This window comes from Haloferax mediterranei ATCC 33500 (genome assembly GCF_000306765.2).
Lineage (GTDB): Archaea > Halobacteriota > Halobacteria > Halobacteriales > Haloferacaceae > Haloferax > Haloferax mediterranei.
On the sequence record NC_017941.2, the window covers coordinates 1116924 to 1172122 of the forward strand.

Genomic DNA, 55199 nt, shown 5'->3' on the forward strand with positions numbered 1-55199 from the left:
TCGCGTGGTTCGACCCCGTTGGCCGGGAGAGAAAAATCGAGGAAGAAGCTGCGATTACGCCTCCGTCTCGGTCGACGTCTCGGTTGACGTTGACGTTGACGTCGACGTTTCGGAGGTGGTTTCCTCGTCGTCGCCTTCCATCTCTTTCAGTTCTTCTTCGATTTCGTTGCGTCCGCGCTGGAACTCGCCCATGGCCTGCCCGGTAGAGCGAGCAAGTTTCGGAATCTTGTTCGCGCCGAACAGCAGGACGAGCACGAGGAGGACGATGAGCAGCTCCGGCCCGCCCGGGAGTCCCGGAAACAGGGGGGTAATGGTCTCGAACATCGCTATTTCTGCGTTGTCCAGTGGCAATTATAGGCTTTTTGCCTTCTACGGCCTCAGGAATTGCAGAATAACGTTGGTCGGATGCATCGAAATCGGAGTCCACAGCCCTCGAACGAGGGCAACTCCTACGAATATCTTGTGGCCGGACGCTCGAATCACCTGTTTGGATGCGTAACTGTCGGCCGGGAGTACGGGACCGTGTATCTCCGCCGACGCAGAGATAATGTGCCCCCCGCGAATATGCACCGCATATGGTATCTGTCGACGACACTGCGCCTGATTTTACCGCACCGCTGACCGACATCGACGGCGATATCGAGTTGTTCACGCTCTCTGAACACCTCGACGAAGCTCCCATCGTCCTCGCATTCTTCCCCGCGGCCTTTACCGGCGTCTGCACAACGGAGATGTGCACCTTCCGCGACCAGATGGCAAATTTCGAAGATATCGGGGCGACAGTCTACGGTGTCAGCATCGACACACCGTTTACGCTCTCGGAGTTCGCCGAGAAGAACAATCTCAACTTCGGTCTCATTAGCGACACGAATCGCGAACTCGTCGACGCGTACGACGTGGAGATGGACTTCGCCGACCTCGGTGTCAACCGCGTCGCCAAGCGGTCGGTCTTCGTCGTGAACGGCGACGGCGAAATTACCTATGAGTGGGTCAGCGACGACCCCGGCGTCGAACCCGACTACGAGGCGGTCGAAGCGGCGGCCGCAGCACTCGAAGGTCCCGCTGCATCGGTATAGGTCGCGGGGGACGCTCCTGTCCCGGATTTTCCCCAGTTCTTTTTTCTCGGTACGACGACCATCTGTATCATGAGCGATTCTGAAGAGTCCCTCGATGGTGGTCGAGCCTACGACCCCGATGCAGACCACGCGTTCCCCGACGAGAAACTCAACGAGGTGCTTCCTGCACTGCTCGAAGACGAGGAGATAGTGACGCTCCTCGAAGCGCAGAACGTGAACGCGGTGACGCGCAAGGGTTACAACGACCACGGTCCGAAGCACATCGAAATCGTCCTCAATCGTGCACTCAGACTCTATGACCTCCTCAAGGACGGCGGCTGTGAGTTCAACGGCGCGGCCGAACAGGGACTCGATGAGGCCGACGAAGCGGTCATCATCGCGCTCGCGGCGCAGTTACACGACATCGGTCACATCGTCCACCGCGACAATCACGCCTACTACTCGATTCCGCTCGCATCGGACGTGCTCGACAGGTTCCTTCCGCAGTTTTACGACCTCGCCGATGCAGTTCGCATCAAAGGCGAAGCCCTCCACGCAATCCTCTGTCACCACCGCGAGGAAGACCCGCTGACCCTCGAAGCGGGTGTTATCCGCGTCGCCGACGCGCTCGACATGGAACGCGGTCGCTCGCGTATCCCCTACGAGAAGGGCGGGCGCGGCATCAACACGCTCTCCAGTCGTGCCATCAGAAACGTCACGCTGAAACGAGGTGACGAGGCGGCCGTCCTCGTGGAGATAGAGATGGTGAACGCCGCGGGCGTCTACCAGGTCGACAACCTCCTGAAAGCGAAGCTACAGGGGTCGGGACTCGAAGACCACGTCAGAATCGTCGCGGTCAACACGAAGTCCGAAGACAGACTGGTCGAGCGTATCGAACTCTAAGCGGACAAAAAAGCGAGAAACGACGGCAGAGGAGGACAGTCCCCTCACACGACGGGCTTTTTCAGTCGTTTGACCGTGCGAGTTGCTCAATCCCTTCGACGGAGAGTTCGCCGCTGAGCGTGCGGTTCGGGTAGGGGAAGTCGATTCCCTCGTCGTCGAACCGTGCTTTCACCGCGGTGACATACTCGCCCCGAGTCTTGACGAAGTCGGCGCGGCTGGGGTTCGAAATCCAGATGCGCGATTTGAGGACGACCGCCGAGTTGCCGAGTTCGGTTAGCCGAACCGACGGTTCGGGGTCGGTCATGATGCCCTCGTGCTTGTCGGCTTCTTCGAGGATGATATCGGTCGCGTTCTCGATATCGTCGTCGTAGCCGATGCCGAACGGGACCTGCAGTCGAAGCTTGTCCTTTGCGACGGGGTTCTTGATGACGCCGCTCGTGAGCTGTGAGTTCGGGACAGTGAGCAGTTCGTTGTCGAACGTCCGAACCCGGGTCACGCGAAAGGAGATGTCCTCCACGATACCCGAGTTACCATCCCATTCGACCCAGTCGCCGATGCGGAACGGTCGGTCGGTGAAGATGAAGATACCGGCGACGAAGTTGGCGATAACGTCCTGCATCGCAAAGCCGATTGCGAGTGTCGCCGCGGCACCGATGGTCGCAAGCGACTGCAAGAAGTTCCCGAGGCCGGCGAAGCCGAACCCGACGGCGAGAGCGATAAACGCCGTGACGAGAGTTACTATCTTCAGCAGGGGCTGTTTGGCGTGTTTGTCGGCCCCGCGTCGGTCGAGCATACGACTGACGACGGACGACAAAACAGCCTTGCCGACGACGTAGACGACGGCGAACCCGATAATGAAGCCTAAAATAGCACCGAACGTCGCCGCGTACGGGATGTTCTGCTGTGCGAGGAACTGACCGACTGCGCCACCGTCTCCCTGTAACTGGAGTGGAAGCGCGAGGAGATTCATCTGTGGAAGACTGCTGTCTTCCCGCGCGTCTCTATCAGTTCGGCGTTCACTCGCTCTGCGAGGTCGGCCGCAGCCTCGTCGACCGTCGTGCCGCCGAGCGATGCGCGAAGGAACTTCGCTTTCACGAGATTCTGGTTTGCCAGTTGGTCGTTGAGTTCGCCGACGACCGCTTCGAGACCACTTTTGCCCACCCAGACGGTCACGTCGAGGTTGTGTGCTTCTTTTCGCAGGTCCTGTTTGTCCATACGTGACTGCTACTATGTGCGAGAAGGCTTCAATAGTAAGGCTTCGGCGGCCGTTTGGGGGTCACCCGCACGCGAAACCGCGAAAGCAGCCGACAGAATCGAGTTATGGAGTCAGTACGGGTAGCGTTTGGTCGCCCCGCAGTCACACCTGACGACGACGTGACCGCCCGACTGCGTCCGGACGCGAGCGTTGACTCCCGGGCGGAGATACGCATCGCACTCATCACAGGTAAAGCGGCGGAACTCTCTGGGCAGGCCGCAGCGATTCCGCTCTGCGACCCGGCGCGCGAGGCGAACGTACTCGCGGGCACGTTCGTGGTCCCGGTCGCTCGCCGCCTCGCGGGCGAGTTCGTGGAGTCGGTCGATACGCTCCTCCGCGATGCTCATACTCGTTGGGGAGCGTGGCCCGAACAAAGACGTTCCGAACTGAGACGACAAAACTGGAAGCCGGTAGGGTCAAATCCCGTCCGAAAAAACGGCGACTGTGCGCGTCTTGAACTACCTCGAGCTCTCCTCGCAGCTCGACCGGAGCGGCATCGGAACCTCCACCGACCAACAGCGAGCGGCTCTCGCGACGACCGACGTTGAGGTCATTACCTCACCATGGCCGGAGCCGACCGTCTCAGGTGCCGCCGAACTCCTGCAAGGGGATGGAGTCTTCCGCGACTACGACGTGGCCCACTGCAATCTCATCGGGCCGGGGTCCGTCGCTGTTGCCCGACACGCCAAGCGAAACGACATCCCGCTCGTCCTCCACTCGCACGTCACGCGCGAGGACTTCGCCGAGAGCTTCCGCGGGTCGACCGCCGTCGCACCCGCCCTCGGGAAGTATCTCAAGTGGTTCTACTCGCAAGCCGACGTGGTGCTCTGCCCCTCGAAGTATACGAAGGGCATCCTCGAATCCTACCCGGTCGACGCCCCGATTCGACCCATGTCGAACGGCGTCGATGCCGAGGCGCTCGAAGGGTTCGAAGACCTCCGCGACGAGTACCGCGAGAAGTTCGACCTCGACGGCATGGTCGTGTTCGCGGTCGGCAGCGTCTTCGAGCGGAAAGGTCTCACCACGTTCTGTAACGTCGCCAAAGAAACGGACTACGACTTCGCGTGGTTCGGCAAGTACGACTCCGGCCCGCACGCCTCGAAGGCGGTCAAATACTGGGTCAACAACGCCCCGGAGAACGTTACCTTCACCGGCTGGGTCGACGACATCCGCGGCGCGTTCGGTGCCGGCGACGTGTATCTCTTCCCGACGAAAAACGAGAATCAGGGCATCGCCGTCCTCGAAGCGATGGCGTGCGGAAAGGCGGTCGTCATCCGCGACATCCCCGTGTTCGAGGAGTTCTACACCCACGGCTACGACTGCCTGAAGTGCTCGACCGACGAGGAGTTCCGTCGGGCGCTCGACCTTCTCAACCGCGACCCTGACCTCCGTCGTCGACTCGGTGAAAACGCTCTCGAAACGGCCGCCGAGCACAACCTCGACCGTGTCGGTGACAGACTCGTCGAAACCTACGAGGACGTTCTCGACGGGTCGTTCGCCGACTGAAATCCGATTTTCTCGCGTTGGCGAGCGTTGCTTGCTGACACACATCATGGCAGCGCGAAGTCACAACGGTTTATCCCATCCGGGTCACACGACCGGGCATGCAGTCGGTCGCCGCGTTCACCGACACGTACCTACCGACCGTCAATGGCGTCACTTACACGATTCAGACGTGGCGCGAGCGATGGCAACGCCGCGGTGGCCGTATGGACGTTATCTTCCCGGACGACGACGAGTACGAATCCGAACCGGGCGAGTACCCCGTCAGGAGCCTACCGTTTCCGTTCTACGAGGGGTTACGAATCGGTGCGCCGCGGATTCCGAAGGCCGTCGAGGACGCCGATATCGTCCACGCACACACACCGTTCGGTCTCGGCTTGGCGGGGCTTCGACTCGCTCGCCGCCATGACCTCCCGCTCGTTGCGACGTACCACACGCCCACCGCCGAGTACGCCGAATATCTCAGTTCTGTCGGGGCCATCGAGCGCGGCGTCGAGCGAACCGCCGAGCGCTACGAACGCTGGTTTTTCGACCGCGCCGACGCGGTTATCGTCCCGAGCGAGGACGCCAAACGACGCCTGTTGGAGGAAGTCGGTGTCGACGCCGACATCGCTGTCCTCTCGAACGGCATCGACATCGAGCAGTTCGCGCCGGCCGATGGCGACGAGTTCCGTCGGCGACACGACCTCGGCGACGGTCCGATTATCGGTTACACCGGGCGACACGGCTACGAGAAGCATCTCGACGAACTTATTCGCGCCGCAGCGGACCTCGACGTGACGCTCGTCTTCGGTGGCGACGGCCCCGCCCGCGACCAGTTAGAGCGACTCGCCCGCAATCTCGGCGTCGACGCTCGCTTCCTTGGTTTCTTAGACCGCGAGGACCTTCCCGCGTTCTACTCGGCGCTCGACGTGTTCTGTTTCCCGAGTCCGGTCGAAACGCAGGGACTCGTCGCGCTGGAGGCGAACGCCTGCGGGACGCCGGTCGTCGGCGTGAACGAAGGTGCGCTCGAAGACACGGTCGTCGACGGCGTGACGGGATACCACTACGAATCGAGGGATTTGGAGGGGTTCCGTCACGGAATCCGGCGCGCCCTCTCGGAGCGAGACGAACTCAGTGCGCGGTGTCTCGACCGACGCGACGAGGTGAGCGTCGACCACTCGGTCGACCGACTCGCGGCGCTCTACGACCGCGTCGAGTCCCAATAAAAGAAGACAATCGACTGGAAGTCGTCTTAGTCGCGGTCTTCGAGCGCGTCGGCGATGCGACGCAGTTCGCGGTTCACGTCGCGGACTTCGTCACGGAGTTGTCGGACTTCTCGGACGAGTTGTTCGTCGCTACCGCTTCCCTGTTCTGGGTCTCGGGGGCTGCTGCCTCCCATGCCGCCGGGGCCGCCGCCCATGCCGCCGGGGCCGCCACCGCCCATCATTCCGCTCATCATCTGCGCGAAGGGGTTGCCGCCGCCGCCCATGCCACCGGGGCCGCCACCGCCCATCATCTCGTCAGGGCTCGGGCGCTCGCCCTCTTCGCGCTCCTTTTCGCGTCGCTTGCGAATCTCTTCGACTCGCTCGCGGAACGACTTCTCTTCGTCTTCTCCGTTTTCGCCTTCGTCGGGTGCCTGCGTCTCGTCTGCGGGTTCGTCGTCAGCCATGGTCGCGGGTTAGCCGTCCACCCGGAAAGTGCTGACGGTCTTTCGGAGTCTGTCAACCAAATGTCTCGAGTGGGGCAGACCAAAATTAGCTGAATGCACCGAGACTCGACTGTAAGTCGCGGTCGGTGCCGCCCCGTTCGAGTTCGTGGCCGACGAGGTCGCGCATGTCGACTGCGTAGGCCGTCCCGCCGTGGTCGAGAACGAGGACGCGCCCTTTCACGCCGCGAATCGTCCCCGTGGCGATAGTTTCGGCGACCGGGCTGCCCGAGAGGTCGAGTCCGTAGTCGAACGAAAACGTCTCTATCGGGTCGAATTCGGCGAGAAGCGACTCCCACGCGTCGGCGTCGACCTCACGTCCGAATCCCGAAATCTTCGTCGGCACGCGAATGCGGTCCGAGATTTCGGTTGCGAGTTCGGCTTCGTACTCGCGGGCGACGCGGCCGTCGGAGAAGGTTCGAATGTGTGCCGCGCGGTCCGCACCCTGCTCTCGAAGTCGGGTTTCGACCCGCCAGTGGCGCGTCACGCCGACTTTGAACGTGTTCGGGGCGAAGGCGGCGAGGTAGACGGCGTGGTCCTCGTAGCAGTCCATCTCGTCTTTCAGACACGTCCCCGTACACTTGGCGCAGACCCACGTGCTCCGGTGGTCCGGGCAGTACGGCGCGCCGTCGTTGTCACACGGGATGTGGCGGTCGTCGTGGATGGTTCCCGCGCAGTGGCGGTCTTCGAGACGGTAATCGAGTTCGGTGCCGGGGTCGAGGTCAACCGAGTCGATGCCGTCGCTCGTGCTCACGAACAGCGCGGGGGTTCCGGTATCGTAGCCGACGACCTGCACGCACCGGGGTACGAAGTCGCGGTAGAAAGGTGCCTCGCTCCCGGGTAGCGGAACGGTTCCGGGGAGGTGTCGAGACCTGCTGATTACTCGTACTCGACTCGCAGTTCGTCGTACAGCTCCTCAGCGGCGCGGCGGACGGCGTCGTCGCTGGAGTTGTCCGGCTCCCAGCCGAGTGCAGAGAGTTTCTCGATGGAGAGGCGCATCTTGGGCACGTCACCGGTCCAGCCGCGGTCGCCGCCGGTGTACTCGTAATCGGGGTCGAGGCCCATCACGTCGGAAACGATGTTGGCGATGGTTGTCACCGAGGTGGTCGTCCGCGTCCCGAGGTTGTAGACGTTGAAGTCGCGCTCTGCGTTCTCGACCACGTGACACATCGCGTCGATGCAGTTCTCGACGTGGAGGTAGGACTTCTCCTGTCGGCCGTCGCCGAGGATTTCGAGGGTGCCTGGGTCTTCGAGCAGCTTCTCGATAAAGTCGGGGATGACGTTGCCGCGCTGTTTCGGGCCGACGATGTTGGCGAAGCGGTACATGTAGACGGTGAAGTCGTAGGAGTGTGCGAACGTCGAAAGCAGACCCTCATCTGCGAGTTTCGAAGAGCCGTAGATGCTGATGGGTTCGAGCGGTGCGTAGTCCTCGGGCGTCGGACGCGGTGCCTCGCCGTAGACCGTCGAAGAAGAGGTGAATGCGATGTTCGTCACGCCGACTTCCTGCATGCGTTCGAGGACGTTGTACGTCATCTCGGTGTTCTCCTCGAACAACTGGCGGGGGTTGCTGTAGTTCGTGTCCGTGTAGGCCGCGAAGTGGAACACGATATCGAGGTCTTCGGTGACGGCCTCGGCAACCTCGTCAGGCTCGGTCATATCGGCCTGCACGAACTCGACGCCGTCTGGGACGCGCTCGCGGGTCCCCTTCGAGAGGTCGTCCGCGACGACGACGTGGTTGTCTTCGGAGAGGCGGGCGGCGAGATGGGAGCCAACGAGACCTGCGCCCCCGGTCACGAGGACGCGCTTGTCGGAGAGTTCCAACGACATAGCTCAGATGATTCGACCGAATGGTAAGTCCGTTTCCCTCCGTCGGACACGACTATCGACTGGTCACCGCGGGCACTCACGACGGCCACGAGACACCGGACAACTCCTCGCTCAACTCCCACACGTCTCGGACGAGTTGTTCGTCGGTCGCAGCTGCCGATGGCTCGATGGGTTCGCAGTCCGAGAAGTACCGCCCACTCACGTCTGCGGCGTCGGGGGATGTGGCGAGGTAGACGAGCGTCTCTGCGGCCGTCGCCGGTGTGTCCACAAAGCCGCTGACGAGTCGATAGGGGAGTCGCGCGAGCAGTCCGACACCGAGACGGACGTGAATCGAGGCATTGCGCCAGAGGCTGCTCGATGGGACGAACCCCGGATGACAGCAGTTCGCTGTCGGACCATCGAGTCGGCGTGCGAGACCGACGGTGAACAGGGCGTTCGCCAACTTCGACCGCGCGTAGGCGTCGAGTCCGTCGTAGTCATCGAGTGTCGTCACGTCGAAGGTGCCGTCAGCGCGGCGGTGGACCTCCGACGAGACGGTGACGACGCGGCCGTCATCGGGAAGCAGGTCGCGGAGGTCGTGGGTGAGGACGAATGGCGCGAGGTGGTTGACGGCGAACGTCTTTTCCACGCCGTCGGGGGTCAACTGCCCCTCGGAGAAGTGCGCACCGGCGTTGTTCACGAGCACGTCGAGTCTGTCGGTTCGGTCGCGAGCCTCGTCGGCGAGGTTGCGGACGGTGTCAACCTCCGCGAAATCAGCGCGGAAGAAGACCGACTCGCCTCCGCCGTCATCGATGGCGGCGGCGACACTCCGACCCGCGTCTCGGTCGCGCCCGTGGACGAAGACGGTCGCGCCGAGTCGGCCGAGTGCGAGCGCAGTCTCTCGGCCGACGCCCGACGTCGCACCCGTGACGAGAGCGGTCCGATTCGAAAGGTCGATGTCGGCGACGCCGGCACCGACCTCCGGTCTGTGACTCATGTGGGAACGTGGGCCGCCACCGGCATAAATTTCGGCTGTGTGACTGGTTTGGCCGTGTTCGTGGCGGCGGCGTTCCGAAAGCACCACTTTCCTCCGCCGTCTTCGAAGAAGCATGCAAGACGAACCCGAAGTCGCCGTCCTCCGGTACGGGCACCGGCCGGGACGGGACGACCGGATGACGACTCACGTCGGCCTGACGGCCCGTGCGCTCGGTGCCGACCGGGTTATCCTCCCCGACAACGCCGGGCACTCGATGGACACGGTCGAAGACATCACCGGCCGGTTCGGCGGCCCATTCTCGGTTGAACTGACCGAAGGACTCAACGGCGTCATTCGGAACTGGGACGGGAAAATTGTCCACCTCACGATGTACGGCGAACGCGTTCAGGACGTAGAGGGAGACATCCGCGAAGCGCACGCCGAGGAACCTCTGCTCGTCGTCGTTGGCGGGGAGAAAGTCCCGTTCGAAGTGTACGACGAGGCCGACTGGAACGTCGGGGTCACGAACCAACCACACTCGGAGGTCGCCGGTCTCGCCGTCTTCCTCGACCGCCTGTTCGACGGTCGCGAACTGGACCGCGAGTGGGAAGACGCCGAAAATCGCGTCGTCCCAATGGCAACGGGCAAGAAAGTCGTTCCTGCTGACGAGGAGTAGTCGGGAAGTCGGCACGCCCGCAGGCGGTTCTCCGCAACGCGGGAGTGATAAGACTTAATGGCGTTCCTGACGCCAATTCGGACAATGGCTTTTGAGGAGTTACTGAACGACCCTGTTATCCAGAAGTACCTCCACGAGTTGGTTGGGCCCACTGGGATGCCGGTCGCTGCGGCACCCCCGGACGGCGAGGTCACAGACGAAGAACTCGCCGAGGAGTTGCGACTCGAACTCAACGACGTTCGCCGCGCGCTCTTCATCCTCTACGAAAACGACCTCGCGTCGTATCGTCGCGTCCGCGACGAGGATTCCGGTTGGCTCACCTACCTCTGGACGTTCCACTACGAGAACATCCCAGACAATCTCGAAGAGGAAATGTACCGACTGCTGGAGGCGCTCGAAGAACGTCTCGACTACGAACGCGACCACGAGTTCTATCTCTCTGAACCCGCCGGCATCCGCTTCGAGTTCTCCGAGGCGATGGAACTGGGCTTCCAGTGCCCCGAAACTGGCGCACCGCTCGAACCCATGGACAACACAGACCTCGTTGACGCGATGGAGAGACGAATCGAAGAGCTTCGAGACGAACTGAACGTCGAAGTGACGGGTACAAACTGAATGGTCGTACTCGCAACGAAATGCTACATCGACGGCGACGCCCGCGAGCGCGCCCTCGACAGCCTCACGTCGCTCGTCGCCAACGACATCGGAGACCTCGACGTCGACTACGATATCGGCGTCCGCGACGACGACTTCATCTCCGTGACGATTACGGGTGACGACGAGACGGTCGCACGAAACGTCCTCCGCGAGGAATGGGGCGAAGTGACGCCGCACCTCTCGGCCGGCGAGACGTACGTCGGAACGCTCGAACACTGGGACGACGACGGCTTCGTCCTCGACGCCGGACAGGAAGTCCGCATCCCGACCGAGGAACTCGGGCTTGGCCGCGGGTCTGCCACGCAGGTTCGCGACCGCTTCGGTCTCGTCCAGCACGTCCCGCTTCGCTTCGTCTACGGCGGCGAAGACGAACCCGCAAAGCTCGCGGACGACGAAATCGACCGCCTCTACGACTGGACTCGCGGTAGCGGCCGCGTCAACGTCAACAGTGCGACTCGCGGCGAGGTCCGCGCGACGGTGAACCGCGCCGGACACGCGAACGACATCGTGACGGTCGAACGACTCGGCCTGCTCGAACAGAGTATCGTCTGCCGGGACGAAACCGACCCGCCGGGACTTCTTTCGAGCATCGGTTCGTACCTGCCGGCGGAACTGAAGTGCGTCATCGGTCAGTAAGACGATGAACAAGCGACTCCTCGTCGGCATCGCCGGACTCGCCCTCCTCCTCGTAACCGCCGGGTGTCTCGGTGGCACGTCCAGCCTCTCGAACGAGCGTCTGGACGCGGCACCCGATGGGTCGTACGCATGGAACGCAGAGACGGATGCACACATCACGGTGCAGAACAACAGTAAGTTCCGCGCCGTCTACGATGTGAACTCGTCGTTCGTCGAACTCTACCGGTTCAACGGCTTCGGCAGTCGAACGCCGCTTTCTGTCGAGTCGGTTCGCTATCAGTATCCCAACGGGACAGTCGTGAACGGGACGGGGCTGAAAGCACGCGGCGGCGACGTGACGCAGGGCAACGGCATCACGAACGTCACGCTCCCCGCGGACGCGAATAGCAACGGGAAACTCGCGTTTACCTCCACGGCGACACCGAAGCGGTTCTCGCTGCCTATCCTTGTCGACGGCACGTACGAGGTCGTGTTACCACCGGACCGCCGTGCCAACTTCCCCGTCTTCGGCTCCATCCGACCGAGAGGATACGAGAAGGATATCGTCGATGACCAACTCCATATCACGTGGAACGAGGAACTCACAGACGGCAACGTCGTCGTGCAGTTCTACCTCCAGCGCGACCTCGGTATCTTCGGCGCTGTCGCGGCTATCTCGGTACTCGTCGGTGGCGCAGGAATGCTCTACTACCGACGGCAGATTGAGGCGCTCCGCGAGCGCCGCCAAGAACTCGGGCTCGATGTCGAAAACAACGACCGCTGACTGAACTCCCGTCCTGCTCCCGGTGTGGACGCTTTTTTGGCCGCTACACCCTTACTCGGGAGTATGCAAGCCGCCGTGGTCACCGTCGGGGACGAACTCCTCGCCGGAGACACAGTGAACACGAACGCGACGTGGTTGTGCACGGAACTAACCGAGCGAGGCGTCACCGTCGAACGAGTGACGACGGTTCCCGACCGCGTCGCCGACATCGCCCGCATCGTCAACGAGTATCACGCCGAGTACGATGTCGTCGTCGTTACCGGCGGTCTCGGGCCGACCCACGACGATGTGACCATGGAGGCCGTCGCCGCCGCCTTTGGACGCTCACTGGAACGAAGCGAGGACGCAGCGGAGTGGTTAGAGACCAACGGCGGCTACTCCGCGACAGACCTCGTCGATGGGACAACTGACCTCCCTGCCGGGTCGCGGATGCTTCCGAACGACGAGGGCGTCGCCCCCGGGGCGGTTGTCGGCTCCGTCTACGTGCTTCCGGGCGTCCCCGGCGAGATGAAAGCGATGTTCGACCGCGTCGCCGACGAGTTCGCAGGCGAGAAGACGCACGTCAGATTCGTCCACACATCGGAACCCGAGAGTTCGCTCATCAAGCGATTCGAGACAGTACATGCACAGTTCGACGTGACGGTCGGAAGCTATCCCGGCGACCACGTCCGGGTCAAACTCGCGGGTGCGGACGAGGAGACTGTCGACGCGGCAGCCGCGTGGCTCGAAGCCCAAGTCGAGTTGTTCGAAGAAGAGTAGACCGGTCAGCGCTGGAGGTACCAGAGCCACCCGGCAGTCATCAGGATACCCACGATGAGCACAACAGCAGCCGTCTCCGATGTCGGGAGTACTTGCTCGGCCATTTCTAACGGAATCATAGATGACAGTTGCTCCGACCCATCCTTAAACGGTGAGGTTCCGGCGACAGTCAAGTCAAACACTATCTCGTCGTCACCGGAGACCGAACGAGTCGTCCGCAAAGACCACACAACGAGCAGGGTACCGCGGTGCTTTTCATGCGGGCGCGGGTTCGTTCAGCTATGCGAATCGGTGTCGTCGTCAACCCCGTTGCAGGGATGGGCGGCCGGGTCGGACTGAAAGGAACCGATGGGAAAGTCGAGGAAGCCAGAGCGCGAGGTGCCGAGCCGCGGTCGCCGGACCGCGCGAGGCGGGCACTCTCACAGCTATTCGACGCCGCCCCCGACACGGAGATTCTCGCGTGGGGTGGTGGGATGGGGGAATCAGTCGCCCGTGACGCTGGCTTCGACCCGGAGGAACTCGGCGAACCTGACACTGACGAGACGAGCGCAGCAGACACTATCGACGCCGTCCGCGCCTTCGTCGAGGCCGGTGTCGACCTCGTGTTGTTCGTCGGCGGCGACGGAACCGCGGCCGACGTGGCCGAAGCCCTCGACGGAAGCGACGTGCCGATGCTCGGTGTCCCCGCCGGCGTGAAGGTCTATTCGTCCGTCTTCGCCGTCTCACCGGAGGACGCCGCACACATCGCAACCTCGTTCGAGCGGACCGAAGCCCGCGAAGTCATGGATATCGACGAAGACAACTATCGCGCCGGGGAGGTCCATCCCGAACTTCGAGCGGTCGCTCACGTGCCCGTCGCCGAGGACCTGCAGTCGTCGAAACAGACGAGCGGCGGAACGGTCGAAGCACTCGCTTCCGGCGTGGCCGACGACATCCGGAGTAGCGAAGGCGTCACGTACGTCCTCGGTCCCGGAAGCACTGTCGGCGCGGTCAAATCCGAACTCGATATCGACGGGTCGCCACTCGGCGTCGACGTGTATCGCGACGGCGAAGTCCTCGTTCGTGACGCGACTGAGGACGAAATCCTCGCAAATCTCGGCGAGGAAAACGTCATCGTCGTCACGCCCATCGGTGGACAGGGCTTCGTCTTCGGCCGCGGAAACCCGCAACTTTCTCCCGACGTGATTCGGCGGTGTGACGTGTCGGTCGTCGCCTCGCGGTCGAAACTCGACACAATTCCGGTCCTCCGCGTGGACACCGATGATACGGACCTCGATGAAGAACTCCGGGGCTGGACCAAAGTTCGGGTCGGCCGCGTCGAGCGGCGGATGATGAAAATCGAGTGACTCGGCCGCGTCGATTGCGACTGCTACGACGCAAACCGCTGTACCTCGATGTGATTTAGGTTTCGTGGGGATGTTCAATTCTGGTTCATAACTATTATTGACAGGGAGTGACATATGGTGAGATTTAAGGTCATTGGATGGGTTCGACATGGCATGGAGACCCGGAAAGTCCAGCGTCTCGGTCCCTCCACGCTGGCGATGACGCTCCCAGCGGAGTGGGCCAAGGAACACAACGTCGACAAGGGGGACGAGGTGACGATTCGAACGAGCGGTAAAGGAACCCTTACGGTCCTTCCCGAGTCGGTCAGCACCGAAGATTCGAAAGCAACGATTCGTGCGGATAATCTGAACGCCGAGGCGCTCGAACGCGCAATCGTGGCGCAGTACGTCCTCGGACGGCGCGTCATCCACATCGAAAAGAGCGAAGGCGCACTCGACTCCGACCACATCAACGCCGTCTACAAGGCCGAGACGCAGCTTATGGGTCTCGGCGTCATCGAGGAGACGCCCGAACGAATCGCCATTCGTTGCTCGGTCGACGCCGAGGACTTCAGCCTCGACAATCTCCTCAAACGGTTGGAGAACACGGGCAGCACGATGCGCGGCGAAGCCGTGAAGGCGCTCGCCCACGGAAATCCCGACCTCGCACAGCGGGCACTCAACCGCGAGCGTCAGGCGAACAAGATTTTCGTCCTGCTGCTTCGTCTCATTTTCACGTCCTACCAGAACCCCAACCTCGCACGGGCCGTCGGTCTCGACTCAGGGTTCCCGCTCATCGGCTACCGCTCTGTGGCGAAGAACCTCGAACTGACCGCCGACAACGCCGAGGACATCGCCAACATCGTCATGGACGCCGACGGCCACACCCTCGACGTCGACCAGTCGACGATGCGACGAATCCGGGAGTTCACGGACCACGTGGACGAGATTACGACGACTGCAGTGAAGGCGGTCGTCGAGCGTAACTACGACCACACCATCGAGTGCCGCGAACTGTTCCGCGAGATTCGAGACCGCGAGCGCGACATCCTCAACGACCTTCCGGAGATGGATAACCAGCAACTCCTCCAGATTCGCGAGGTGCTCGTGAGCCTCCAGCAGACTGCGCAGTATGCGATGCGGAACGCCGAAATAGCGGCGAACCTGGCGCTCAACGAAGAGTCAGAACACGTCACGCTCGACTAATTCGGGCGATAGGTCGCCCTCGGTCGAGCACCGAGTCGCCCTCAGTCGGCAACCAATTCTACTGTGTCTTTAGTATCGGTGTCGCTCGACTGTTTTTCACCCGTCAACGGATTCCGACTGGCGATACGGCAGTCGAACGCCGGATGCTCGCCAAAGTGGCGGATTATCATGTGGCGACGGGACCCGGTGATACCGGTCCGGCCAACGTCGTCGGCGGTAAAGCGCTCCGGCAGTCGCTTGTACAGGCGGCGCAGCTCGTCGAAACTGGTGAATACTTTCGCGTTACCAGTCGAATCTGCGCCGCGTCGGGAGACGACGTAACTCCCGTCTTGGCGGTACTCGCCTGCCGTGCGGAAGAACTCGCGTTTCTCGGTCAGCGCCGTGCCGATGGCTTCTTGCAGGTCTGAAGCGGCATCACGGGACAATTCACACGTCTGGTCGCCGAAGGAGACAACAATTGTTTCGTCGTCGCTCTCGACGGTTACAGGATTCTCATCGCGGGAGAAGAACTCGATCAGGAGAGTGAGTACTCCGTGTCATACTCAGTCGTACCGCGGCACAATGTAAAATCTTGTCGGCTGGGTCAGGAATCACCGCGGTGGACCGCAGAGGCCCTCACCCTTGCTATCGAAACGGGCTACAACAACCCGTCGTCGGTAGTCGTCTCGTTGCTTGCGGTGGTAGTCGACTCGGTTGTCGTTGTAGTTGCGGTAGTCGTCGTTGTAGTTGCGGTAGTCGTCGTTGTCGTCGTTGTCGTCGTGGTTGCCGTACTCGTTTCGGTCGTCGTAGTTGAGTCGGATGATTGCGTCGTGGTCGTCTCTTCGGCCGTAGTCGCGTCCTCAGTCGTGGTCGTCTCGTCGGACGACGAACCCGCCGTGGAGTTCGTCCCCGACGCCGCTTTGTTGCCGAAGATGTCCGTCTCGAAGGTCTTCTCGTAGGTCAGCGCATCGAGCGGGACCGTAAGCGTCGTGCCACCAGCATCGAGTTTCGCGTAGAAGTCGATGCGTAGGTCGGTCGTCTGATTGCGTTCGAGGTGCGTCACCCACCACTCGTCGAGTTTGTCGTTTTCGATGTAGGTCGTCGCCTCGATTGTCTTCGTCGTCTTCGGCGGGATTGCGTACTCGGATTCCGTCGTTCCCTCGCCCACATCCACGTCGTTCATGGAGATGTTGTAGCCGAGTTCGGAGATGGCGACCGGGTACGGTTTGGGGTTGTGGACGACGAAGGTGAGTTCGAGTGCCGTGCGCTCTTCCGTAGAGTCGCCCCACTCGGCGCTCGTCTCGTTGATGTACAACACCGGGTCGGAGACCAGCGGTTTGTCGGCGTTTATCTCGCGGGTTTCAGTGGAGTTGAACGCCGAAAGCAGGTCCGTGTCGATGCTCCGAGTTATCTCCGGGGCCTCGAAGGTCTTCCCGAGCGTCTCGGAGGTGACGGTCGCGTTGACGCGGAGCGCCGTGTGCTCGCCGTTCTGGATGTGCGATACCCACCAGTCGGGGATGCGTTCGTTCGAAAGCGTCGTCCGAAGCGGAACCGCGGTCGTTCCTTGACCGATAGCGATTCCCCGTTTTTCGCCGGTTGCCATCCGGAGACCGTTCATGTCGATAGCGTAGTCTACGGACAGTCCGGAGAGGTTCGCCGAAATCGGGTTCGGGTTCGAGACGCGGATATCGGTCCCGATGACCGTCGTCGTCTGATTGACGCTAGCGAATCGGTTGTCGACACCGTCGACGCTCGGCGCGCCGATGATACCTGTGGCGTACGCCCCGCCGACACCCGCCCCGACGAGGAGCAGTACAACGAGTGCGGTTCGGAGTCGTCCGCCGAACAGTGCGGATATAAGTCCCATCGTTGTGGTCACTCGAGACTAGTGGTACAAATGTCGAACGGACGAGCGAGGATTTGCCTCGTGATAGCATCCGGACGAACGTATGATTCAAATTTCACGGTCCGGTGACATCTCTCGTCAGAACTCCGCGTTATACAGACGCACGATAAGCAGTGTCGAATGAACTAAGTACACGCCCGAAAAGGTCGGGGATATGGAAACCAAGACGGTGCAATCCGACAAGTCCATCGGCTTTGCGGCGTTGTTCGGCGTGCTCACGCTCGTCGGTGCAGGCCTGATGGTTGCGGGACCGGATCAGTTAACGAAGGCACTCGGCTTTGCTGTGGCAATCACCGCCGCTTCGCTGGCTGTGGGCGGCGCTCACGCGTTCCAGTAAGTCGCAAACGAGTAACCGTTAAGAACGCTCATTCCCTAAACGATTCGAGGATGACTGAGTACACCGACGAGGAACAACGCATTCTCGCCTATCTCCGCGACAGCGTCAGCCGTGGAGAAGGGTACTTTCGGGCGAAAAACATCGCCGAAGCTATCGGTCTCACCGCAAAGCAGGTCGGCTCTCGCCTGCCCCAACTGGCCGAAAAGTCCGAGGACGTAGAAATCGAAAAGTGGGGACGCGCCCGCTCTACCACATGGCGTGTCACCCGGAGCTGAGGCGATTCCACGGCTTTTTACTGTCGAGGTGTGATGCTATCTCATGACCGTCCGCGTGAAACGAACCTTCGAGTTCGATGCCGCCGGGGAACGCGTCTGGGAGTTTATTGCTGACCCTGCGAAACGAGCGGATGCAATCAGTGTCGTCGACCGATTCGACGTCGCCGAGGACGGCCGCCACGCGACGTGGCATCTCGAATTGCCGATTCCACTCGTTCGGTCGACTGTGACCGTCGAAACCGAAGATATCGTCGTCGAGGAACCAACCCACGTCAAGTTCGTCGGCAAGTCCCGTGTGATGCGAGTGACGGGCGAACACACCATCCAGGCAAGCGACGGCGGCTGTCGCCTCGTGAACGAGTTCGTCGTCGACGGCCGACTACCCGGTGTCGAGAAGTTCTTCGAGCGAAACCTCGACCGAGAACTCGACAACCTCGAAGCGGCGCTTCGGCGCGAACTCGAAGCAACCGCCTGAAGCCGCGAGAGTTGGATTTTCACGGGGTGTGTGACCCATTGTTGCGGTGGGTTTATACACTGTGGCTCCGAATCCACGTTCGCCGACGCAATAGGCGCTTTTCTCGCCAGACGTCGGCGACTCCACATCCGCCGCACTCGCTGCAACGTTTCGGGGTCCGTTGCGGCACCCAACGACGTGGCCACGTCGTTTCGCGCCCCCAAGCCCGGTGGGGGTGCACTCCCCCCTCGTCTCACTTCGCCAACTGGTGACACGAGATTCGGCGGGAGGCATATTCGCCTCCGCCTTTTGATGGATTACCATCGAGCGACAGTACTCTCTCGACGATTTACCTTCAGTGTGTTAGCTCCCCGAGCACCGATACTGTAGCTATCTCGCAGGACGCACCGGACAAAGAGAAAAAAGCGGGGCCGTGGTCGCAGTGAACGCGACGGGTTATTCGTCTTTGGTCTTGATGTCCGCAGAGAGGCCCTGAGCCATGCGGATTTCCTTGGAGTTGTTGAGCGTCCACGCGGTACGCTCGGTGACGGCTTCGATGATTTCGCGGGCCGACGGGTAGCCGTTACCGGACTTCTTTACGCCACCGAACGGCAGGTGAACCTCGGCACCGATACACGGGAGGTTGCCGTACGCGAGACCGACTTCGGCGTGGTCGCGGTAGTAGTTAATCTGGCGGTAGTCCTCGGAGATGATGGCTCCAGCGAGACCGTACTCGGTATCGTTCTGAATCTCGACTGCCTCTTCGATGTCGCCGGAGTACTTGAGCAGCGCGACGTGCGGGCCGAAGACTTCCTCGTGCGTACAGCGGAGGTCTTCGTATGCGTCTGCCTCGTAAACGAACGGACCGACCCAGTGGCCGTCTTCGTGGCCTTCGGGAATCTCCTCGGGGTCGAGTTCCGTGCGGTCGACGAGAACGTTCACGCCCTCTTTCTTCGCAAGGTCGGCGTACTTGAGGACCTTCTCTTTGTGCTCAGCCTCGATGAGCGGACCCATGAACGTGTCTTCGCGGAGGGGATTTCCGACGGAGACATCCTTTGCAATCTCGACGTAGCGCTCTTTGAACTCGTCGTACACGTCCTCGTGGACGACGAGGCGCTCGGAGGAGACACAGCGCTGGCCGGTCGTCTTGAACGACGACATGACGGCGGAGTGGACGGCGATGTCGAGGTCCGCCTTCTCGGTGATGACGATGTTGTTCTTGCCACCCATCTCACACGCGGCGAGCGTGCCGGGCTGTTGAGCGACCTTGCTTGCGACCTCGTGGCCGACTTCCGCGGAGCCAGTGAAGAGCACGGTGTCGATGCGCTCTTGGTCGACGATGGAGGCACCGGCGTCACCGAAGCCCTGTACCATGTTGAACACGCCGTCCGGAATACCGGCGTCCTCGAACATCTCGGCGATAATCTGGCCACACCACGGCGTCTGCTCGGCGGGCTTCCAGACGACGGTGTTGCCCTCGACGAGTGCGACGGCCATGTGCCAAAACGGAATGGCGACCGGGAAGTTCCACGGGGTAATACAGCCGACGACGCCACGGGGCTTGCGGCGCATGTAGGCGTCCTTGGCGGGAATCTCGGAGGGGACCACGTCGCCCTTGGGGTGGCGAGCGTCGCCTGCGGCCCACTCGACCATGTGGTAGGCCTCGATGACGTCGGCGCGGCCTTCGGAGATTTCCTTCCCACACTCTTTGGTTACGATTTCTGCGAGTTCTTCAGTGCGGTCACGCAGTTCGTGGTAGATGTCCCAGAGATATTCCGCACGGTCGATATGCGAGAGTTCGCGCCATTCCTCGAACGCCTCGTCGGCGGCTTCGGTCGCTACGTCGATGTCTTCGGGTGTACCGCGTCGGAACGTTCCGAGTGTTTCGCCCGTCGCGGGGTTCTTGCTTTCGAACGTCTCGTCGCCGGTCCCGTCAGTCCATTCGCCGTTGATGTAGTGACGATATTCGTCCTGCGCCATAGTGGTGATATTTGCGGAACTTACATTAATAACCCCGCCACCTCCCATGGGAGGGAGAGACAGACATCGGCCCGGGTGCGGACCTCCACGTGACCATAGATACGTGTCGGCCCGCCCGTGGCCATAGACAGCGTCTTACATGCCCATGTACTAAGCCGGTGTATGAGCGAGCGCATGGCAGGGAAAGGCACGCGCCTGACGCTCGACCTGTGGCATCCGAACTGCTGGGCAATCGAAGCGACGAGCGAATACGACGGCGGTATCCTCGCACACGCGATTTACGACGCTCCGACCGCAGGCGTCGAGCGGTCGAACGGGTTGTTCACCGCATACGGGGAATCGGTCGACGAAGTAGAGTTACTCCTCGACGTTATCGCCGACTCGGAACTCACAGGCGACGTCTTAGAGCTCCAAGAACGATTCGACTCCCGTGGGAAAAACGTCGCGCCCGGGCCGGTCGCACGCGAGTTCTTCTTGGAGTACGACCCGAGCGACATGATTTGTCCACAACTGCTCAAACAAGGGTTCGTCCACGGCGCACCCACACAGATCGAAAACGGGCGAGAGCGGTGGGAGGTCTGGTTCGCGGGCGCGCGAGACGAGATACAAGACCGAATCCAAGCAGTCATGGACGACACCGGCGCGGAGATTCGCGTCGCCTCCATCTCCTCGGCCGAAGGTGCCGAACCGGAACGCGGGCGACGACTCGACACGCTCACCCGGAGTCAGCGACAGGCGTTCGAACTCGCACGCGAAGAGGGATACTACCGCTGGCCGCGTGAGGTTTCGACCCGGGAACTCGCCGCCGAGTTGGACATCTCGAAGACGACGCTTCTGGAACACTTACGGAAGGCGGAATCGAAGTTGCTAGACCCGCAGTGACGTGTTTGCCCGGTTACCGTTTTAGAGTCCGGTGACCGCACGCAGGGCAAACAGCGCGTTCTCCTTGCGCTCGCGCACGCGGCGGTAGAAGTACTGGAACCACTTGTCGCCGTAGGGGACGTACTGCCACATCTCGATATCGGCGTCGGCGAGGTCGCGCTGGGCGTCGTCGCGAACGCCCATGAGCATCTGTACTTCGTAGGGTGTGCCGTACTGGTCGTGCATGTCGCGAGCGTGTGCAATCATCGACGGGTCGTGACTGCCGACGGCGACGCCGTCGTCGAACTCCGTGAACATGTATTCGAGGAGGTCGCGGTACACCTCGTCCACTTTCGACTTCTGTTTGTGTGCGACCGACGCGGGTTCGTTGTACGCGCCCTTGACGAGACGGACCTTTCCGGGAACGTCAGCCAGTCGAGCGAGGTCGTCCGGCGTCCGCTTCAGATTCGCTTGCACGCAGACACCGACGTTGCCGTCGGTCCGGTGTCCAAGGTCGTCGACGGCGTCGAGAGTTACGTCAGTTGTCGTATAATCTTCCATGTCGACCCAGACGAATACGTCGTCGTCGGCCGCGGCGTCGACGATGCGGTCGAGGTTCTCGCGGAATGCAGTATCGCTCACGTCGAGTCCGATCTGTGAGGGCTTCACCGAGACGCATCCATCGAGGTTCGTCGCCCCGAGTTGTCGGACGAGACTGACGTACGCGTCGGCGTCGGCGTCAGCCTCTTGTCGATTAGAATAGTGTTCTCCCAGCAGGTTTAGTATCCCCGCGATACCGTCGTGGTTCAGCGACTCGACGTGCGAGACCGCACTGTCGGCCGTCTCACCCGCCACGAAATTATTCGCGATGGGGGGAATCATGCAACGCTCTTGTGTGAGTGCCGCCCTAAAAGGGAACCCTACCAAATAATTCTGACTTTATATTGTTGGAATAAATCCGCTGTACGTCAATTGTTCTACTTTTCGACCCGTAGCCGACCATGGTCGGTTGAAGGTATATTTACGACAATCGGCGAGAGTTCCCTGTCATGCCATCACAGGACATGGATCGTAGAACACTGCTGAAGTTGTCGGGACTGTCACTTCTCGGAGCGACCGCCGGTTGTCTCGAAAGTGAAGACGATACGACACCAACTGAGGGCAACGGCGGTGGTGGCGGTGAAGAGACGACAACCACGGACGACGGCGGAAACGGCGGTTCCGCGTATACTATCGGAATGGTCGATTCCCTCACTGGATCGCTTGCCCCGTACGGCGAGCGCAACACTCGCGGCCGCGAACTCGCACTCGAAGCAGTCAACGAAGTTGGCATCGGCTCGAACGATGCATCTCTCAACATCGCTGTCGAAGACGACGAGAGTACGAACCAAGGCGGTGTCAGCGCCGCACAGAAGCTCGTCAACCAGAACGACGTTCCGCTTCTCATCGGTTCTGTCGGTTCAGGCGTTTCTATTGCTATCCACGACAGCGTCACGAAGGGTTCCGGTGTCGTCCAAATCAGTCAGAACAGTACGAGTCCGGAACTGACGTCCCGTCCGGAGCTTCTCCGTATGAGTCCGTCCGGCGCGGCGAAGGGGACCGCGCTCGCGAATCTCGTCAACGACGACGGCCACGACACCGTCGCCGTAACGTGGATTAACAACGACTACGGGACGGGCCTTTCTGACGTGTTCGCGGAAACGTTCGAATCCGAGCTTGGCGGGACCGTCGCCTACAACGAACCGCACGACCAGGGGCAGTCGTCGTACAGCGGTATCCTCACGGAGATGGCCTCTACCGATGCCTCCGCGTGGGTGTTCATCACCTACGCAAACGAGTTCACCGTGATGGCAAACGAAGGGTTCGACCAAGGGTACAACACGCAGTTTGACTACTACGGCGCTGAGTCGACGATTGCAGACTCCATCGTCAAGAACACTCCTCCGGGCAGCATGAACGGAATGAAGGGTATCACCGAAAGCGCTCCGAAGGACCAGGAGAACTACCAGAACTTCGTTTCCGCGTTCAAGTCCAACTACGATACGACGCCGACGGTCTGGTCCGCCTACGCCTACGACGCTGTGACCGTTGCGGCACTCGCCGTTGAGGCGGCCGACGAGTTCACCGGCGACGCGCTCTCCGATGTCGTCCGCGACGTAACCCGTCCGGAGGGCGAGGAGGTGTTCAACTTCGAGGAGGCCGCGGCGATTCTCCGCGACGGTGGTTCACCGAGCGACATCAACTATCAGGGCGTCAGCGGTCCTGTCGACCTCGATGAGAACGGTGACCCGCCGGGGTTCTACCAGGTGTACAGCGTCGAGGAACACGAGTACGCCTTCGGCGACTACATCACGAGCTAACTATGCCTATACACGCACGGATTGCGCGCTATCCGACCGACTGGGGGAGGATGAGACGGTGATTCCGCTCCAGATTAGCCCCTTCCAGTACGTCGTCAACGGCGTGGTGTTTTCGAGCATTATCGTGCTCGCGGCCATCGGACTATCGTTAGTGTACAGCATCGCGGACTTCGCGAACTTCGCTCACGGCGACCTCATGACCGTGGGCGCGTTCTCCGCGCTGTTCTCGGTGGCAGTCCTGCAACCGGCGCTGGGCGACATGGGCTTGTTCGGCCTTCCGCTCTGGTTCTTCCTCGCACTCGTAATTGGGATGGGTGCGGCGGCGATTATCGCGGTACTGACCGACCGCTTCATCTACCAACCGATGGAGGGGACTGAATCTATCGGGCTTCTCATTTCGAGTATCGGTGTAGCGCTCGTCTACCGAGCACTCGTGTTCCTCTCGTTCGGAACCGACGCCGAGCGCTACGGCGTTCCTCGGCAGGGACCGATTCCGTGGATTCAAGAATCGTTCGGCGTAGCCGTCACGCCGCGGAACCTCGTGGTCGTCGCCCTCACGGTCGTGCTCGTGACGGCGCTCCACCTGACGCTGACGCGGACGACACTCGGCCGGAAGATGCGCGCGACCGCCGACAACGCGGACCTCGCGCGGGTCAGCGGAATCCGTACCAGCGAAGTCATCATCGCGATGTGGCTCATCGGCGGCGCACTCGCGGCCGCAGGCGGCGTCTTCCTCGGACTGGAAGAACTCGTCCGGCCGCGCATGGGCTTCGACATCCTGCTTATCGTGTTCGCGGCGGTCATTCTCGGCGGCATCGGCTCCGTCTACGGTGCGATGCTCGGCGGACTCGTCATCGGGATGGTCCACGAACTCGTTCCCCTGTTCAACCAGTGGGGCGTCATCCCCGTCGGGTCGCGGTACGCCGCGGCCGTCGCGTTCGTCATCATGGTCGCAATCTTGCTTGTTCGCCCGAGCGGAATCGCGGGTGATAGCGGATGAGTAGCCCCGTCACGTGGGTGAACGAAACGCTTCTTCGCGACGCAACCGAGCGGCGCATCTTCGCCACGCTGGCAATCATCACCGCGCTCCTCGTGGTCGGCGTCCTCGCGGGTGCCATCGGGCCGCGGTTCTTGCTGTTCCAAATCGCGCTCGTGGGGATGTACGCGCTGCTCTCGCTCGGACTCAACGTCCAGTGGGGCTACGCGGGACTCATCAACTTCAGCGTCGCCGCGTTCTGGGGACTCGGTGCCTACAGCGCCGCGCTGTTGACAGCACCGAACTCCCCGCTCGGCCTCGGCCTGCACCCAGTGTACGGATTCCTCGCGGCCATCGTCGTCAGCGCAGTCGTCGCGATACTCATCGGTATCCCGACGCTTCGCCTGCGCGAGGACTACCTCGCAATCGCCAGTCTTGGACTGGCCGAAGTCATCCGCGTCATCATTCTGAACGAGCGGCAGTGGACCGCTGGGTCGAGCGGCATCAGCGGCATCCCGAACTTACTTTCGTGGTTGCCGCTGACCAGCGCCGCGACGACGGCCAGTGTCGTCGTCGTTCTCATCGCGCTCGTCTACCTGTTCCTGCGGCGTATCCACCGCTCGCCGTGGGGTCGCGTCCTGCGGACCATCCGGTCCGACGAAGACCTCGCAAAGGCCCTCGGAAAGGACACGTATCGGTTCAAGATGCAGGCGTTCGTCATCGGCAGCGTCATCATGGCAATCGCCGGGGCGTTCTACGCGCACCTGAACCTCTACATCGACCCAACCGACCTCGTTCCCCTGACGACGTTCTACATCTGGATCGCCGTCATCCTCGGCGGCACCGGGTCGAACCGGGGTGCCGTCGTCGGTGCGGCCGTCGTCATCGCCATCCGCGAGGGGACGCGCTTCCTCAACGACATCGGGTTCATCCAATCGCTCGGACTCGACTTGGCACCGCTTCGGTTGCTGTTCGTCGGGGCCCTCATCATCCTCATTATGCGGTTCCGGCAGGACGGACTCCTTCCACCGAAGGACGAACTCATCTGGCCGTCGGCACACAAAGGAGGTGCCGATACGGGCAGTTCCGCGTCGGTATCGTCTGACGGCGGGAACGTTTCCAGCGAAAGCACGACAGACTCCTCATCGAACGGAGGTGACAACCAATGAACGACGACGCGTACGAGGGAGCAACCCTCGGCAAGGACGACGTGGTACTGAAAACGGTCGACCTCGAGAAGGCCTTCGGTGGTCTCGTCGCCACCGACGACGTGTCTATCGAAGTCGAACGCGGAACCATCACGGGAATGATTGGCCCGAACGGCGCGGGGAAATCCACGCTGTTCAACCTCATCTCCGGGTTCTACGAACTCGACGACGGACGCGTCATGGTCAACGGCGAAGACGTGACCAAGTTGGAACCGCACAAGCGCGCCCGGAAGGGACTCGTTCGGACGTTCCAGACGCCCCGGCGACTCGAAGGAATGTCCGTCCGAGAGGCGATGTTGGTCGGACCCGGCCCACAGGCCGGTGAGTCTATCTTCTCGCTTTTCTTCTCGGGCAAGGGCGTCACGAGCGAAGAGCGGGCGAACATCGAACAGGCGCGCGAACTCCTCGAACGGTTCGAAATTGCGCACCTCATCGACCAACCGTCGACCGACCTCTCCGGCGGGCAGTTGAAACTCGTCGAGTTGGCGCGGGCGTTCACGACGAACCCCGATATCCTGCTTCTCGACGAACCGGTTGCGGGGGTCAACCCGACGCTCGCAAACGACATCAAGCGGTTCATCCGCGAACTCAACGAGGAGGGCCAGACCTTCCTCATCATCGAACACGACATGCCATTCATCATGGACCTCGCCGACCCCATCATCGTCCTCGACCAGGGGAAGGTGCTCATGGAAGGCAGGCCGAAGGAAGTTCAGTCGGACGACCGCGTCATCGAGGCGTACCTCGGAGGTGCCGGACCATGACGGAGCGCGCACTCGACGTGGAGGCCGTCGACAGCGGCTACGGCGAGGTACAGGTCCTCCGCGACCTCTCGTTGCACCTCGATTCCGACGAAATCGTCTGTATCATCGGGCCGAACGGTGCGGGGAAATCGACCGTCCTCAAGACGGTCTTCGGGCTTCTCAAACCGTGGACCGGGTCGGTCGAACTCGCCGGACGCGACATCACCGGCGAGGACCCGGAAGACCTCGTCCGAACCGGGATGGGCTACGTCCCGCAGGTGGACAACGTCTTCTCCTCGCTCACAATCGAGGAGAATCTCCGGATGGGTGGCGTCGCCCGTAAGGAAGGGCTGCAAGCCCGAATCGACGAGTTGTACGACCAGTTCCCCATCCTCGACGAAAAGCGGACCGCGAAGGCACGGACGCTCTCCGGCGGCCAACGGCAGGTGCTCGCGTTCGCCCGTGCGCTCGTCATGGAACCCGACGTGCTCCTCATCGACGAGCCTTCGGCGGGCCTCGCGCCGAACATCGTCCAGTCGGTGTTCGAAGACGTACAGAAAGTAAACGAACTCGGCACGGCGGTCCTGATGGTCGAACAGAACGCCCGTGAGGGCCTCGCCATCTCCGACCGCGGCTACGTCCTCGACCAAGGGACCGTCGCCTACGAGGGCGACGCCGATGGACTCCTCGACGACCCGGAAGTCTCGCGTCTCTACATGGGCGGCGCGGACTACGAGGGTGTCGAAGGGCAGTAATCGGGCAGGGTAGGATAGGGCAGTAATCGGGCAGGGTAGGATAGGGCAGTAATCGGGCAGGGTAGGATAGGGCAGGGATTCGCAGACGACCTGCCGACCTACATCGCGTGTTTTTCTATCTCGCCTTTGAGCGCCGCGGCGTCGAAGTCGTGGTCCGGGCGGATGTTGACGAAATCGAGGAAGTCGATGGCATCGAGGAGTTCGTCGGGTTCGTACGATTCGACCGCCGCTTCGACCGCCTGTTTTGCGCCAATGTGCGGTTCGAGCGCCGCCAATCCGCACGCGAGGTCGTACGACCGGGCATCGTGCATTCCTTCGTCGTTGACGTTCGTCGCGTCGATGAAGTAGATGCCATCGTCGCGGACGAGAACGTTCTCGGCTCGGAGGTCGCCGTGTGCGAGGTGGTTGTTGTGCATCCGCGCGAGCGCCGCAAAGAGGTCGGGCGCGAGCGAGACGACCTCGTCTCTCGGGGCGGTATCGAGTGTGTGGAAGTTCGGGAGGTACTCCAGGACGAGGACGCCGAGACCGTCGACTTCGAAGGCTTCGACGGGTGCGGGCGCGTTAAGCCCGATATCTCGGAGGTGTTTTGTCGCCTCTAACTCGTGTTTGGCCATCTGGAACGGCGTCCCGAAGTGTTCGAAAAAACCCTCAGTTCCGCTGGAGAACGCGCCGAGATTCCGCCCGGTGGTAAACAGCGCGTGAACGAGCGAGTTCTGTCGGGAGATGACCTTGACGAACCACTCGTTGTCGACGACCATCGGGGTAGAAAGCCAGTTGTCCGCCTCGAGAAACCGAATGTGGAGGCTGTCGCGGTCGTATCGACGCGCGAGTTCGCGAGCGACCGTCTCGAGACGCGGCCAGTCAACACGGCCGCGGACGAGCCGACGGAGGTCCATGGTCCCCGTATGTCGAGGGGTGGCTTAACCTCGTGGGCCTACTCCGAATCCTGTCGAACGGTCAACACCGGAGCCGACGAGCCGCGGACCACCCGCTCGGCGACGCTGCCGATGAGGTAGCGGTCGAGACCGCTCCGACCGTGGGTCCCCATTACCACGAGGTCGACCGCTTCATCGTCGGCGTGGCGAAGTATCTCACTGGCTGGTGTTCCCTCTGAGACGACAGTCTCGACTTCGACACCGGCCGCTTCTGCTCTCTCTGCGACTCGGTCGAGAACGCTGTTGCCGCTTTCGTGGAGGGCGTCTCGGACTCGTTCGAGAGAGATTGTCGGCGATGCGTGGCCGACCTCGCGGACATCCGCGACGTAGAGTACACGAAGCGACGCATCGTACATCTTGGCGTGTTCGAGCGCGTGGTCGAGCGCTGCGTCTGCGCACTCGCTTCCGTCGGTCGGAAAGAGGATTTGAGAGTACATACTAACACCACAGAACGCATCGGGAAAAGTGCTAGTTGCCCATTCTCACACACTGGGAGTCCCACGAGCAGTGTGAGACGGCGCTGCCGTCTCACTGGCCGTGCGGGCAACTCGGAAATCGCCCGCAGACGCGACAAGCGTGACGTCAGCGAGTCCTTCACTAGGCGTGCCGACCCGAATTCTACATGGTCGTTCGATTACTTTATGTCTCGGTCGCGGATACTTGGTCGCATGGACTTCGACCTCCCGGCCGAACACCGGATGATTCGCGATACCGTCCGTGAGTTCTGCGAAGAAGAGATTGCTCCCATCGCACAGGACATCGAGGACGAACACCGGTTCCCCGCGGAGATATTCGACCAGTTGGCCGACCTGGACGTGATGGGCGTCCCTATCGACGCCGAGTACGGTGGTCTCGGCGGCGACCAGTTGATGTACGCGCTCGTCGTCGAAGAACTCGGTCGCGTCTCGGGTGGCATCGGCCTGTCGTACGCCGCCCACGTCAGCCTCGCGTCGAAGCCGCTGGAGCTGTTCGGAACCGAAGCACAGAAAGAAGAATGGCTCACGCCGCTTGCGAGGGGCGAGCACATGGGTGGGTGGGCACTCACTGAACCCGGTTCCGGAAGCGACGCGAGCGACATGGATACAATCGCCGAGAAGGACGGCGACGGCTACGTCATCGACGGCACGAAGCAGTTCATCACGAACGCGAGCGTCGCTGGCTCGGTGCTCGTGAAAGCAGTCACCGACCCCGGCGCGGGCTACGACGGCATCTCGACGTTCATCGTCGACCCGAAGAACGACGACGGCTTCGAGGTGACCACCGAGTGGGACAAGATGGGTCTCAACTGCTCGCCGACGTGTGAACTCTCCTTCGACGACTGCTGGGTGTCCGAAGACCGACTTCTCGGCGAAGAAGGTGAGGGCTGGGAGCAGACGAAGAAGACGCTCGACGGCGGGCGAATCTCCATCGCTGCGCTGTCCGTCGGACTCGCACAGGGCGCATACGAACACGCCAAGGGATACGCCAAAGAACGCGAGCAGTTCGGCCAGCCGATTTCGAAGTTCGACGCTATCCGCGACAAACTCGTCTCGATGTACCGCAAGACCGAGCGCGCGCGCCTGCTTACGCACAAGGCGGCGACGCTGTACGACAACGGCGAGGATGTCAACCGCGAGTCCGCACTGGCGAAACTCGACGCCTCAGAGGCTGCCCGTGAAGTCTCCGAAGACGCGGTGCAGGTACTCGGTGGCTACGGCTACACCGAAGACTTCGCTCCCCAGCGGTTCTACCGCGACGCGAAACTGATGGAAATCGGCGAGGGGACAAGCGAGATTCAGCACCTCATCATCGGTCGCCAACTCGGACTCTAAGCTACGAGTCGTCGTTGGGAGAATCGGTAGCAGAATCAGTCCGAATCGTGCATCGCCGACAGTCGCGCGATGTACGAGAAACTCTGGATGTGGTCTTCTTCGGTCGGTGCGTTTTCGAAATCCTCGGGCACGGTAAACGAGAGGATTCGCTCGTGAATCGTGTCGTGAGGGTCGTCGCCAATCCAGCCGATATCCCGATAGTACGAGACCATCTCCATTGCCCCGCGGCCGCCGAGTCGTTCGACGAGATGGGTACACCAATCGAGGAGTATCTGCTCTGCGTGGGGAGTTCGCGGAATCGTTTCGAGGAACGGTTGCCCATCCGATGTGACCGCCGCAGTCGTTGCGAGCAACCGCTTCCGGGCGACATCGCTCCAAGCCCGGTCCGTCGGTTCGTCGGCCCAGTCGAACCGCGCATCGCTCCTACCGTCTGCGGGACGACGGCGCTCGGCAAAATCGTAGTGACGTGGGTCGCGCGGCATGCTACCCGTGCCTGTGCGTCCATCCGGATTAAGCGTTCGGGAGAAATATAGTTTATTGACATTTGTATCACCGGTTCAGTACCTATAACATGCCTATAGCTAGCTCCCGAAAATCACGCTAGATAACTCGACTGCTACCCTCGGAGTAGGGTATCTTGGGTCAATATACCATACAATCACTAGATTCTCGACACTGCTATCGGTTTTGATATTCGGGACGAACGGCTTAAGTCCCGAACCGAATAGACGTTTGATACCGCTCCGATGTGACATTCATCGGAAAGAACAGACGACGAGAGAGTCACACATGCGAATCACGACCAACTCATGACGGGCGCTGGACAGTCCCTGTACACGTACGCGCTGTTCGCGGCGGGTATCCTCACTGGTATCGTGACGCTCGTGGTTCTCGGTCGATTCCGTCTCTATTCGCGTCGCGTTCGAGTCCCGTTCGCACTGCTTTCGCTCTCCGGAAGCATCTGGTCGACAGCGTATGGATTCATGTTTCTCGCCCCGATTCCCGGCGCTGAGCTATTCTACGCACGCCTCGCATGGATTGGTGCTGCGGCGCTTCCGACCATCTGGCTCATCTTTGCGCTCGTCTACGCCGGAGACGACCAACTTCTCACCCGGCGGATGCTTGCGTTTCTCTCCGTAGAACCAGGGGTCGCAATTGCCCTTGCGCTCACGAACGAATCTCACGGCCTGCTCGCGTCTCCGACGGAGCTCTGGACGAGCACCGGCATAGAACTCACCAGTGTGCCCGGAACGGGACCGCTTCTCATCGCACATATTGTCTACGCGGCCGGTATCGGTATCACCGGCTTGAGCGTCATCGGAAAGACGTACCTTAGAACGTCTGGGGTTCATCGGCGACAGGCCGGGTTTCTCATCCTCGCGGGATTGGTTCCGCTCGTTGCGTTCGCGGGTGAGTTATTTTGGCGAGCAATGTGGGTCAACCCAGTTCCGATATCACTCGGTCTCAGTTCGATAATCGTTCTCTGGGCACTCTTTCAGTACCAACTGTTCGACATCACTCCTATTGCGCGGGATGCGATTCTCTCGGAGATGCGTGACGCAGTCGTCATTCTCGACGACCACAATCGGGTCGTCGAGTCGAACGGTGCCGCGTCGGATTTACTCACCCAACCAGTTTCCGAGTGTATCGGTCAGTCGATTCTCGAAGTCGTCCCAACTCCAACGGAAGTCAGAGCCGTACTTCATGGACGTGACAGGGCAGAGGCGGTCGTCGACGATGGAGGTGTCCGCCGATATTTCGAAGTCCGGTCAGAACCGCTCGGTGAGGAATCTCGCAACCGCGCGAGACTGCTCGTCTTCTACGACGTAACTGAGCGACGACGGACCGAAGAGGAGTTTCGAGCACTCATCGAGAATTCGAGGGACGTTATCACGGTCGTTGATGAGGATGGCGTTCGAAAGTACACGAGTCCGTCGATGACCGAAGTCCTGGGATATCCGACTGAGTCACTCGTCGGCGAGCGAGTGCTCAACTTGGTCCACCCCGACGACAGAGAACGGGTCAAAGAGCGCCTAGGCGAGGCCACAGACGGTGACGACCCCGTCCGGGCGGAGTTCAGAATCCGCCACAAAAACGGGACGTGGCGTCGCTTTGAGACGGTTGGTGTCAACCTACTGGACGACCCTGCCGTGAATGGAATTGTGCTGAACTCTCGGGACGTGACGAGTCGGTATCGGTACGAACAACGACTCAGAGTCCTGAACCGCGTCCTTCGACACGACCTCAGAAACGATATGAACGTCATTCTCGGACACGCAGACCTACTCCTCGAACAACGCATCCCAGCCGAGTCCAAAGATCACGCGCGGACCATCAAGCGAAAAGCAACGTCGCTTGTCGAATTGGGCGAGCAGACGCGCCACATCGACACGACACTCAACCGTGGGTCGACCGGTCTCGAATCCATCGAGGTCGTTGGCCGAATCGAATCACAACTCGACAGCATCGAATCGGACTACCCGAGTGCTATCGTTCAACGAGACCTCCCCGACGAGATGTGGGTCTACGCTGACGACCTCGTCGAGTCGGCCATCAAGAACCTCATCGACAACGCCCTCGAACACAACGACCGCGTCATTCCCGAAGTCAGCGTTACCGTCGAACCGACAGCAACGTCGAGCGACTTCGTCGAGATTCACATCGCCGACAACGGTCCGGGTGTCCCAGATGCTGAAATTTCCGTCCTCGAATCGGGAATCGAGACGCCGCTGCAACACATCAGTGGACTCGGTCTCTGGTTGGTCCACTGGATTATCGACCGCTCTAACGGTCGGCTTCGTTTCGAAGAGAACGAACCTCGTGGAACCATTGCGACGATTGGACTCAGGAGAGCGGACCAGACGGTATCGGTCAGCGACGGCGGGACAGTAGAAAGCGAAACGGACTAACGCCGGAAAACTAGACGACACCGAACACCGGTCGACGTTCTTCTCGCCCTCGTTTCGGGGTTCTTTCTGTACTTCGAAAGTCGAACTCAGTATCTGTCGAGCAGTCGCTCTGCGATTCGGTAAGCACCCTCAGCAGCGGCGAGGTCGGGGTTGTCGGGGACGGTGAGGTCGACCTCGCGGTCGAGTTCCTCGCTCAGTCGCGTTTCGAGTTCGTCGACCAGCCCGGGGATACATGTCATCCCACCGGTGACGACGATTGGACGCGTCTGTGAGAGTTGGTAGGTCTTCATGTGAGCATTCGCCAACCGCGAGAAGAAGTCAGTCGTGAGTTCGTCAACGACGTCGTCGAGATAGCGGTCGACCGGACCCATGATGCTTCGATCGACGGTGAACTCGTGTGACCCCTCGTCGGGATGCTGAATCACGTCAGTGAATGCCTCGAACTCATTGAAGTCGGCATACCCTTCTTTGTACTCGCGCGCGGTGGCGTAGTCGATAGCCACTCTCCCGTCCGTCTCTTCTTTGATGACGTCGGCAACACGCTGGTCGACCTGGTCACCGGTTGCCGCCTCGGAGACAAACGGTGACAGTTGTTCGCCATGTCGGTATGCACACGCTTCGAGCGTTGTCGCACCGAGATTGATAGCGACAAATATCTCTTCGATGGCTTCCAGATTGTCGCCAATCGCCGGAATCGACGCACAGAGTGACTCCGGAAAGCCACGAACGAGCGTCTTTCCGATAGCGCTCTCCTCGATGACGGTGTTGAGGTTTGCGAGACCGACGTCGTCTCCGACGGTCGGAATCGCATACACGACGGCGCTCTCTTCGGGAAGGGCATATCCGTCGCACAGCTCGCCGAAGAATTGGTCCGTTAGCTCGGCGCTCTCGGCATCCTTCGGTAGGCCGGAGCGGAGCATGTACTCAGTTCGTTCTGGATACTGCCGGGCGGCCTCCTCGCCGTAGAGGACGCGCTCGTCTTTGGTGAGCGTATCTTCGTACGTTGCGAGACAAGAGAGCGTCCGAACCGTCTCTTGGTTCCCAGCATCGTCGTCGTACACGAGCGCGGTTCGGGTACTGCCGAGTTTGACACCAACAGGTGTCGGCATTCGGGCTGTATCCACCGCGTTCGAATGGGCGGGCTTGTTCGTCATACGGTACCAACTCGGCTCAGGTTCGACGGGCACGTCGTACGCGCAATCATTGGATACACACTCGTTTGTCGGGAGGAGAGACAGTCTTCGTATTCGAGACCCGATACCCTGCCGTCACACCATCGAGGCGAGACGAGCGACGTAAACCAGACTCAACAGGTGGTCGTCGACATCAAGCTCGGTCGGTTCGTCGACTTCCGCAGAGAATCCGAGCAGATAGTCACGGAGGGTCTGTTCAACGTCTTCGGTCAGCCAGTTGACCGTCTGGTAATACTGGAGAGCGTCCATCGCTCGCTTGAATCCACCCTTGAGTACGAGAAACTCGAGCCAATCGAAGACGACGCGTTCAGCGCCGTATTTGTCGGGAAGCGACCGGAGATACGGCTTTTCGACGCCGTCTTCCTCACCACGTGACTGGTGGATGAGTAAGTGCTCGAGTTGGCTCGAGCGGAGTGCCTCCGACGCCTCCTGTCGGTTTCGGTCGAAGAGTGGATTGTCGAAACGGAAGGGACTCCGGTCGTCAAACCGGGAATCACCGTTCCGTCGCGGTCGTGTCGTATCACGAGCGATGCGTCGAAGTTCGTCTGGGTCGTATTCGTCCGGGTCCAGGTACATGGGTCACCTCATTCAGGGACGGTACGATTCCCCCAAGTCCCCCGACTTGGGTTGAAAGCGCAAAGCGCTGTCCGTGGTGTCACACGCGAATATCGTACCGTTTCGGTGAGAAAATTCGAAGCAGACGATATAAAACTACCCGAGTCGTTATCAGTCATGATATCTTGGGGTGGCTGTGAGGCGTCTCAGACGCTGTTGATAGTCCACTCGAACAACGCGCGTGCGCGTGACAAATACTCCATGTGAGTTTTCGAACGTTCGGCGAACGAGCGTCCAAGAAAATCCAAAGAAACCCGAACGATTCAGAGTACGTGGTTGCCCGTCTTCGCGCTCCGAACGCGAAGGTCGCCAGTCTGTGCGTCGAGCTCTAACGACCGCCCGTGTGACCCACCGACATCTTCTGCGACGATGTCGATTTCGAATCGGCTGAGTGTCTCCCGAGTCGTTTCGACGTTCCGTTCACCGATACTTCCATCGCCGCTGGCCGAAGTGAACTCGAACATGGTACTCCCACCGGCTATCTTTGCAACTATTCGGTCGGTGTCAGCGCCGGCAGCCTGCATCTCTGAGAGCAACAACTCGATGCTGCTATCGGCGAACTTCGCTGGTTCGCCGCCAGGTTCAATCTCCGGAAGCATCGCGTGTGCCAGACCAGACACACCTGTGGCTGGATCGTAGAGTGCGACGCCGATACAGGAACCGAGTCCGCTCGTTGTCAACGTACTCTGGTCACTAGAGACGGCGTAATCGGCAATTCCAACCTTAATCCGCCCGGACTGGGGCGTGGGTGTATCCGTGGTGTAAACTTGCATTGCTGGGGTGCCTCTGCAGGGTTGTCACGCAGTGGGTGAAAGTTGCTCGAGAGCCTTGCGTAACTCGGTCTCGTCGGGGAGTGCGTAGATATCGCAGGTGAACTCGTCGTCGTTCGTGCGAATGGTCGAGTCGATAAGGAACGCGTACTCCTGTGACTGTGCGAGGTCGGTCGCAAGCGGGTCGATGATTGCGGAGCCGAGGTCGTGGACGTGCTTGGGCGGCGAGATGTCGATTGTCGTCTCGAGCGCGTTCGCCCAGCCATCGAGGAATCCGGAAGTGACGATGTTGCCAATCTCCTGGATTGCACTCTGTCGCATCGCTTCGTCGCCCTCCATACCCGGAAGGAGGCTACTTGCGATGTTCTCCGCGGACGGTTCGTCGAACAGAATTGCGATGTACCCGCTCGGGGTTCCGCTAAATTCGAGGACGACGCCACGCCGGACGGCATCCGTCAACGACATCGGAACGCCCTCGATAGGGACGAAACTCAGTCGACTCACTTCCACGGTCGTGTCGACACCCGTCATGGAAGTGATGTCGGCCGACGCCTGATTGGCACCGTCGTTGATCATCTCGGAGAAGGCGGCGAACGATTCTACCGGGAGTGCATCGTTGTCTCCGCTGGCTTCGACGATGGTACCGATAGCTTCCGGGGTGGGTACCATGTACAGGTCGAACTCGATTGCGTTATCCGCCGCTTCGAGCTGATTCCGGAAGACGAGGACGTGTTCGTCGTTGCCGCTGTGTTCGAACCCACCTGCCTCGATATCCTTGAGCGGACCCTCGTTGTCGTCGTCGACGTACGTCGGTGTCGTGATATCGACAGACGTGTTGAGGTGATCCGCCCATCCGTCGATGAAACCACCGAGCATGATGTTAGCGACCTCTTTGAGGCTGCTCGCTGCGAGTTCGCCGTCGGCATCGGTAGCATCGATACCAGGCATCAGCGCGTCGACCAACCGCTCGGCGGATTCCGGTGAGAACGCCAGTACGGTGCGACCATCGAGACCGCCACTGAAGCCGATATGGACGCTCACGAGGTCGCGTTCGGCGAACTCGTTTTCGACATCGGTCTTCGTTCCCAGTTCGACTTTGGTGACGTTGACGTACGTGTCGATTCCCGCGAGCGTAGTCAACGAGCCTGCCGCCTTCTCGGCACCCGAGTGGGCGAGGCGACTGAACGTGCGAAGCGACCGTACGTCGAGATTCATGCCTCTGCCTGAATGACGTCAGCGATAGCTTGGAGCACGTTGGGCTTCTGGAACGGCTTCGTGATGTAGCCGTCCGCACCCGCCTCGACCGCCTCGCGCATTTTCTCTTCTTGTCCCACCGACGTACACATGATAACCGACGCGCCGGAGTCCAGTGACTTGATTTCGGACGTTGCTTCGATGCCGTTTCGAATCGGCATGACAACGTCCATCGTCACGACATCGGGGTCGAGCTCACGGTAGAGCTCGACCGCCTCGACGCCGTTTTCGGCTTCGCCGACGACTTCGTGTTCGCCCTCGAGGAGTTGCTTGAGGAGGTTCCGCATGAACGCAGAGTCGTCCACGACCAGTACCTTGCTTGCCATACCTCCAAATTTCCGAAAATCACACTATAAACCCTTCCACCCCATTATCAAGGATGATACGAATATGCATGTCGGAACGGAGAAATAAAACGGTGGTTCACCCGACGAATACTGCGGTTGATAGGGGGTTATCCGCCCGGATACCGCAAAATCGTTGAATCGGTTTATGTCCGACGCTGAGGGGGAAACGACGCTCCCGACTCTTCGACGGCATCGAGGAGTTGGCCGATTGAGTCGTCGCGGCCGAGTCCGTGAGCGGTTGCGAGTGCTTCGATAGCCCGGCCGGGGTACGTGACGCGGACTTCGGAGGCCAAAAGCAAGATTCCCAGCACCTCGTCGGACGGTGTGTCGTTGTTTCCGACGGCGTCTGCGTACCACTCTAACAGCGAGTGAAACACCTCCGTCACATCGTTCGAAACCGTCTCGTGTTGGTCGACTGTCCCGTCGACGAGCGCAGTGGCAACTAGTGCATGGTCGGAGCGAATCGCACCGACACGCTCGGCGAGTAGTCGGCGCGCAACGATAGCGCGTTTTCGTGGATCTTTCGGAAGGACGAGCTCAGATTGTGTTTTCGGTTCGCTCGTTTCATCATTATTCTGAGTTGTCCGTTCTGAACTGGGCGTCTCGGGGTTCTCACCGGTCGCTCCTTCGTCCGGATGTGACGGCTTATTGTCGCCCGTCGAGATGACGTACCGTCCGGAGTCGATTTCGGCGACGTTCTCGTCGTGACTGATATCGAGGTCCTCTGTCCCGACCACTCCCTGGTCTCGTGGGTGGCTGTTTGGACGCTCGTCGTCGTCGTCGTCCATCGCCGGATGCTCGGTGGGACGGCATATAATCCCATCGCCAACGTACCGTTCAGTGCACTAAACTCACTACAACGACTGAGAATGTGCCAAATATATAACCAACACATTGACAAGCCGTGCGGACCGATAAATTTCCATCTATGGAGTCTGACAGGACCCTCTCCGCACTGGGAAACGAGTACAACCCTGATATCCTCCGTGCTGCGGACGAACCACACTCGGCACAGGAGTTCAGTGAGATGTTAGACATCCCTATCGCGACCTGTTATCGCCGAATTGAAGAATTGACAGCAGCGGGACTTCTCGAACTTCACGACCGGGTTCTATCCGACGAGCACCGCCGAACAAACGTCTACCGTCGTGAGGTTGACGAGATTGTTGTCCGATTCGAGGACGACGACTACACAGTGAGTGTGACCGAACGGCCGGAAGTGAAGAACAAACTCGACGACGTCTGGCGGAAGATTACGCAGGACTGAGCCGCCTCGACTCCGTATCCTTTTCTTACGTTTTCTGAAACAATAGCCTTCGCTCTCTCGCGTGAGCGCACAAAGAATTTTACATATCGACGTACCGCCACCGAGATATCATTCTTGATATTGAGGTCCGTACCGTTATGTAGCACCTGCTCAAGATGACGAATGACGGTTCCCGCTCTCGCCGAGCGAGGGACCATACACCCACGACAACCCATGTTCAAAAACATCAACGAAGACCGGGGTCAGGTCGGTATCGGGACCCTCATCGTCTTCATTGCGATGGTTCTGGTCGCCGCAATTGCGGCGGGCGTTCTGGTCAATACTGCAGGGTTCCTGCAGGCGACCGCACAAGACGCTGGACAGGAAAGTGTAAACAAGGTCACGAACCGCCTCGACGTCGTCTCTACGCACGGTATCGTCAACGATACCGGAAGTGAGCTGACAGTCGACAGCATCAACCTCACTGTTCGTCTCGCGGCCGGTTCAGGCAGTGTTTCGCTCGAAGATACGAGCATCAAGTACCTGAGTGGCGAGACTGCGCAGAACCTCGTCTACAACAACGCAACGACGGACGCCAACGGTGCGGACCTCGGCAACGTGAGTAAGTGGAAGTCCGGTGGCGGCGATGCTGGCCTCAACTCCACTGAGTTCACGGCCCACATGCTCGAAGACGGTGACGACACCTCGTTCCCCGTCCTGAACAACCAGGCAGACCGCTACGAGATCGTCATCAACACCTCCGTCGTCGAACAGAACGGCAAGGGTATCACGACCGGCGACACCGTGAAGCTCGACATCACGAGCCGCTCCGGTGGTTCGACGCAGGTTATCCTGACGATGCCCCAGCAGCTTGCTGGCAAATCGGACAACAACCCAGTTGCCCTGTAGAGTGATTCAAATGTTTAACAAATTCAACAGCGAAGACCGCGGTCAGGTTGGTATCGGTACGCTCATCGTCTTCATCGCGATGGTCCTCGTCGCAGCGATTGCGGCGGGTGTCCTCGTGAACACCGCTGGATTCCTCCAGGCGACGGCTGAAGACGCCGGTCAAGAGAGTGTGAACAAGGTCACGAACCGTGTCGAAGTGCTGAACACGCACGGAACGGTTGGTGCCGAAAGCGACATCGACAACATCACGATGACAGTTCGTCTCGCAGCAGGTTCCAGCAGTGTTGACCTGAACGAGACCTCTATCAAGTACCTCAGTGATACGAAGGTCGCGACGCTGACCAACAGCTCCAAGAGCCTCAAGTGGGCCAACGAGTCGAAGTTCAACCTCACGACGGTCACCGACGACGACGGGTCCTTCGGTGTCCTCAACAGCATGAACGACCGCTACGAAGTCCGCATCAACACCTCCGACATCGAAGACCCCGCTAATACGCCTCTCGGCGGCGGTCTCTCGACTGGTGAGAAGGTCACCCTCGAAATCACCTCCCGTACTGGTGGCACGACGCAGGTCATCCTGACGATGCCGCAGCAACTCGCCGGCAAGACGCAGGGCGAACCGGTCGAGCTGTAACGGGACTCTTCAACTTTCAACGATTTTCATTTTATCTAACCCATACACTGAGCGGCAGCACTGTGTCGGCGGTGCGATGGTGTGATTGGTGTGGATGGGTCAAGAGGATTCAACGTTCGCAGCCAGAGGCAGACAACACGACACAGAACCGAGTCCGTGCTACGAACCGGAGCCAGTTTCCGGTATCCAATTCGGAGCCGACGCAGTTCGATTACTCTCGACGGCGTTGCTACGCATCGGGCTGAAACCGAAGAAAAAGGACGTCGGCCGGTTAGGTTACTCTGTCTCTTCGCCGAACCACGGCGGCGACTCGCCGACCATCGAAAATCCGGCAGCTTGTTCGTATATCTTGATACCGCCGTGAGAGATTTCCAGAGGGAACATCGAGTTCTTGATGCTCTGTTTACGCATCTTTGCGACCCAGATGTACCGGTTGCTCGTCGCGCCCGCCGGACTCTGGATAAGGTAGATGTTCCCGTCAGTCAGGAAGTTCTCGAGACCGATGTCGGTCTCCGGGAAGATAGCCGACTGTTCGGTCGTCAACAGCGACGTAAGGCCGCTGTCTTTCAGGATGTCGATGAACTTCAGGAGGTACTGCCGTTGTTCCTTCTCGTCGTCGAAGAAGAGTTGGAACATCGTAAGCGAGTCGAGGACGAGGCGGTCGTAGTTGGTGTCTTGGAGGTCACCGAGGATACGGTCGAGTGTCGTCGAGAAGTCGCCGTCGCGGAGGAGCGTCCGCTTGTCGTATACTTTGATCTGACCAGACTCCACGTACTCGTGCCAGCGGTCGAAGCCGATAGACTCCGCTGCCTGACGAATGTCGTCTTCTGTCTCTTCGAAGGTGAGGTACAATCCACCTTCGTCGAACTGGTCGACGCCGTTGTAGAGGTACTGCAACCCGAGGATACTCTTCCCCGTACCGGGGTTGCCGCTGATGAGTACCGCGGCGTTCTTTACGATACCGCCATTCAGGATGGAATCGAGCCCTTCGACACCGGTCTTGACTAGTTCTGTCATGATTTGGTTGAAGCGAGTATTGACTGTCGGACGACCATCGGTGCTGACGCCGGATAATTCTTCTTACCGCCGCTACGGCCTCGTCTGACTTTTATTACAGGGTCCATTAATGAAAATTCCGAACTTTACAAATATCTTCTCTGATAACGGGACGGGAACTTTCTTGTATCGACTTACGTACCTTGCACTAATGTTACCTGCTCCCCCGAGTCTGTCGAACCATCCCGGCCGGCCCGACACTCGGACGGGTGACAGGCAGTCGCTCGAACAGGTTACCCCGCGAGCAGTACGGAGGTGCTCACACCGGGCATGATGGAATGGATGAACGGTTCAGATGTGGCAGATGCCGGGAACGAAACGGACAGCAAAAGATAACATATGTCATCAGACGATGGACTTGGATTCGAGGAGGGTGTCGACGACCTCTCCGACGAGTTTGGTGACTTCGGCGACGACCTCGACGACGGATTCGACGATGACGGCTTCGGCGGATTCGACGACGATAACAGCGAGGAACTCGCAGAGCTCGAGGATCGAATCGGCGAACTCGAGAACGAAGTAAGCGCCATCTCGTCGGGGATGAACACCGTCCGCGAAGAGAACAAACAGATTGGTGAGACCGTCGAAGAGCTCGACGACACGATTCGGAAACTACTCGACATCTACGAGATGGTTACTCGCGGTATCAACCCGTTCGTCGATGACGCCCGTGAGATGGGCGGTCTCGACGGCGGCGGTTCGTTTGGTCTCTTCGAGGCGGAAGCCGAAGACGAAGAACATCTCGACCCCGAAGTGGCGAACGCTGAGGCCGAGTCGTTCTTCGACGACGACTTCGGCGAGCTCGACGCCGAAGCGGGCGAAGAGGAAGCCGAACTCGCCGCAGAAGACGAACTCGCCGAAGCCGAACGTGAGAGTCCAGCGGAGGCGCTGGACGACATGGACGATGCCGACGACGACGACGAGCCCGACGAGGGTAGCGCCGGCGGCGCGAGCTTCGACGACCTCAAAGAACAGTACGAAGAAGACGACGGCTGGGACGAAGAAGAGGAAGAAGAGGAAGAACTGGCCGACGAGGACTTGGACGAAGGTCTTGACGAGGACCTCGAAGCAACTGAGGAACTCGACACCGAAGACGAGGAGGAAGATGAACTCCTCGAGGAGTCCGAAGACCTCGACGAGCTGGAGCCCGACCTCGAAGACGAGTTCGAGGACGAAGAGCCGGACGCGGCGGAGGAGTCGGACGACGATGAATCCGACGAGCCAGAAAACGTCAGAAAGACGCTCGACGAGTTGGAAGCCGAGTACGCCTCCGCGGCGATGGCGAAAGAGGAGTTGGCCGACGAGCCCGAATCGACGGCCGACGACACTGAGCAGTCAGCTGACTCGACTGGTGACGATGTGGCGTCCGACGCCTACCTCACGCACTTGCCGTCGAACTACGTCTCGGAAGTGCTCGTCCTCGAATGGGCCGAACATCTCGTCACCGTCGGTGGTGCGCTCGGTGCATCCCGCGCACTCCGCCAGTATCGGGAGCAGGACTGGATATCGCGCAGCGTCGAGAGTGAACTGAACGCTCACGTGGGACAGATTTCGGCGTCGGTGGACGACGTAGACGACTCCGAACTTCGTATCGACGACCACCAAACGAGCCTCGCATACGTCAGTCGACTCGCCGAAGGCGTTCCAGAGGGACAACTGTTCAAGGAGTTGGTCGCCTACGGAGGGAACCTCGATGGGATTCGGTGTTAGTGGTTCGACCGCCATCATCTTCCTCGGCGTCCTCATCGCAACGGGGACGCTTTACACAGCGACATCTAACGCGACGGAGAACGTGCTCGAAGCTCAAGACGCCGATGCAGAACAGGCGCTTGAACGGACGAACACTGAAATCTCCATTGCGGAGGCGTCCTACGATTCAGGGACGTCCAATCTCACAGTGAACGTGACTAACAACGGCTCGGAGACGCTCTCCGTGAACGAGACGACGTTGTTGGCCGACAACGCGCACGTGAAGGTTCCCAACGAGAACTCGACCGTCGAAGGCGACACCACAACCGATCTGTGGTTCGCCGGTGAGAACCTCACGATTGAGGTCGGCTTCGACTCCGCGCCCTCCCGGGTGAAGGTCGTCACCGGAACCGGCGTCGCCGCGACCGAGGAGGTGAGCTAGATGGCAGACATCTCCGTTCCGAGTCTCATCTTGTTCATCGCCAGTATCGTGGTCGCCGCCGGTGTCTCCGGCGTCCTCATCGACACCGTCACCGGTATCAGCAGTTCACTCGACGACCGCGGTGGAGACGTGAGTTCAGAGATTAGAACGGACATCGAAGTCATAAGCGACCCGCAAGGTGGTGTTTACGACGACGCGAACAACAACCTCTCCGTGTACGTCAAAAACACCGGGTTGCGGACGCTCCCCGCGACGAGCGATGGCTTCGATATTATCGTCGATGCACAGTATCAAAGCAGCGTCACTGTCACTGTCGTTGACGGAACGGAGTGGCGACCGAGCAACGTCGTCAGAGTCGACGTTACTAATCTCGACCTTAGCTCGGGCGACCACCGGATAAAAATCGTCGTCGACGGTGACGAAGAGGTGTTCGAATTCAACGTACAATGAGCAGTCAATTCTCTCTCGGACTATCGGGGCACGACCGTCTCGAAAAGGAACTCGGTGGTGGCATCCCGAAGGGTGCCATCGTCCTCATCGAAGGGGACTACGGGGCCGGAAAGAGCGTGCTATCGCAGCGATTCAGCTACGGTTTCTGCGAGGAGGAAACGGTGGTAACGCTCGTCTCGACGGAGTTGGGCGTCCGCGGGTTCCTCGACCAGATGCACTCGCTGTCGTACGACATCGTCAAACCCCTGCTGGACGAACAAATCCTGTTCTTACAGGCCGAAATCGACAGCAGTGGTGCGCTCTCCGGAGGCAGTAGTAGCCAAAAAGAGCGCAAACAGCTCCTCCGTCGCTTGATGGATGCAGAAACCCTGTGGGACGCCGATGTCATCATCATCGACACGTTCGACGCTATCCTGCGTAACGACCCGCAGTTCGAAGCATTGGTTCGGCAAAACGATGAACGGCAGGCGGCTCTCGAAATCATCTCGTTCTTCCGCGAGTTGACGACGAAGGGCAAGACCATCATCATCACCGTCGACCCGTCATCGGTTGACGAGGGTTCTATCGGTCCGTTCCGGTCGATTGCTGACGTGTATTTCGAACTGGAGATGGTCGAGGTCGGAAACGACGTTCGCCGGAACATCTTCGTGAAACGATTCGCGGGAATGGGCCAACAGGTCGGTGACCGGGTCGGTTTCTCCGTCCGGTCTGGGATTGGACTCGTTATCGAGTCGAGGAGTGTGGCATAGATGGCGACCGAACACGGCTCTGCCAGATTGTCGGACGACCTCAAGCGCCTCGCGATGCAGTGGCCGCACCTGCGGGACCACCTCAAGCGGTTCCGACAGATCACGGGTGAGTTCCCGATGCTCGTCGACGAGCCCGGCGACTACGAGTCCCGGCGTCCCAACATCATCTACCCCCTTGGCGGCCCCGTGTTCTGCCAGATATACGGCAACTTCGGCGAGACGACCAAGTACTACACCATCGAACCCGAGATGGACGACGAGGAACTCGAGGTGTTCGGCCGGGTGAAGGACAAACTGCTCGAACGAAGTGTCTCGAAGCCGGCACCCGAAGAAAGCGCCGACTACGAAGAGCGCATCGAGGAACTCCTCGCAGAAATCGTCCACATCGAAGGCGAAGACCGCGGCCCTCTCGGGTCCGTAGCAAAACGGCTCGATGTTGCTGGCATCGAGGTGCCACAGCAGACCTACGACAAAATCAAGTATCGGTTAGTTCGCGACATCGTCGGACTCGGCCCGCTCGAACCCATCATGCGCGACCCGGAGAACGAGGACATTCACGTTATCGGTCCTCGGCAGGTCGACGTCGACCACGGGACCTTCGGATTGCTGGAGACGAGCGTCGAGTTCGACGACGAAGAGCAGTTCGACAACTGGCTTCGCAACATGGGTGAGCGTATCGGAGACCCAGTTTCCGACGCACACCCCATCGTCGACTCGACCCTCCCCGACGGGTCGCGTATCAACATCATTTACTCCGACGACGTGTCGCTCAAGGGGTCATCGCTGACTATCCGTCAGGGTGACGACGTGCCGCTTTCTATCTTCCAGATTACGAAATGGGGCACGCTCTCGCCCGAGTTGGCAGCGTACCTCTGGATTGCGCTGGAAAACGAGCGAACGATATTCGTTGTCGGTGAGACGGCGTCCGGGAAAACGACGACGCTCAACGCGATTCTCTCGTTTATCCCGCAGGATTCGAAGATATACACCGCAGAGGACACCGCGGAAGTGTTGCCGCCGCACGACACGTGGCAGCAACTGCTCACGCGTGAAGGTCGTGGCTCCGACTCCGAAGTCGACATGTTCGACCTCGTGGCGGCCGCGCTTCGTTCACGTCCTGACTACATCATCGTCGGGGAGGTTCGTGGTGAAGAAGGTCGTATGGCATTCCAGGCGGCGCAGACGGGTCACCCCGTCATGCTCACGTTCCACGCATCCGACATCGTTTCGATGATTCAGCGTTTCACGGGTGACCCCATCAACGTCCCCGAGACGTTCATGGACAACTGCGACATCGCACTGTTCCAGAACCGTGTCCGTCGTGGCAACGATATCCTGCGCCGGGTGACGAGTGTGCAGGAAATCGAAGGCTACTCGAAGGAGATGGGCGGTGTCGTCACGCGTGAGGCGTTCTACTGGGACCCCGTCAACGACGAAATCGTGTTCCAGGGGATGAACAACTCCTTCATCATGGAACAGAAGGTCGCAACCCTGCTCGGGTACGACGACACGCGGAAGATTTACGACGACATCCAGTTCCGCGCTGAACTCGTCCGTCGGGCGATTCAGGAAAACGTCCTCGGCTACCACGAGGTGAACGAACTCATCGAGGACTACCAGCGCGACGGCGTCGAAGGACTGCCGTTCGACATGGCGAGGGTGTGACGAAATGTCAGGAGAAACGAACACGACGGTACAAGCGGTTCAGGTTCGTGACTTCATCAGCGAAGTCATCGAGTCCTACGAGAAGATGCCGATGGAGCTATCGCGGTACCTCCTTTTGGTCCTCGGCCCGGCCATCGTGTTCTTTCTCCTCTGTATCGCCGGAGCGATTGCACTCCCGCTTCCGCTTCTCGTCCGCATTCCCGTGTTCCTCCTCGGTTCGCTGCTGCTTGGCGGTGCCGTGCTCTACCCGCGGCTTCTCGTGGAGCAGACGAGACGCAGTCTGGAGAACCAGATACACCTCCTCATCACCCACATGACGGTTCTCTCGACGACGAACATCGACCGCGTTGCCGTGTTTCGCACCCTCGCGCGCGAAGAAGAATATGGTGAGTTGGCAACGGAGATGAACCGAATCGTCCAACTCGTCGACGCGTGGAATCAGTCGCTCGACGACGCCTGCCAGCGCCGCGCACGAGAAGTGCCTTCGAAACCGCTCGCGGACTTCCTCGACCGGCTTGCGTACTCCATCAACGCCGGTCAGAGCATCGACGACTTCCTGCTCGGCGAGCAGAACGCGATGATTCAAAAGTACATCACCGTCTACGAGAGTGCTCTTGGGAACCTCGAGGTCATGAAAGACCTCTATCTCTCGATGATTCTGTCGATGACGTTCGCCATCATCAACGCCATCGTCCTCCCAATCCTGACGGGGACGGACGCGACGATGACCATCGGGGCAGTCATCGTGCTCTTCGTCTTCGTCCAACTGGGGTTCTACTTCGTCATCCGGACGATGTCACCGTACGACCCGCTTTGGTACCACCAGCGGGAGTACCGGACGAAGGCCAACCGGCAGATAGACATCACGCTGTACGGAGCGGTTGGACTCTCTACCGCCATGATTATCGTGCTCGCACTGGGAACGTTCAACCTGACTGTCGTCGGTGAAATCGTCCGCCCAATCATGCTCGACCTCCCGGTTCCGCTTCTCATTTCGACCCCGCTGACCCCGCTTGCGGTCCCTGGCATCGTCGCCCGGCGTCACGAGAAACGCATCGGCGAGCGCGACGAGGAGTACCCCGGATTTATCCGCGCGCTCGGTGCCTCCGAGACGGCGAAACAGAGTACGACGACCGCCGTGCTTGCGACGCTGAAGACGAAGGACTTCGGTGTTCTCTCGCGGGAAATCGCCCGGTTGCACACGAGACTCCGGATGCGTCTCGACCCCGACCGGTCGTGGTTCTTCTTTACCGCCGAGACGAACTCGTATCTCGTCCAGAAGTTCTCCGAGATGTACAACGTCGGCCGGTCGATGGGTGGTAAGCCGAAACTCCTCGGAGAGCTCATCAGTCGGAACATGAACGAAATCATCAAGCTTCGTCGGCAGCGCAAGCAGTCGACGGTTACGCTCATCGGGGTTCTCTACGGTATCACGGCGTCCGCGTCGTTCGCGTTCTTCATCGGGCTCGAAGTCGTCGAAATCCTCGCGTCGTTTTCGACCGAGATGAACCTCGACAGCCTTCAGTTCGGGACGCTCATCTACGCCGGCGTCTACGACGTGCCCTTCATCGAGTACATGCTCACGCTTATCATCCTGTTCAACGCCCTCCTGTCCTCGTTGATGATTCGGATGGTCGACGGGGGCCACAAAGCAAACGCGTATCTCCACTTCGTGATGCTCGTCTGGGTTGGCTCCCTGATGGCAGTCGCAACCTCGTCGCTCGCAGGAGCGCTGATTAGTATATGACGGAAGACGGAACACAGACCCAAGATTCGACGCGTGGACAGTCTGGCAAACAGACCGCCAATGAGGCGCGTGCTCGCGCACCAGAAGGAGGTGACGTTGCCAAGAGTGACCTCCTGCAAGCGTACCGTCGGCAGAAATCGGAACCCGAGGGTGAGCGCGAGAAAAAAGAGCGGGAGCGTTCAAAGAAACAGCAGTCAAAGAAACTCGGCAACAACGAGTCGATTGTCGTCGACTTCGTCGCCAACTTCGTTGCTGGCGGAAACGCCTCCTTCGAACCTGTCAAGGGACGCGTCCTGATGAGTCAACGCCGACTCATCCTCGCCACGTCGAAGGGGAAGACGAACATCCCCATCACCTCTATCTTCGACATCGCAGTCGGGCAGGTTCCGCCCGAAGTCGAGGAGTTCTTCGACTACACGGTGATGGTGGGCTACATTACCGGGCGTCAGCGCCGGACGACCGTCATCGGCGGTGACCGCGAGACAATCGAGAAGTTCTCGCTGTTGTTGTTCCGCGCGGCACTCAACGGCTCGCGCGCACAGGTCACTCACCCGGCGCGTATCGGTGGTCGCGTCCTCGACACGCCGCGTCAGCCATCCGGTCTCCACCTCGACTACGAAGCGGTCACGTTCCCCGACGACGACGGTCCGCTCACCGAGAACGGCGAGCCCTTCCACATCGACTTGGCGAGCGTCATCTTCTTCGAGGTTCTCGAACGGACTATCGACGACGAAACGCGTCTCGTGCTCTCGGTGCAACACGTCAAACAGGGTCAGACGGTTACCTCCGAAATCACGCTCGATTCCCGCCGTAAGATGAACATCCTCGGGCGCTACCTCCGCCTCGTCTACCACTGGATAAAATCGGAGGTGCGGAACGTGGAGCTTACCGAACAGCGCCTCGAAGTGCTCGTCGGTCTCTACTCCACCGGGGAGATGGCCGCAGACGTAGACTTCAGCGAGCTGCTCGGCGTCGAAGAAGAGGTGCTCGATGCGGAGGTCGAAGAGCTTCACGAGGAGGGCCTCATCGAGGACGAGGAGTTGCCCACCTCGCTTACGCCGCAAGGTCGGTTCGTGGTAAACGAAGAAATCGAAGACGTGAACGTCTGATTCGAGGAATCGTCGCCGGACAGTCTGTGTCGAACCTCCGTCTGTGTTTCTCCGGGGAACGGTATTCCGCAGTATCCAACCCCCGTAGCAGGCAGTTTCTTATAGCGCCCGAATCCACTCAGAGGCTACACAGTGGCCACATTCCAGAGACCAATCTCAGAATCCGATTATCTCATTGTCGGCTGACCGTGGTTCAGTCAGCAGTGCGACTCCTGGCTGCGTTCAGTTGCCGGGGCACGCTCGGTAATATAATCGTTCGGTTCAGGCGCACCGATAACACTCTCGCAGAAGCGCGTCCGTCACCGCACTATCCGCCGAAAAGACGCTACTGCTCGTTGATAGCGTCCGATGCGATACTGCGGCCACGAGCGTTGAGTTGAACTTCGTGTCGCACGCGAATCTCTTCGACGACGTTGTGGTCGATGAGTCGCTGAAAGAGTTCCTCGACTTCGTCTACGTCGAGTCCGAGGAAATTGGGGATGTCGAACGGCGAGACCCCGGAGTAGAGCGCCGTGAGAACCTGCTTGTCGGTTTCACTCAGCTCTATCGACGTCTCGGAGAGTTCCTCACCTTCGCGCAAGAGCGTATACAGGAAACTAATCGCCCGCTCCGACCCGGAGATATACGTCTGCAGACTCGTTCCCTCGTCGTCGGAGTGTTCGACCTCGATGACGCTTCGTTCCTTGTCGATGATTGTCCGTTCGCCCGTCTTCACGTCGCCGATGTCGTCGAGCCGAATCTCGACGAACTTGCCGCCGACGGTCGCCATACTCACGGCCTCCTCTTCGACTTTCAGCCGGGTTTTCTCCCACTCGGTGTTCTGTACGACACCACCGGCGACCGCGGGGTGACGAGCAAGGAATTGCTCCGAGTTGAGAAGCGCGCCGAAGAAGTCGGTCTCGAACTCTTCGTAATCGACCGGAGCGAGGAGAACGACGCCCGAGGGGATGTGGACGCTGAAGTAGTCCGAAACGGTCGCAATCCGCTGGTTAACGTCGTACCGGCCTCCGAATTTCTTAATCTGAGGCAGCATTATCGTCCGCTTTCCGGCCGTACCAGCGAGAACGAGTCGCTTGTTCGAAAGGAGGATTCGACCGCTCGTCCAGTCAACGTCGTGCATCTCCCGGCCGTTTTTGATAACCTGGAGGAAGCGCCCGCGGGTGTCTCCAAGTTTTTGTTCACCGGGCTTCATATCTTACCTCTGTGCCGCTGCGTCGCTCGCGCGGTAGATACGGAGTCGCTTCTCGACGGGGTCGAACTGTTGTCTGCACGTCGGAGGGATTGTTTCTGTCATTCCAATAGTGAGGTAGCCGTCCGGCTTGAGCGCCGACCCGAGCGTCTCGAACACGGCACGCTTTGACTCGGCGTTGATGTAGATAAACAGGTTTCGACAGACGACCAGGTCGAACGTGCCCGGCGGGTCCTCGCGGATGAGGTCGCGTCTGTCGAACCGGACCATGTCGGTAATGGCGTCTTTCACCCGGAAGATGTCGTCGTCGCGCTCGACGAATCGCTCCCACCGGCCGATGGGTTCGAGTTGTTCGGCGACGTCGTTCGTCTCCGAGGCTCGATACTCGCCGTTTCGGGCGGCGCGAAGAATCTCGCGTTTGATGTCCGTGCCGACGATTTCGACACGGCGTTCGTCGATGCGGTCATCGTCGTGTGCGAGCATCGCAAGCGAGTAGGCTTCGCGGCCGTCCGAGCAGGCGGCGCTCCACACTTTGATAGGGTCGTGTCGACTCCCCTTCGAACTGAGGTCGCGGAGCACTTCGCGGAGCGCCTCCCAGACTTCGGGATTTCGGAAGAAGCTCGTCACGTTGACCGAAAGCGCATCGAGAAGCGCCTGCTGTTCGTCTTCGTCTTCGCGCAACAGGGAGTGATACTCCTCGTAGTCCTCGACGCGGCGGCGACGCATCCGTGCGGAGATGCGTCGGTCGAGGTAGGCCTCGTTGTACGAACTCGTCTGGAAGTGAAGCGACTTCTCGACGTACTCCAAGAGGTTGTCGAACGTCGGGTCGTCGGTCGGCGAGGGCATTAGTCCGCCGCCTCCTCAGACGTCCCGGGCAGTTGACTTGGGTCGAACTCGCGCATCGCTTGCTTCCCCGTATCGGGGAGTTCGAGCGTCGATACATCCAGAATCGGGATGACGTTCCCGTCACCGATGACTGCCGTGCCGGACAGGCCATCGACGCCGGAGAGCGGCCCCTGAAGCGGCGTCACGACGACTTCCTCTTGTTTCGTCACGCCGTCACAGTGCAGCGCGACTTGTCTGTCGTCGGGGCGGATGCGAACGACCATGCCGTGTTCCGGGTCGTCTGCGTCGATTTCCAGCGCCTCGCGGAGTCGAATCAACGGGAAAATCGTCTCTTCGTGGACGATGACTTCCGCGCCGTTGACCGTCTGAATCCGGTCGCGGCGGCTGATCTCGTCGATGTACTTAATCGGCACGCCGAACTCGCGGTCTTCGACCTGTACGAACAGGACCTTGATAATCGCGACCGAGACGGGCAGGCGAATCTTGACCGTGCTCCCTTCGCCGGGTTCGCTGTCGACCGAGACCGACCCGTCGAGCGATTCGACGGTAGTCTTCACCACGTCCATCCCGACACCGCGGCCGGAAACGTCCGTAATCTCGTCGTTGGTCGAGAGACCGGGGTGGAAGATGTAGTCGTATATCTCCGAGTCGGGCATTTTGTTCACTTCTTCGCGCGTTTCGACGCCCTCGGCAACGACCTTGTCGCGGACGGCATCGGCGTTGATACCACTCCCGTCGTCTTCGACGGTCACGATAACGGTGTCGTGTTGCCGCTGTGCGGAGAGTTTGACCGTCCCCGTCCGCGACTTGCCGTTTGCTTCGCGCACGTCGGGTTCTTCGATGCCGTGGTCGACGGCGTTCCGAAGGACGTGCATCAGCGGGTCGGAAATCTCGTCGAGGATGGTACGGTCGAGTTCGATGTCCGCACCTTCGACTTTGAACGAGATGCGCTTGTCCTGCTCGCGTGCGAGGTCGCGCACGAGACGCGGGAACTTGTCGAACACCTTCTTCAGCGGGATGAGCCGCATGTCCATGACGGTGTTCTGGAGGTTCGACGAAATCTTGTCCAGTTCGTCGAGCGTATCGAGTGCCGTGTTCTGTTCTTCGTCGATAGCGTTTCGAAGCTTGATTCGACTCGTCACCAGTTGCTCGACGAGTTCGTGGAGTTCGTCGAGTTGGTCGACGTCGACGCGAACGGACTTGACGGCCGAAATCGAGCGTGCTTCTTTCTTCTTTCCGTTCTTTCCCTTCGCGTTCCCGTCGCTTTTCTTCTCGCTCTGTTTTTTGTTCTCCTTCGTTTCGCCTTTTTCCTGTTGTTTGCCGCTGTCTTCGTCACTCGACGCTGCGTCGGCATCGGCTTCCGAACCGGCTTCGGAGTCTGCATCTACCGCAGTGGGTTCGTCTGCCGCCTGTCCGGTTTCGTCGGCGTCAGAAGCATCGTCTTCGGGCGACTCGGCTGGCCCAGAGTCGCCGTCGGCATCGCCGGTTTCGCCGTCCTGCGCGTCAGCAGCGTCCGCCTCGCCGTCGAGTGCGTCCGAGACATCGGTCGCCTCGACCGCGGACACTTTCCAGAGTCCCTTGAACTCGGTTTCGACGCTCTCCGCGTCGAGTTCTGCGATGAACAAGTCGAAGCCCTCGCCGAACTCCCCGTCCTCGATGGCGTCTCGCGGTGGGTTCGCTCCGACCACGTCGAGCGATTCGGGGATGCTGCTGAGGAAGATACCCGCGTCGACACCCTTCATCTGGCCCGCATCGAGCTCGATGTGGACGTGCGTGAGCGTTGTCGCGTCGATGGCATCGATGTCGACACTGTCGGCGGCGAGAGAGTCGAGGTCGACGTCTTCGCGGTCGTCCTCGTCAGGCGCCGCCGGATTCGAGTTTCCCGCGTCACCACCGGTTTCTGCGGCATCGCGAATCTCTTCGACGGTGTCCGCGGGGTCGATAGTCGACTCGCCGTTCTCCTCGATGTCGTGGAGGATTTCGACGATGAGGTCCATCCCGTCGAAGACGAGGTCCATCCGCTCGGGCGTGACTTCGAGCCGCTCGTGTCGAATCTCGTCAAGGAGGTCTTCGACGGCGTGGGCGACTGTCGCGGCGTTGTCGAAGCCCATCGCACCGAAGTTCCCCTTCAGGGTGTGTGCCTGTCGGAAGATGTCGTCGATGGCTTCTGTGTCGTCAGGATTAGACTCCAGCGACAGCAAGGAGTTGTTCAACTGCGTGATGCTCTCTTCGCTTTCGGTGATGAATGCCTGGTAGAGTTCTTCGTCCATGGTCAGGTAGTAAGCCCGCGGAGTGTTTCTTCGGCGATGCGTCCGTCAGGTGCGATGGTGTCGACACACCCGGCCTCGATGGCGCGCTTCGGCATCCCGAAGATTGCAGACGTTTCTTCGTCTTGTGCGACTGTGTGGCCACCTGCTCGACTGATTTGGGTCATTCCCTCGACGCCGTCACGACCCATTCCGGTCAGGAGCACGCCCGCGAGGGGTGTATCGACCGTCTCGGCGGCGGAGGCCATCGTGAGGTCGATAGCCGGTTTGACGCCGTGGAGCGGTTCGTCGTCGGAGAGTTCGAGTTTGAGTTGTCCAGCGCGGTCGCGCGTGACGAGGAGGTGTGACCCACCCGGTGCGATGCGAATCTGTCCGGGACCGATGCGTTCTCCGTCGTCTGCCTCTTGAACCTCGTAGTCACAGCGGGCGTCGAGGCGCGCTGCGAATCGCTCTGTGAAGCCCGCCGGCATGTGCTGGACGACGAGTACACGGAGACCAGCCTCCTTCGGGAGCGCCGCGAGGACGCGCTCGACCACGTTCGGGCCGCCCGTCGACGCGCCGATAACGAGTGTCGTCCCTTCCGTCGGGAGCGACTCGGATTCGACCGAGGGCGACGACGGTGACGCGGTGGCTGCTTGTTGTTTCGTCTCCGTTTTCGGCGGTCGAGACGTTCGTCGGGTCGCAGAGAGGTCCACCGCCGCAGCGGACTGAATCTTCTCGACCAGTTCGCGCTTCACGCGAGGCATCTCGGAGGTGACTTCGCCACCGGGCTTGGTCACGAAGTCGACCGCACCTCTGTCGAGTGCGTCGAATGTCACGTCCGCGTCCTCCTCGGCGTGCGCCGAGAGCATGAGGATGGGCGTCGGACACTCGTCCATGATGGCCTCGACCGCGTCGAGACCGTTCATTTCGGGCATCTCGATGTCCATCGTCACGACGTCTGGTCGATGTTCGTCGACCACTGTAATCGCCTCACGTCCGTTGCTCGCTTCGGCGATAACGTCGACGTCGGCGTCTTCGAGGAGTGTGCGAATGAGTGTCCGCATGAACCGCGAGTCGTCGACGACGACTGCGCGCGTCGGTTCTGCTGCGGAAGCGGAACTCATCGCCCCCACCCAGTGCGGGTACGCCGAGGCGGAACCGGAAGCGTCGATACGGTCCCCTGCCGATGGCTCGGGGAAGTAGTCGTCAGTGTGCCGTTTCGTTGACCGCTCATCTATCTCCGAAGTTCGGAAATCGGATATATAAACGCTCGGCGAGGAGAATCACGGCTGATAATCAGGTACGTACCTTTATACGCTGAATCTGACCACTCTGAAGCAGACAGGGCGGCGCGTGTCGTCGCCGGGGTTCACCATGCGACAAGATGCAATCACGACTGAGATGAACGCGGATGACGTCGAGGAGGACTCCGCGGAAGAAGTACAGGTATTGGAATTTCAACTCGGGCCGGAAACGTACTGCGTCGACATCGAGTACGTGAGTGAAATCGTCGACAAGGGTCAACTCACGGCCGTTCCGAACGCTCCCGACCACGTCGAGGGCGTGATGGACCTCCGTGGTCGAACGACTTCGATTATCAATCCCAAATCGCTCCTCAGTATCGACGAAGAGGGCGAGTCGAAGCGCATCGTCATCTTCGACCCGAACAAGTTCGAAGACGAGGCCGCGACCGGCTGGCTCGTCGACGAAGTGTATCAGGTCGTTCGCATCTCGATGGACGACGTCGAGGACCCGCCGCTCGAAAAGGACGAATCTATCGAGGGCGTCATCAAGCGCGACGGCGACCTCGTCGTCTGGATTTCGCCGGTTCACGCCATCGAGTAGGTCAGTTTTACCGTTGAGCAACCGGCTCCCGCTTTCGAGTCGTCTCCCGATTCGGACGACTCATCTCGTTTTGTGACCTGACTGCCAAGAGCGTCTCGACTGGCCCTTCGACCGAGCCGTCTTGCTATTCGACCGAGCCGTCTTGCTATGTATCACGAAAAACCGATGGAGCCAAGTTACTGCCCCGCATTCGCGCGCGAAAAAGGAGGACATATATATCCGCACTAGTATGCTCGAACAACCATGTACGGGAGCGAACCACCGCATACGGGGGGATGGTCGTGACGGACGACTCCTCTCCCTCCTCGTTTGTGCAGTACGGTATCGACGATAAACCACCTCTCCCAACCGCTCTCCTTCTCGGCGCCCAACATTATCTCACCATGGTGGGCGCGAACATCGCCGTCCCGCTCATTCTCGCCGGAGCCTTGGGAATGCCAGCGGACGTTATCCCGCGCTTCGTCGGGACGTTCTTCGTCGTCTCCGGTATCGCGACGCT

At 60.2% G+C, this 55199-nt stretch carries 60 protein-coding genes (1 of these 60 only partly in view); 34 read left to right on the top strand and 26 right to left on the bottom strand.

Features of this window, described 5'->3' with window-relative positions; translation table 11 throughout:
- Positions 1-54: 54 nt before the first annotated feature.
- Positions 55-324, bottom strand: a complete 270-nt coding sequence (gene tatA / locus HFX_RS05715) for a twin-arginine translocase TatA/TatE family subunit (protein ID WP_004572501.1) — start codon at positions 322-324, stop codon at positions 55-57.
- 251 nt (positions 325-575) lie between these two features.
- Between tatA and HFX_RS05720 the strand changes: the two genes are divergently transcribed.
- Together HFX_RS05720 and HFX_RS05725 are read left to right on the top strand one after the other, a co-directional pair.
- Positions 576-1076 (top strand): redoxin domain-containing protein, encoded by a 501-nt coding sequence (locus HFX_RS05720; RefSeq protein ID WP_004572500.1) that lies wholly within the window; start codon positions 576-578, stop codon positions 1074-1076.
- 69 nt (positions 1077-1145) lie between these two features.
- On the top strand, positions 1146-1958 hold the full coding sequence (locus HFX_RS05725) for an HD domain-containing protein (RefSeq protein WP_004572499.1): 813 nt from the start codon (positions 1146-1148) through the stop codon (positions 1956-1958).
- Positions 1959-2019: 61 nt separating this feature from the next.
- Here the strand turns inward: HFX_RS05725 and HFX_RS05730 are convergent, their stop codons facing one another.
- The 3 genes from HFX_RS05730 to HFX_RS05740 all read right to left on the bottom strand — a co-directional run bounded on the left by HFX_RS05730 (position 2020) and on the right by HFX_RS05740 (position 3560).
- Complete coding sequence (locus tag HFX_RS05730) at positions 2020-2928, bottom strand: mechanosensitive ion channel family protein (RefSeq protein WP_004572498.1); 909 nt, start codon at positions 2926-2928, stop codon at positions 2020-2022.
- Positions 2925-3173 (bottom strand): YhbY family RNA-binding protein, encoded by a 249-nt coding sequence (locus HFX_RS05735; protein WP_004572497.1) that lies wholly within the window; start codon positions 3171-3173, stop codon positions 2925-2927. The genes HFX_RS05730 and HFX_RS05735 overlap by 4 nt, the downstream gene beginning before the upstream one ends.
- 111 nt (positions 3174-3284) lie before the next feature.
- Positions 3285-3560, bottom strand: coding sequence for a ribonuclease P protein component 4 (locus tag HFX_RS05740; RefSeq protein ID WP_004572496.1), 276 nt, complete (start codon positions 3558-3560; stop codon positions 3285-3287).
- Positions 3561-3657: 97 nt separating this feature from the next.
- Between HFX_RS05740 and HFX_RS05745 the strand changes: the two genes are divergently transcribed.
- Both HFX_RS05745 and HFX_RS05750 read left to right on the top strand, forming a co-directional pair.
- Positions 3658-4719 carry a glycosyltransferase family 4 protein gene (locus tag HFX_RS05745; RefSeq protein WP_004572495.1) on the top strand — a complete coding sequence of 354 codons (1062 nt, stop codon included), beginning with the start codon at positions 3658-3660 and terminating at the stop codon, positions 4717-4719.
- 98 nt (positions 4720-4817) lie between these two features.
- On the top strand, positions 4818-5924 hold the full coding sequence (locus HFX_RS05750; RefSeq protein WP_004572494.1) for a glycosyltransferase family 4 protein: 1107 nt from the start codon (positions 4818-4820) through the stop codon (positions 5922-5924).
- Positions 5925-5950: 26 nt separating this feature from the next.
- Here the strand turns inward: HFX_RS05750 and HFX_RS05755 are convergent, their stop codons facing one another.
- From HFX_RS05755 to HFX_RS05770, 4 genes are all read right to left on the bottom strand, one after another.
- Positions 5951-6367, bottom strand: coding sequence for a hypothetical protein (locus HFX_RS05755; RefSeq protein WP_004572493.1), 417 nt, complete (start codon positions 6365-6367; stop codon positions 5951-5953).
- An 85-nt stretch (positions 6368-6452) separates the two neighbouring features.
- Positions 6453-7199, bottom strand: a complete 747-nt coding sequence (locus HFX_RS05760) for a DUF2797 domain-containing protein (protein ID WP_004572492.1) — start codon at positions 7197-7199, stop codon at positions 6453-6455.
- An 83-nt stretch (positions 7200-7282) separates the two neighbouring features.
- A complete protein-coding gene (locus HFX_RS05765) occupies positions 7283-8230 on the bottom strand; it encodes an NAD-dependent epimerase/dehydratase family protein (protein ID WP_004572491.1) in 948 nt (315 codons plus the stop codon).
- Between the two features lie 76 nt (positions 8231-8306).
- The gene (locus HFX_RS05770) at positions 8307-9206 is read right to left on the bottom strand and encodes an SDR family oxidoreductase (protein ID WP_179955330.1); all 900 of its coding nucleotides are present in this window, start codon (positions 9204-9206) and stop codon (positions 8307-8309) included.
- A gap of 112 nt (positions 9207-9318) precedes the next feature.
- Between HFX_RS05770 and HFX_RS05775 the strand changes: the two genes are divergently transcribed.
- From HFX_RS05775 to HFX_RS05805, 7 genes are all read left to right on the top strand, one after another.
- Positions 9319-9861, top strand: a complete 543-nt coding sequence (locus HFX_RS05775) for a tRNA (cytidine(56)-2'-O)-methyltransferase (protein ID WP_004572489.1) — start codon at positions 9319-9321, stop codon at positions 9859-9861.
- An 84-nt stretch (positions 9862-9945) separates the two neighbouring features.
- Positions 9946-10476 carry a transcription factor TFIIE subunit alpha gene (locus HFX_RS05780; protein WP_004572488.1) on the top strand — a complete coding sequence of 177 codons (531 nt, stop codon included), beginning with the start codon at positions 9946-9948 and terminating at the stop codon, positions 10474-10476.
- Positions 10477-11154, top strand: a complete 678-nt coding sequence (locus HFX_RS05785; RefSeq protein WP_004572487.1) for a DUF2110 family protein — start codon at positions 10477-10479, stop codon at positions 11152-11154.
- A gap of 4 nt (positions 11155-11158) precedes the next feature.
- Positions 11159-11917: a DUF5803 family protein gene (locus HFX_RS05790; protein WP_004572486.1), complete on the top strand. Its 759-nt coding sequence runs from the start codon at positions 11159-11161 to the stop codon at positions 11915-11917.
- Positions 11918-11980: 63 nt separating this feature from the next.
- A complete protein-coding gene (locus HFX_RS05795; protein ID WP_004572485.1) occupies positions 11981-12676 on the top strand; it encodes a competence/damage-inducible protein A in 696 nt (231 codons plus the stop codon).
- A 281-nt stretch (positions 12677-12957) separates the two neighbouring features.
- On the top strand, positions 12958-14022 hold the full coding sequence (locus HFX_RS05800) for an ATP-NAD kinase family protein (protein WP_004572483.1): 1065 nt from the start codon (positions 12958-12960) through the stop codon (positions 14020-14022).
- 153 nt (positions 14023-14175) lie between these two features.
- On the top strand, positions 14176-15207 hold the full coding sequence (locus HFX_RS05805) for a phosphate signaling complex PhoU family protein (RefSeq protein WP_004572482.1): 1032 nt from the start codon (positions 14176-14178) through the stop codon (positions 15205-15207).
- 41 nt (positions 15208-15248) lie between these two features.
- Here HFX_RS05805 and HFX_RS05810 read toward each other — a convergent pair whose 3' ends face one another.
- Positions 15249-15632, bottom strand: coding sequence for a DUF7528 family protein (locus HFX_RS05810; protein WP_004572481.1), 384 nt, complete (start codon positions 15630-15632; stop codon positions 15249-15251).
- A gap of 212 nt (positions 15633-15844) precedes the next feature.
- On the bottom strand, positions 15845-17053 hold the full coding sequence (locus tag HFX_RS05815) for an LEA type 2 family protein (RefSeq protein WP_004572480.1): 1209 nt from the start codon (positions 17051-17053) through the stop codon (positions 15845-15847).
- Between the two features lie 193 nt (positions 17054-17246).
- Between HFX_RS05815 and HFX_RS05820 the strand changes: the two genes are divergently transcribed.
- The 3 genes from HFX_RS05820 to HFX_RS05830 are packed head-to-tail and all read left to right on the top strand — an operon-like array spanning position 17247 to position 18179.
- On the top strand, positions 17247-17429 hold the full coding sequence (locus HFX_RS05820; RefSeq protein WP_004572479.1) for a DUF7525 family protein: 183 nt from the start codon (positions 17247-17249) through the stop codon (positions 17427-17429).
- 50 nt (positions 17430-17479) lie between these two features.
- Positions 17480-17704 carry a DUF7123 family protein gene (locus HFX_RS05825; protein WP_004572478.1) on the top strand — a complete coding sequence of 75 codons (225 nt, stop codon included), beginning with the start codon at positions 17480-17482 and terminating at the stop codon, positions 17702-17704.
- Between the two features lie 43 nt (positions 17705-17747).
- A complete protein-coding gene (locus tag HFX_RS05830) occupies positions 17748-18179 on the top strand; it encodes an SRPBCC family protein (protein ID WP_004572477.1) in 432 nt (143 codons plus the stop codon).
- A 435-nt stretch (positions 18180-18614) separates the two neighbouring features.
- Here the strand turns inward: HFX_RS05830 and HFX_RS05835 are convergent, their stop codons facing one another.
- Positions 18615-20138, bottom strand: a complete 1524-nt coding sequence (locus HFX_RS05835; protein WP_004572476.1) for an aldehyde dehydrogenase family protein — start codon at positions 20136-20138, stop codon at positions 18615-18617.
- 162 nt (positions 20139-20300) lie between these two features.
- On the opposite strand from HFX_RS05835, the gene HFX_RS05840 reads away from it, so the two are divergent.
- Positions 20301-21020: a helix-turn-helix domain-containing protein gene (locus HFX_RS05840; protein ID WP_049917417.1), complete on the top strand. Its 720-nt coding sequence runs from the start codon at positions 20301-20303 to the stop codon at positions 21018-21020.
- A 21-nt stretch (positions 21021-21041) separates the two neighbouring features.
- On the opposite strand, the gene HFX_RS05845 is transcribed toward HFX_RS05840, so the two are convergent.
- Positions 21042-21881: a proline dehydrogenase family protein gene (locus tag HFX_RS05845; protein WP_004572474.1), complete on the bottom strand. Its 840-nt coding sequence runs from the start codon at positions 21879-21881 to the stop codon at positions 21042-21044.
- Positions 21882-22063: 182 nt separating this feature from the next.
- Between HFX_RS05845 and HFX_RS05850 the strand changes: the two genes are divergently transcribed.
- The 5 genes from HFX_RS05850 to HFX_RS05870 are packed head-to-tail and all read left to right on the top strand — an operon-like array spanning position 22064 to position 27041.
- Entirely contained in the window at positions 22064-23359 is a 1296-nt protein-coding gene (locus tag HFX_RS05850; RefSeq protein WP_049917423.1) for an ABC transporter substrate-binding protein, read from the top strand.
- Between the two features lie 58 nt (positions 23360-23417).
- On the top strand, positions 23418-24359 hold the full coding sequence (locus HFX_RS05855) for a branched-chain amino acid ABC transporter permease (RefSeq protein ID WP_004572472.1): 942 nt from the start codon (positions 23418-23420) through the stop codon (positions 24357-24359).
- Positions 24356-25504 carry a branched-chain amino acid ABC transporter permease gene (locus tag HFX_RS05860; protein WP_004572471.1) on the top strand — a complete coding sequence of 383 codons (1149 nt, stop codon included), beginning with the start codon at positions 24356-24358 and terminating at the stop codon, positions 25502-25504. The genes HFX_RS05855 and HFX_RS05860 overlap by 4 nt, the downstream gene beginning before the upstream one ends.
- Complete coding sequence (locus HFX_RS05865) at positions 25501-26307, top strand: ABC transporter ATP-binding protein (RefSeq protein ID WP_004572470.1); 807 nt, start codon at positions 25501-25503, stop codon at positions 26305-26307. The genes HFX_RS05860 and HFX_RS05865 overlap by 4 nt, the downstream gene beginning before the upstream one ends.
- Positions 26304-27041: an ABC transporter ATP-binding protein gene (locus HFX_RS05870; RefSeq protein ID WP_004572469.1), complete on the top strand. Its 738-nt coding sequence runs from the start codon at positions 26304-26306 to the stop codon at positions 27039-27041. The genes HFX_RS05865 and HFX_RS05870 overlap by 4 nt, the downstream gene beginning before the upstream one ends.
- A 98-nt stretch (positions 27042-27139) precedes the next feature.
- Here the strand turns inward: HFX_RS05870 and HFX_RS05875 are convergent, their stop codons facing one another.
- On the bottom strand, positions 27140-27937 hold the full coding sequence (locus tag HFX_RS05875; protein WP_004572468.1) for an RIO1 family regulatory kinase/ATPase domain-containing protein: 798 nt from the start codon (positions 27935-27937) through the stop codon (positions 27140-27142).
- Between the two features lie 38 nt (positions 27938-27975).
- On the bottom strand, positions 27976-28413 hold the full coding sequence (locus tag HFX_RS05880; protein WP_004572467.1) for a universal stress protein: 438 nt from the start codon (positions 28411-28413) through the stop codon (positions 27976-27978).
- 231 nt (positions 28414-28644) lie between these two features.
- On the opposite strand from HFX_RS05880, the gene HFX_RS05885 reads away from it, so the two are divergent.
- Complete coding sequence (locus HFX_RS05885) at positions 28645-29787, top strand: acyl-CoA dehydrogenase family protein (protein ID WP_004572466.1); 1143 nt, start codon at positions 28645-28647, stop codon at positions 29785-29787.
- Positions 29788-29822: 35 nt separating this feature from the next.
- Here the strand turns inward: HFX_RS05885 and HFX_RS05890 are convergent, their stop codons facing one another.
- Complete coding sequence (locus HFX_RS05890) at positions 29823-30269, bottom strand: FlaD/FlaE family flagellar protein (RefSeq protein ID WP_004572465.1); 447 nt, start codon at positions 30267-30269, stop codon at positions 29823-29825.
- A gap of 327 nt (positions 30270-30596) precedes the next feature.
- On the opposite strand from HFX_RS05890, the gene HFX_RS05895 reads away from it, so the two are divergent.
- Positions 30597-32696, top strand: coding sequence for a histidine kinase N-terminal 7TM domain-containing protein (locus HFX_RS05895; protein WP_004572464.1), 2100 nt, complete (start codon positions 30597-30599; stop codon positions 32694-32696).
- Between the two features lie 86 nt (positions 32697-32782).
- Here HFX_RS05895 and HFX_RS05900 read toward each other — a convergent pair whose 3' ends face one another.
- From HFX_RS05900 to HFX_RS05925, 6 genes are all read right to left on the bottom strand, one after another.
- The gene (locus HFX_RS05900) at positions 32783-33850 is read right to left on the bottom strand and encodes an acetate and sugar kinases/Hsc70/actin family protein (protein ID WP_004572463.1); all 1068 of its coding nucleotides are present in this window, start codon (positions 33848-33850) and stop codon (positions 32783-32785) included.
- 114 nt (positions 33851-33964) lie between these two features.
- Entirely contained in the window at positions 33965-34465 is a 501-nt protein-coding gene (locus HFX_RS05905; protein WP_004572462.1) for a FlaD/FlaE family flagellar protein, read from the bottom strand.
- Between the two features lie 302 nt (positions 34466-34767).
- On the bottom strand, positions 34768-35277 hold the full coding sequence (locus HFX_RS05910) for a chemotaxis protein CheD (RefSeq protein WP_004572461.1): 510 nt from the start codon (positions 35275-35277) through the stop codon (positions 34768-34770).
- 24 nt (positions 35278-35301) lie between these two features.
- A complete protein-coding gene (locus tag HFX_RS05915; protein ID WP_004572460.1) occupies positions 35302-36489 on the bottom strand; it encodes a chemotaxis protein CheC in 1188 nt (395 codons plus the stop codon).
- Positions 36486-36854: a chemotaxis protein CheY gene (gene cheY / locus HFX_RS05920; RefSeq protein WP_004572459.1), complete on the bottom strand. Its 369-nt coding sequence runs from the start codon at positions 36852-36854 to the stop codon at positions 36486-36488. The genes HFX_RS05915 and cheY overlap by 4 nt, the downstream gene beginning before the upstream one ends.
- Positions 36855-37018: 164 nt before the next feature.
- Positions 37019-37663 carry a DUF7500 family protein gene (locus HFX_RS05925; protein WP_004572458.1) on the bottom strand — a complete coding sequence of 215 codons (645 nt, stop codon included), beginning with the start codon at positions 37661-37663 and terminating at the stop codon, positions 37019-37021.
- 140 nt (positions 37664-37803) lie between these two features.
- On the opposite strand from HFX_RS05925, the gene HFX_RS05930 reads away from it, so the two are divergent.
- The 3 genes from HFX_RS05930 to HFX_RS05940 all read left to right on the top strand — a co-directional run bounded on the left by HFX_RS05930 (position 37804) and on the right by HFX_RS05940 (position 39664).
- Positions 37804-38142 carry an ArsR/SmtB family transcription factor gene (locus tag HFX_RS05930; protein ID WP_004572457.1) on the top strand — a complete coding sequence of 113 codons (339 nt, stop codon included), beginning with the start codon at positions 37804-37806 and terminating at the stop codon, positions 38140-38142.
- A 213-nt stretch (positions 38143-38355) separates the two neighbouring features.
- Positions 38356-39030, top strand: a complete 675-nt coding sequence (locus tag HFX_RS05935; RefSeq protein WP_004572456.1) for an archaellin/type IV pilin N-terminal domain-containing protein — start codon at positions 38356-38358, stop codon at positions 39028-39030.
- A 10-nt stretch (positions 39031-39040) separates the two neighbouring features.
- Positions 39041-39664, top strand: coding sequence for an archaellin/type IV pilin N-terminal domain-containing protein (locus HFX_RS05940; protein WP_014732248.1), 624 nt, complete (start codon positions 39041-39043; stop codon positions 39662-39664).
- A 276-nt stretch (positions 39665-39940) separates the two neighbouring features.
- Here HFX_RS05940 and HFX_RS05945 read toward each other — a convergent pair whose 3' ends face one another.
- Entirely contained in the window at positions 39941-40681 is a 741-nt protein-coding gene (locus HFX_RS05945) for an RAD55 family ATPase (RefSeq protein ID WP_004572454.1), read from the bottom strand.
- 378 nt (positions 40682-41059) lie between these two features.
- On the opposite strand from HFX_RS05945, the gene HFX_RS05950 reads away from it, so the two are divergent.
- From HFX_RS05950 to HFX_RS05980, 7 genes are read left to right on the top strand one after another with little or no spacing between them, the layout of a single operon-like run.
- Positions 41060-42430: a flagella accessory protein C gene (locus HFX_RS05950; RefSeq protein WP_004572453.1), complete on the top strand. Its 1371-nt coding sequence runs from the start codon at positions 41060-41062 to the stop codon at positions 42428-42430.
- Positions 42414-42851, top strand: coding sequence for a fla cluster protein flaF (locus HFX_RS05955; RefSeq protein ID WP_004572452.1), 438 nt, complete (start codon positions 42414-42416; stop codon positions 42849-42851). The genes HFX_RS05950 and HFX_RS05955 overlap by 17 nt, the downstream gene beginning before the upstream one ends.
- On the top strand, positions 42852-43301 hold the full coding sequence (locus HFX_RS05960) for a CARDB domain-containing protein (RefSeq protein ID WP_004572451.1): 450 nt from the start codon (positions 42852-42854) through the stop codon (positions 43299-43301).
- Entirely contained in the window at positions 43298-44050 is a 753-nt protein-coding gene (locus tag HFX_RS05965; protein WP_004572450.1) for an ATPase domain-containing protein, read from the top strand. Before HFX_RS05960 ends, HFX_RS05965 begins: the two co-directional genes overlap by 4 nt.
- Positions 44051-45715 (top strand): type II/IV secretion system ATPase subunit, encoded by a 1665-nt coding sequence (locus HFX_RS05970; RefSeq protein ID WP_004572449.1) that lies wholly within the window; start codon positions 44051-44053, stop codon positions 45713-45715. It abuts the gene before it with no gap.
- 4 nt (positions 45716-45719) lie between these two features.
- A complete protein-coding gene (gene flaJ / locus HFX_RS05975; RefSeq protein WP_004572448.1) occupies positions 45720-47462 on the top strand; it encodes an archaellar assembly protein FlaJ in 1743 nt (580 codons plus the stop codon).
- Positions 47459-48571, top strand: coding sequence for a CheF family chemotaxis protein (locus HFX_RS05980; protein WP_004572447.1), 1113 nt, complete (start codon positions 47459-47461; stop codon positions 48569-48571). Before flaJ ends, HFX_RS05980 begins: the two co-directional genes overlap by 4 nt.
- Before the next feature lie 325 nt (positions 48572-48896).
- Here the strand turns inward: HFX_RS05980 and HFX_RS05985 are convergent, their stop codons facing one another.
- Genes HFX_RS05985 through cheB form a run of 4 tightly spaced genes read right to left on the bottom strand, consistent with a single transcriptional unit; the run spans position 48897 to position 53979 of the window.
- A complete protein-coding gene (locus HFX_RS05985; RefSeq protein ID WP_004572446.1) occupies positions 48897-49763 on the bottom strand; it encodes a CheF family chemotaxis protein in 867 nt (288 codons plus the stop codon).
- Between the two features lie 3 nt (positions 49764-49766).
- A complete protein-coding gene (locus HFX_RS05990; protein ID WP_004572445.1) occupies positions 49767-50606 on the bottom strand; it encodes a CheR family methyltransferase in 840 nt (279 codons plus the stop codon).
- The gene (locus tag HFX_RS05995) at positions 50606-52876 is read right to left on the bottom strand and encodes a chemotaxis protein CheA (RefSeq protein WP_004572444.1); all 2271 of its coding nucleotides are present in this window, start codon (positions 52874-52876) and stop codon (positions 50606-50608) included. Before HFX_RS05995 ends, HFX_RS05990 begins: the two co-directional genes overlap by 1 nt.
- Before the next feature lie 2 nt (positions 52877-52878).
- Positions 52879-53979 carry a chemotaxis-specific protein-glutamate methyltransferase CheB gene (cheB, locus tag HFX_RS06000; RefSeq protein ID WP_179955331.1) on the bottom strand — a complete coding sequence of 367 codons (1101 nt, stop codon included), beginning with the start codon at positions 53977-53979 and terminating at the stop codon, positions 52879-52881.
- Positions 53980-54229: 250 nt separating this feature from the next.
- Here cheB and HFX_RS06005 point away from each other — a divergent pair, with 250 nt between their 5' ends.
- Entirely contained in the window at positions 54230-54700 is a 471-nt protein-coding gene (locus HFX_RS06005) for a chemotaxis protein CheW (protein WP_004572442.1), read from the top strand.
- A 275-nt stretch (positions 54701-54975) separates the two neighbouring features.
- Positions 54976-55199 carry the 5' end (the start) of a uracil-xanthine permease family protein gene (locus HFX_RS06010; protein WP_004572441.1) on the top strand. It continues 1369 nt past the right edge of the window, so only the first 224 of its 1593 coding nucleotides appear in the window; the start codon lies at positions 54976-54978; its stop codon lies beyond the right edge, outside the window.

What these genes read in the sequence shown, in the direction of transcription:
- tatA (WP_004572501.1), bottom strand. Translation starts at nt 324, where the DNA reads ATGTTCGAGACCATTACCCCCCTGTTTCCGGGACTCCCGGGCGGGCCG.
- HFX_RS05720 (WP_004572500.1), top strand. Translation starts at nt 576, where the DNA reads ATGGTATCTGTCGACGACACTGCGCCTGATTTTACCGCACCGCTGACC.
- HFX_RS05725 (WP_004572499.1), top strand. Translation starts at nt 1,146, where the DNA reads ATGAGCGATTCTGAAGAGTCCCTCGATGGTGGTCGAGCCTACGACCCC.
- HFX_RS05730 (WP_004572498.1), bottom strand. Translation starts at nt 2,928, where the DNA reads ATGAATCTCCTCGCGCTTCCACTCCAGTTACAGGGAGACGGTGGCGCA.
- HFX_RS05735 (WP_004572497.1), bottom strand. Translation starts at nt 3,173, where the DNA reads ATGGACAAACAGGACCTGCGAAAAGAAGCACACAACCTCGACGTGACC.
- HFX_RS05740 (WP_004572496.1), bottom strand. Translation starts at nt 3,560, where the DNA reads ATGAGCATCGCGGAGGAGCGTATCGACCGACTCCACGAACTCGCCCGC.
- HFX_RS05750 (WP_004572494.1), top strand. Translation starts at nt 4,818, where the DNA reads ATGCAGTCGGTCGCCGCGTTCACCGACACGTACCTACCGACCGTCAAT.
- HFX_RS05755 (WP_004572493.1), bottom strand. Translation starts at nt 6,367, where the DNA reads ATGGCTGACGACGAACCCGCAGACGAGACGCAGGCACCCGACGAAGGC.
- HFX_RS05765 (WP_004572491.1), bottom strand. Translation starts at nt 8,230, where the DNA reads ATGTCGTTGGAACTCTCCGACAAGCGCGTCCTCGTGACCGGGGGCGCA.
- HFX_RS05770 (WP_179955330.1), bottom strand. Translation starts at nt 9,206, where the DNA reads ATGAGTCACAGACCGGAGGTCGGTGCCGGCGTCGCCGACATCGACCTT.
- HFX_RS05775 (WP_004572489.1), top strand. Translation starts at nt 9,319, where the DNA reads ATGCAAGACGAACCCGAAGTCGCCGTCCTCCGGTACGGGCACCGGCCG.
- HFX_RS05780 (WP_004572488.1), top strand. Translation starts at nt 9,946, where the DNA reads ATGGCTTTTGAGGAGTTACTGAACGACCCTGTTATCCAGAAGTACCTC.
- HFX_RS05785 (WP_004572487.1), top strand. Translation starts at nt 10,477, where the DNA reads ATGGTCGTACTCGCAACGAAATGCTACATCGACGGCGACGCCCGCGAG.
- HFX_RS05790 (WP_004572486.1), top strand. Translation starts at nt 11,159, where the DNA reads ATGAACAAGCGACTCCTCGTCGGCATCGCCGGACTCGCCCTCCTCCTC.
- HFX_RS05795 (WP_004572485.1), top strand. Translation starts at nt 11,981, where the DNA reads ATGCAAGCCGCCGTGGTCACCGTCGGGGACGAACTCCTCGCCGGAGAC.
- HFX_RS05800 (WP_004572483.1), top strand. Translation starts at nt 12,958, where the DNA reads ATGCGAATCGGTGTCGTCGTCAACCCCGTTGCAGGGATGGGCGGCCGG.
- HFX_RS05805 (WP_004572482.1), top strand. Translation starts at nt 14,176, where the DNA reads ATGGAGACCCGGAAAGTCCAGCGTCTCGGTCCCTCCACGCTGGCGATG.
- HFX_RS05815 (WP_004572480.1), bottom strand. Translation starts at nt 17,053, where the DNA reads ATGGGACTTATATCCGCACTGTTCGGCGGACGACTCCGAACCGCACTC.
- HFX_RS05820 (WP_004572479.1), top strand. Translation starts at nt 17,247, where the DNA reads ATGGAAACCAAGACGGTGCAATCCGACAAGTCCATCGGCTTTGCGGCG.
- HFX_RS05825 (WP_004572478.1), top strand. Translation starts at nt 17,480, where the DNA reads ATGACTGAGTACACCGACGAGGAACAACGCATTCTCGCCTATCTCCGC.
- HFX_RS05830 (WP_004572477.1), top strand. Translation starts at nt 17,748, where the DNA reads ATGACCGTCCGCGTGAAACGAACCTTCGAGTTCGATGCCGCCGGGGAA.
- HFX_RS05835 (WP_004572476.1), bottom strand. Translation starts at nt 20,138, where the DNA reads ATGGCGCAGGACGAATATCGTCACTACATCAACGGCGAATGGACTGAC.
- HFX_RS05840 (WP_049917417.1), top strand. Translation starts at nt 20,301, where the DNA reads ATGAGCGAGCGCATGGCAGGGAAAGGCACGCGCCTGACGCTCGACCTG.
- HFX_RS05845 (WP_004572474.1), bottom strand. Translation starts at nt 21,881, where the DNA reads ATGATTCCCCCCATCGCGAATAATTTCGTGGCGGGTGAGACGGCCGAC.
- HFX_RS05850 (WP_049917423.1), top strand. Translation starts at nt 22,064, where the DNA reads ATGGATCGTAGAACACTGCTGAAGTTGTCGGGACTGTCACTTCTCGGA.
- HFX_RS05860 (WP_004572471.1), top strand. Translation starts at nt 24,356, where the DNA reads ATGAGTAGCCCCGTCACGTGGGTGAACGAAACGCTTCTTCGCGACGCA.
- HFX_RS05865 (WP_004572470.1), top strand. Translation starts at nt 25,501, where the DNA reads ATGAACGACGACGCGTACGAGGGAGCAACCCTCGGCAAGGACGACGTG.
- HFX_RS05870 (WP_004572469.1), top strand. Translation starts at nt 26,304, where the DNA reads ATGACGGAGCGCGCACTCGACGTGGAGGCCGTCGACAGCGGCTACGGC.
- HFX_RS05875 (WP_004572468.1), bottom strand. Translation starts at nt 27,937, where the DNA reads ATGGACCTCCGTCGGCTCGTCCGCGGCCGTGTTGACTGGCCGCGTCTC.
- HFX_RS05880 (WP_004572467.1), bottom strand. Translation starts at nt 28,413, where the DNA reads ATGTACTCTCAAATCCTCTTTCCGACCGACGGAAGCGAGTGCGCAGAC.
- HFX_RS05885 (WP_004572466.1), top strand. Translation starts at nt 28,645, where the DNA reads ATGGACTTCGACCTCCCGGCCGAACACCGGATGATTCGCGATACCGTC.
- HFX_RS05890 (WP_004572465.1), bottom strand. Translation starts at nt 30,269, where the DNA reads ATGCCGCGCGACCCACGTCACTACGATTTTGCCGAGCGCCGTCGTCCC.
- HFX_RS05895 (WP_004572464.1), top strand. Translation starts at nt 30,597, where the DNA reads ATGACGGGCGCTGGACAGTCCCTGTACACGTACGCGCTGTTCGCGGCG.
- HFX_RS05900 (WP_004572463.1), bottom strand. Translation starts at nt 33,850, where the DNA reads ATGACGAACAAGCCCGCCCATTCGAACGCGGTGGATACAGCCCGAATG.
- HFX_RS05905 (WP_004572462.1), bottom strand. Translation starts at nt 34,465, where the DNA reads ATGTACCTGGACCCGGACGAATACGACCCAGACGAACTTCGACGCATC.
- HFX_RS05910 (WP_004572461.1), bottom strand. Translation starts at nt 35,277, where the DNA reads ATGCAAGTTTACACCACGGATACACCCACGCCCCAGTCCGGGCGGATT.
- HFX_RS05915 (WP_004572460.1), bottom strand. Translation starts at nt 36,489, where the DNA reads ATGAATCTCGACGTACGGTCGCTTCGCACGTTCAGTCGCCTCGCCCAC.
- cheY (WP_004572459.1), bottom strand. Translation starts at nt 36,854, where the DNA reads ATGGCAAGCAAGGTACTGGTCGTGGACGACTCTGCGTTCATGCGGAAC.
- HFX_RS05925 (WP_004572458.1), bottom strand. Translation starts at nt 37,663, where the DNA reads ATGGACGACGACGACGACGAGCGTCCAAACAGCCACCCACGAGACCAG.
- HFX_RS05930 (WP_004572457.1), top strand. Translation starts at nt 37,804, where the DNA reads ATGGAGTCTGACAGGACCCTCTCCGCACTGGGAAACGAGTACAACCCT.
- HFX_RS05935 (WP_004572456.1), top strand. Translation starts at nt 38,356, where the DNA reads ATGTTCAAAAACATCAACGAAGACCGGGGTCAGGTCGGTATCGGGACC.
- HFX_RS05940 (WP_014732248.1), top strand. Translation starts at nt 39,041, where the DNA reads ATGTTTAACAAATTCAACAGCGAAGACCGCGGTCAGGTTGGTATCGGT.
- HFX_RS05945 (WP_004572454.1), bottom strand. Translation starts at nt 40,681, where the DNA reads ATGACAGAACTAGTCAAGACCGGTGTCGAAGGGCTCGATTCCATCCTG.
- HFX_RS05950 (WP_004572453.1), top strand. Translation starts at nt 41,060, where the DNA reads ATGTCATCAGACGATGGACTTGGATTCGAGGAGGGTGTCGACGACCTC.
- HFX_RS05955 (WP_004572452.1), top strand. Translation starts at nt 42,414, where the DNA reads ATGGGATTCGGTGTTAGTGGTTCGACCGCCATCATCTTCCTCGGCGTC.
- HFX_RS05960 (WP_004572451.1), top strand. Translation starts at nt 42,852, where the DNA reads ATGGCAGACATCTCCGTTCCGAGTCTCATCTTGTTCATCGCCAGTATC.
- HFX_RS05965 (WP_004572450.1), top strand. Translation starts at nt 43,298, where the DNA reads ATGAGCAGTCAATTCTCTCTCGGACTATCGGGGCACGACCGTCTCGAA.
- HFX_RS05970 (WP_004572449.1), top strand. Translation starts at nt 44,051, where the DNA reads ATGGCGACCGAACACGGCTCTGCCAGATTGTCGGACGACCTCAAGCGC.
- flaJ (WP_004572448.1), top strand. Translation starts at nt 45,720, where the DNA reads ATGTCAGGAGAAACGAACACGACGGTACAAGCGGTTCAGGTTCGTGAC.
- HFX_RS05980 (WP_004572447.1), top strand. Translation starts at nt 47,459, where the DNA reads ATGACGGAAGACGGAACACAGACCCAAGATTCGACGCGTGGACAGTCT.
- HFX_RS05985 (WP_004572446.1), bottom strand. Translation starts at nt 49,763, where the DNA reads ATGAAGCCCGGTGAACAAAAACTTGGAGACACCCGCGGGCGCTTCCTC.
- HFX_RS05990 (WP_004572445.1), bottom strand. Translation starts at nt 50,606, where the DNA reads ATGCCCTCGCCGACCGACGACCCGACGTTCGACAACCTCTTGGAGTAC.
- HFX_RS05995 (WP_004572444.1), bottom strand. Translation starts at nt 52,876, where the DNA reads ATGGACGAAGAACTCTACCAGGCATTCATCACCGAAAGCGAAGAGAGC.
- cheB (WP_179955331.1), bottom strand. Translation starts at nt 53,979, where the DNA reads ATGAGTTCCGCTTCCGCAGCAGAACCGACGCGCGCAGTCGTCGTCGAC.
- HFX_RS06005 (WP_004572442.1), top strand. Translation starts at nt 54,230, where the DNA reads ATGCGACAAGATGCAATCACGACTGAGATGAACGCGGATGACGTCGAG.